At 71.7% G+C, this 57671-nt stretch carries 16 protein-coding genes (2 of these 16 cut by a window edge); 10 read left to right on the top strand and 6 right to left on the bottom strand.

Annotated elements, in window-relative coordinates:
- Together C6376_RS24355 and C6376_RS24350 are read left to right on the top strand one after the other, a co-directional pair.
- Positions 1–1603, top strand: partial view of a LuxR family transcriptional regulator gene (locus C6376_RS24355; RefSeq protein ID WP_107445385.1) — the 3' portion only. Its footprint begins 1298 nt before the window's first position; 1603 of the gene's 2901 nt are visible here — the last part of the coding sequence; its start codon lies beyond the left edge, outside the window; its stop codon occupies positions 1601–1603.
- A 555-nt stretch (positions 1604–2158) separates the two neighbouring features.
- Complete coding sequence (locus C6376_RS24350) at positions 2159–2725, top strand: LuxR C-terminal-related transcriptional regulator (protein WP_057583500.1); 567 nt, start codon at positions 2159–2161, stop codon at positions 2723–2725.
- Between the two features lie 220 nt (positions 2726–2945).
- Here C6376_RS24350 and C6376_RS24345 read toward each other — a convergent pair whose 3' ends face one another.
- From C6376_RS24345 to C6376_RS24335, 3 genes are all read right to left on the bottom strand, one after another.
- On the bottom strand, positions 2946–12458 hold the full coding sequence (locus C6376_RS24345; RefSeq protein WP_107445384.1) for a type I polyketide synthase: 9513 nt from the start codon (positions 12456–12458) through the stop codon (positions 2946–2948).
- Positions 12459–12526: 68 nt separating this feature from the next.
- On the bottom strand, positions 12527–22651 hold the full coding sequence (locus C6376_RS24340) for a type I polyketide synthase (protein WP_107445383.1): 10125 nt from the start codon (positions 22649–22651) through the stop codon (positions 12527–12529).
- Positions 22652–22931: 280 nt separating this feature from the next.
- Entirely contained in the window at positions 22932–23792 is an 861-nt protein-coding gene (locus C6376_RS24335; protein ID WP_107445382.1) for a 1,4-dihydroxy-6-naphthoate synthase, read from the bottom strand.
- Between the two features lie 383 nt (positions 23793–24175).
- Here C6376_RS24335 and mqnE point away from each other — a divergent pair, with 383 nt between their 5' ends.
- The 8 genes from mqnE (at position 24176) to C6376_RS24295 (ending at position 33440) form a co-directional block, all read left to right on the top strand.
- Positions 24176–25339, top strand: coding sequence for an aminofutalosine synthase MqnE (gene mqnE, locus C6376_RS24330; protein WP_107445381.1), 1164 nt, complete (start codon positions 24176–24178; stop codon positions 25337–25339).
- Between the two features lie 122 nt (positions 25340–25461).
- Positions 25462–25779 carry a ferredoxin gene (locus tag C6376_RS24325; RefSeq protein WP_069773790.1) on the top strand — a complete coding sequence of 106 codons (318 nt, stop codon included), beginning with the start codon at positions 25462–25464 and terminating at the stop codon, positions 25777–25779.
- A 160-nt stretch (positions 25780–25939) separates the two neighbouring features.
- Positions 25940–26701, top strand: a complete 762-nt coding sequence (locus C6376_RS24320) for a thioesterase II family protein (RefSeq protein WP_107445379.1) — start codon at positions 25940–25942, stop codon at positions 26699–26701.
- Positions 26702–26749: 48 nt separating this feature from the next.
- Positions 26750–27649, top strand: coding sequence for a menaquinone biosynthetic enzyme MqnA/MqnD family protein (locus tag C6376_RS24315; RefSeq protein WP_107445378.1), 900 nt, complete (start codon positions 26750–26752; stop codon positions 27647–27649).
- Between the two features lie 35 nt (positions 27650–27684).
- A complete protein-coding gene (gene mqnC, locus C6376_RS24310) occupies positions 27685–28890 on the top strand; it encodes a cyclic dehypoxanthinyl futalosine synthase (RefSeq protein WP_107445377.1) in 1206 nt (401 codons plus the stop codon).
- 92 nt (positions 28891–28982) lie between these two features.
- Complete coding sequence (locus tag C6376_RS24305) at positions 28983–29972, top strand: ATP-binding cassette domain-containing protein (RefSeq protein ID WP_107445376.1); 990 nt, start codon at positions 28983–28985, stop codon at positions 29970–29972.
- Positions 29972–30823, top strand: a complete 852-nt coding sequence (locus C6376_RS24300; RefSeq protein WP_107445375.1) for an ABC transporter permease — start codon at positions 29972–29974, stop codon at positions 30821–30823. Before C6376_RS24305 ends, C6376_RS24300 begins: the two co-directional genes overlap by 1 nt.
- 10 nt (positions 30824–30833) lie before the next feature.
- Positions 30834–33440, top strand: coding sequence for an AMP-binding protein (locus tag C6376_RS24295; protein WP_107445374.1), 2607 nt, complete (start codon positions 30834–30836; stop codon positions 33438–33440).
- 251 nt (positions 33441–33691) lie between these two features.
- Here the strand turns inward: C6376_RS24295 and C6376_RS24290 are convergent, their stop codons facing one another.
- From C6376_RS24290 to C6376_RS24280, 3 genes are all read right to left on the bottom strand, one after another.
- Positions 33692–34726, bottom strand: a complete 1035-nt coding sequence (locus C6376_RS24290) for a ketoacyl-ACP synthase III family protein (RefSeq protein ID WP_254076026.1) — start codon at positions 34724–34726, stop codon at positions 33692–33694.
- Positions 34716–47234: a type I polyketide synthase gene (locus C6376_RS24285; protein ID WP_159083239.1), complete on the bottom strand. Its 12519-nt coding sequence runs from the start codon at positions 47232–47234 to the stop codon at positions 34716–34718. Before C6376_RS24285 ends, C6376_RS24290 begins: the two co-directional genes overlap by 11 nt.
- Before the next feature lie 347 nt (positions 47235–47581).
- On the bottom strand, positions 47582–57671 hold the 3' portion of the coding sequence (locus C6376_RS24280) for a type I polyketide synthase (protein ID WP_107449151.1). It continues 779 nt past the right edge of the window; the window shows 10090 of its 10869 coding nt (coding positions 780–10869); its start codon lies off the right edge, out of view; the stop codon is at positions 47582–47584.

Raw genomic sequence — 57671 nt, 5'->3', positions numbered from 1 at the left:
CTCGGCACGCTATCTGCGGCGCGCCCTCCTCGACTCCTCGCTCTCCGGACAGGACAGGGCGAGACTGCTCGTCGACCTTGCCACCGCCGAGCGCAGCTTCGCGACGGCCGCGGCGCTGCGGCACGTGGTGGAGGCCGCGCCGCTCCTCGAATCCGTACAGGAGCGTGCCGACGCGATGCTGCGGCTGGGTCCCCTCCAGATGGATCCGCCCTCCCTGCGTGTCAATGTCATCAGAGCCGCCATCACCGACGAACTGCGTCAGTCGGTCACCGAGGACTGGGTGGAGCGCGAACTGGTGCTGCGCCTGGAGGCACGCGAGCACATCCTGTCGGCGCAGGATCCGACGCACATCCGACGGGCGCTGCGACGCCTACGCGACCTCGGCCCGTCTCCCCGGCTGGCCACCAAGGGCGAAAGGGAACTGGTCACGTCGCTGATGCACATCGCGTTCGTCGCCAACGCCGTTCCCGCGGCCCAGCTGGCCGAGTCGTGTACCCGGGTGCTCGAGCAGGAGCCGCCCACGCCGGAGCACGTGCACACCACCGCGCCGTTGGCCGTGAACATCCTCGCCGGTGCGGAGCAGACGGCGGGTGCGGCCAACTGGCTGCGTGAGGCGAACCGTCTCGCCCACCGCCGCGGCGGTGATGTGGAACAGGCCGTCATCCGCTGCGAACAGGCACTGGTCGCCCTCGCCGACGGGCACCGGGCCTCGGCCCGGGACAAGATCATCCAGGCCGAAGCCCTCGCGGGTCCCGAGACCGGCGGGCTGCCCACCGTCTGTGCCGCCGTCCTCTCCATCGTCGCGATGCGCACGGACGAGCCGGAGTTGGCGGAGCAGTTGCTCACGCAGCACCGCCTGCACGCCGAGAACCAGCATCTGACAGCACTCCTGCACATGGCACGAGGCACACTCGCGGCCCGCCGTGACGAACCGCGCACCGCACTGGGCCACTACCGCACCGCGGGCAGGTACACCGAGCAGATCGGCTGGAAGAACCCGGCCGTACTGCCGTGGTCGTCGTGCGCCGCCCTCATGCACCACCGCCTGGGCGAACACGAAGAAGCCGTGAACGCCGCGCAGTCGGAGGTGAACATGGCCCGCGCGTGGGGGGCGGCCACCTCGCTGGGGCGCTCCCTGGTCGTCCTCGGCCGGGTCACACCCGGACGAAGGGGCCCCGAGCTGCTCGAGGAGGCCGTCACGGTCCTGGAGAAGGGCAACAACGGATATGAGCTGTTACGAGGCTTGTACGCTCTGGCGACTCATCCCGACACGCGGCGGAACCGAAGATCGACCGCCCTCGGTCGGGCGCACGATCTGTCCCACGAGCATGACGTCCCCGGGCTGACGGAGAAGATTCGCACCAAGCTGACCGAGGGGACGAGAAAGTCCATAAACCACGGCAGTCGGCTGACCCCGTCCGAACTCAGAGTCGCCCGTCTCGCGTCAACAGGCCTCAGCAATTCAGAGCTCGCAAGTCAATTGGGCACGTCGTCACGCATGGTGGAGAAACACCTGACGAACTCCTATCGGAAACTCGGCATATCCGGGCGCCCGGAGCTGGACAAGGCACTCAGGAGGGCGGACGCCGAGCAGTCACCCTGACGCGGGCACCGAACGGGCACGCCCCCACAGCAAACTTTGCACACCGCTTCGACTCGTCCCGCGAGCAACCGACGGCAGCGCTCGGCACACCACGGGCCCGGCGCCGCCCTCGGCTGGCCATGGATAGCCAACCTCTGTTGGCTGAAAGCGAGTTACCCTTCGGCACCCGACAGACGCCCACTTGGGATGTCCGGACGACCGAACCACCGAACCACAGTGTTTTACGGCCACGCAAAGGTTTGCTTGACCCGCTCCATGCCATATTCCTAGGCTCGACCACAGTTGATCAGAGGCACGCAGGAAGGGTCACCGCTCGATCTCCTACCTGCACAAGCAGCACCGCGTCCGATCAAACTCTGCCCCGGGCAGTAGATCCCCCACATGAGTGCAGAAAGACGGTGCGTCGCAGTGACCACGCGAACAGCAGGCCCCTGGCCCGACAGAGACTGGGCGGCGGCCCCGCACACTTCTTCGACCGCGCACAGGGCCCAACCCGATCACCGCCCACGCACGGAGACCAGCCGTCGCCTCTACACGGCGCACATCGACACCGGCATGCACATCGTGGCAGCGGAGCCGGATTTCTCCCGCCAGTTCGGCAGTACCTCCGCCGACATCTGCGGACGAAGTCTGTACGAGCTGCTGCACCCCAGCTCCCCCTCCGTGCTCGACCGGCACTTCAACCGGCTTTCGCAGGGGCGCTGCAACCGCTTCGCCGAGCGAGTGGTCGGCCTCGGGGACGAGGGCCGAGCCTTCTCCGGAGAGCTGACAGGCATCGCCGTACAGAACACCACGGGACTCATGGCCGGCATCGTCGTACAGGTGAGGCCGGACAAGGAGGCGCCTTCCTCAGGTCCTGAGGAAGGGGTGCTCAACCCTCGCGAACGGCTGCTCAGCAAGCTTGACGCACAGGTCCTCGAGGGTGTCGCCAGCGGCTCCTCGACCGTGCAACTCGCCGCTCGGCTCTACCTCAGCCGACAGGGCGTCGAATATCACGTAGGCCTCATGCTGCGGAAGCTCAAGGCGCCGAACAGGGCTGCTCTCGTGGCGCGCGCCCACTCCATGGGCATGCTGACCGTCGGCCAGTGGCCTCCGCGGGTGCTTCCGGAATTCATCAAGTAGCGACGCTCTCGCGGCGGTTGCTTCCCCCCGCCGCTCGTCCCCACCGCCTGCTGCACCGGCCACAAGCCTCGTGCCAGGCCTGGTGGGCACGTCCTGCCACCAGCGGCCGTACCGTCCGATCGGTACGGCCGCCGCCCCATGTCCGGCAACAACACATCGACGCCGTCGGGCTGTTGCCGGAGGACGAGGCGGGCCGGCCTCCGGCGACCGATACCCGCGGCTACTGCTCCAGCTCGCGGCTGATGAGGTCGAACAGTTCCTCGTCGCTGGCCCCGTCCAGCCGGTCGCCGAGTGACGGCCCGTGAACGTCAGGGCCGGCTCCGAGGAGTTCGATCTCGCTCAACAGCGCCCTGAGCCGGGCGCCGAGCAACGAGCGGGCGTCCTGATCGGGCTCCGCCTTCATGATGCGGGCGATACCCGCGTCCAGGTCCGCCAGCATGGTGGCCATCGTCCCGCTCTCCCCGGACAGTTCGGCGTCCAGGTGCTGTGCGAGAGCAGCCGGGGTGGGATGGTCGAACACCAGGGTCGCGGGCAGCGCCAAGCCGGTGTCCTTGATCAGGGCGTTACGCAGTTCCACGGCGGTCAGCGAGTCGAACCCCATGTCACGGAAAGCCCTGTCCGCGGCCATCACTGTCGTGTCGTCGTGGCCGAGGGCCCTGCCCGCGGCCCGCCTTACGTGCTCAAGGAGGGCATCGGCGCGCCCTTGGGGCGGCAGGGAGGCGACGCGCTGGGCCAAGGCCGTCAGCGCGGCGCCGGCAGGGGAGGGCTCGGACGGCGCCCCGGGCCCCGTCAGGATCTCGGCCACCCGGGGGAGGGTGGTGAGCAGGGGGCTGGGACGGCGGCTGGTGAACGCCGGAACGAAACGGTCCCACTCCACATCAGCCACCACCACCGAACCCCCACCACCCTCCAACACCGACCCCAACCCCACCAGAGCACGCCCCGGATCCATCACCCGCAACCCACGACGACCCAACTCCACCGCACCCTCACCCGACACCATCCCCCCACCCGCCCACGGACCCCACCCCACCGACACACCCACCAGACCACGACCACGACGCGACTCCACCACCGCATCAGCCCACGCGTTCGCCGCCGCATACGCCCCCTGCCCCCCACTCCCCCACACACCCGCAATCGACGAGAACACCACGAACGCAGACAGATCCCAACCACGCGTCAACTCATCCAAATACACCGCACCCCACGCCTTCGCCCCCACCACCCGCCGAACACGAGCGGGCGTCATCGCGTCGATCGCCTCTACGTCCAGGACACCAGCCACATGAGCGATGCCGTCGACGCGATGGGCTTCGAGAAGGGCCGCCACCTGGGCGCGTTCGGCGACGTCGCAAGCGACGACGTCGACGCGTTCCGCGCCGGCCGCCCGAAGTCGAAGGACGGTGTCTGCCAGGCCGGGAGCGTCCGGACCGCTCCGGCTGGTCAGTACGAGTTCCTCCGTCCCGCGTGCGACGAACCACTCGGCGACGCGCACTCCGAGCGCACCGGTCCCCCCGGTGACGAGCAGACGCCGTGGAGCCGAACGGTCGTGGTTCGGCGAAGGGACCGGGCCCGTTCCGTTCAGCGGTGCCGGACGAAGCCGACGGCCGAAGACCTGCCCCCCGCTCACCGCCACTTGATCTTCGCTGCGATGCGCCAGCACCGAGGCGAGAGAGGCGAGTTCCCCGTCGTTCGGCGTCGCCGTCACATCGACGAGTCCGCCCCAACGGTCCGGGTGCTCCAGAGCGGCCACACGGCCGAATCCCCATATCGCGGCCTGCGCCGGATCGTCGGGGGCACGGCCGGGGCCGAACCCTGCCCGGGTGACGACCCACAGCGGCGCTGCGACGCCTGCGTCACCGAGGGCCTGAACGACAGTCATGGTGTGCACCACGTCAGCGTCCTGACCGGAGACGACATGGTCGTCGCCGAGATCCGGAAGGGAGAGGCAGGAGAGCACACCGGTCGGCGCGGTCCCGTCGATGACCGACTCCAGGAGATCGGTGAGCGATTTCCTGTCCCGCGCGTCGCAGGTGAGCCGCTCCAGACCGGGGATGAACCGATCGAGCCCCGCGAGGGGGAAGGTGTCAGGTCCCTGCAGCAGCAGCCAACGCCCGTCCAGAGGCGCCGAAGCCGACAGTGCCACCGGTTCCCATCCGACGCTGTACCGCCAGCCGTCGACTTCGGCGCGCGTCACCTGCTCGCGACGCAGCTCCGCCAGCGCGGGCAGCACGGCCTCCAGCGTCTCCTCGGGCACCCCGAGGGTCGCCGCCAGGTCGTGTGTCCCCTCATCCACCATCGACCAGAAGGACGCGTCGCCGTCGGAAACCGAGGGATTCGCCGATGCCATCGCGCGTGCGGTGACCGTGGGCCAGAAGTCGGTCCGCTGGAAGGCGTAGGTGGGCAGGTCGACGTGTTCGTCGCCGGTACCGCTCCCCAATACGGCCGTCCAGTCGATGTCCGCGCCGTCGACGTGGAACTTCGCCATCGCCCGCAGGACCGCCAGGTGCTCGGAACCGTCCTTGCGGAGCATCGATGCGAAGAGTGCCTCGCCCGTGTCGTCGGGGAGGCTGTTCTGCGCGAGTGCGGTGAGGGTGCCATCGGGGCCGATCTCCAGGAACCGCGTCACGCCCTCGCCGGCCAGCACACCGATCCCGTCGGCGAAACGCACCGCCTCCCGCACATGCCGCACCCAATACTCCGCCGACGCCAACTCGCCCTCCACCGCGAGCCGCCCCGACACGTTCGACACAACCGGAATCGACGCGGAACCGTAGGCGATGCCTTCCGCGACCTCACGGAAAGCCTCCAGCATCGGCTCCATCAACGGCGAATGGAACGCATGCGACACCCGCAGACCAGACGCCCGCCGGCCCAACGCCTTGAGCTGACCGGCGATCTCGGCGACCGCCGCCTCGACACCCGCGATCACCACCGCACGCGGGCCGTTCACCGCAGCGACCGACACCTCACCCTCACGGCTCTCCAACAGCGCCAGCACCTCGCCCTCGGCCGCCTCCACCGCCACCATCACACCGCCCGACGGCAACCCCTGCATCAACCGCCCCCGCGCCACCACCAGCGCACACGCATCCTCCAGCGAGAACACACCCGCCACATGCGCGGCCGCGATCTCACCGACCGAATGCCCCATCACAAAGTCCGGACGCACCCCGAACGACTCCACCAGACGGAAAAGAGCCACCTCGACCGCGAACAACGCAGGCTGCGCCCACTCCGTACGCCCCAACAACTCCACATCCTCGCCGAACACCACCTCCCGCAACCCACCCCCCACCCGCGAACACACATCGTCGAACGCCTCCGCGAACACCGGAAACGCCCCATACAACCCACGCCCCATCCCCACCCGCTGCGCACCCTGACCAGCGAACAAGAACGCCTGCCGACCACCCCGGTGTCCTTCGCCTACGACCGTGCGCAGTCCGGGCGCACCCAGGTGGAGGACACGCAGTTCTTCGGCCAGCTCCTGACGGGTGGCTGCGAGCACGACGGCTCGGTGCTCGAAGCAGGTACGGCTCGTGGCCAGCGCGCGGGTCAGGTCGGCGGGCGGCTGGTCGTCCCACTCTTCCAGCATCGCGAGCAACCGTGCGGCCTGGGCGCGCAGAGCCTCTTCGCTGCGACCGCTGACGAGCCAGGGCAGTACCGCTCCGTCCTCCACCGAACGGACTGTCGGCGTTACCGCTACCGGCTCGGCCGGAGCTTGTTCGAGGATGACGTGCGCGTTGGTCCCCGACAGACCGAACGACGACACTCCCGCACGTCGTACCCGCCCATCGGCCTCGGGCCACGGCTGCGCCTCCGTCAACAGCCGCACCTCCCCCGCCGACCAGTCCACATGCGACGACGGCTCCCCCACATGCAACGTCGCCGGCAACACCCCACGACGCAACGCCAGCACCATCTTGATCACACCGGCCACACCCGCAGCCGCCTGCGTATGACCCACATTCGACTTCACCGACCCCAACCACAACGGCCGATCCCCGTCCCGCCCCTGGCCATACGTCGCCAGCAACGCCTGCGCCTCGATCGGATCACCCAACCGCGTCCCCGTACCATGCGCCTCCACCACATCCACATCCACCGCCGACAACCCCGCCGACCCCAACGCCGCCCGAATCACCCGCTGCTGCGACGGACCGTTCGGAGCCGTCAACCCGTTCGACGCACCATCCTGATTCACCGCCGAACCCCGCACCACCGCCAACACCCGATGCCCCAACCGACGCGCATCCGACAACCGCTCCACCAACAGGACACCCACCCCCTCACCCCACCCCGTACCATCCGCACCCTCACCGAACGCCCTGCACCGACCATCCGCCGCCAACCCACCCTGACGACCGAACTCCACGAAAGCACCCGGCGTCGACATCACCGTCACACCGCCCGCCAGCGCCAGGTCGCACTCCCCCGACCGCAACGCCTGCCCCGCCAGATGCAACGCCACCAACGACGACGAACACGCCGTGTCCACCGTCACCGCCGGACCCTCCAGACCCAGCACATACGACACCCGCCCCGACGCCACACTCGCCGCGTTCCCCGTGCCCACATAACCGCCGAAGTCACCCTCCGACACACTCAACAACGCCGGATAGTCCTGACCGTTCGTCCCCACGAACACACCCGTACGACTCCCCCGCAACGACCGGGGATCCAACCCCGCCCGCTCCACCGCCTCCCACGAAACCTCCAGCAACAACCGCTGCTGCGGATCCATCGCCAACGCCTCACGCGGCGACACCCCGAAGAACTCCGCATCGAAACCACCCACACCCGACAGGAAACCGCCGCGACGGGGGTACCCGCCGGCCATGCCGTCCCCGTTGGCGTACCGGTCGTAGACGGGTTCCAGCGCGGCCCAACCGCGGTCGGTGGGGAAGTCACCGATGCCCTCGCGGCCGTCGACGAGCATCTCCCAGAACTGCTCCGGGGTCTCTACGTCACCGGGGAAACGGCAGGCCATGCCCACGATCGCCACCGGCTCGTCCACCGCGATCGCAGCCGTCCCGTGCGGTGTGGCGGCAGCGTCGGCGTCGCCCCCGAACAGCTCGTCGTAGACGAACGCGGCCAGCGCCTGCGGAGTCGGATGGTCGAAGACCGCCGTCGCCGGGAGAGCCACTCCCGACACGGAAGCCAGAACATTGCGCAGCTCCACCGCGATGAGCGAGTCCACGCCCAGATCGCGGAAGGCCCGCTCCGCGCCGACCTGCTCGGCACCCTCGTATCCGAGCATGACGGCCGCCAGCTTCCGCACCTCCTCGAGTACGAGGCGCAGCCCGGTCTCACGCGACAGCCCGGCCGCCCGCGACCGCAGGCTCCCGTCGGCCTCGGCTGATCTCGCAGTGCTGCCCGTTCCGGAGGTGGCGACGGGAACCGCGAGGCGGGAGAGGAGGGCGCTGGGGCGGGTGGTGGTGAACGCGGGGACGAACCGCTTCCAGTCTGCGTCCACGACCAGTTGCGTGGTGATGCCCGCGTCCAGAACCGCCCCGAGGGCGGACAGCGCGAGCTCAGGTGCAAGCGCGGTCACCGCGCCCTGGCCCCGACGCCGGTCGCCGGACGCGACGGCCATCCCGTCTCCCGCCCAAGGCCCCCAGGCGATGGACGTGGCGGACAGCCCGTCGGCACGCCGACGCTCGGCGAGAGCGTCAAGGACCGCGTTGGCGGCGGCGTAGGCGCCCTGGCCCGGGCTCCCCAGTGTTCCTGCCAGCGAGGAGAAGAGGACGAACGCGGAGAGCTCCCGGTCGCGGGTCAGCTGGTCGAGCAGGTGGGCGGCCGACGTCTTGGGACGCATGACCCGATCGACGCGGTCGGCGTCGGTCGACAGCAGCGTGGCGTCGTCCAGCACCCCGGCCGTGTGGAAGACGGCATCGACGGCGTGCTCGGCAAGGAGGGCGGCGAGGTCCGCGCGCACGGAGACGTCCAGGCCGCGCAGGGTGACCCGCGCACCCGCCCGCTCCAGCTCGGCGCGCAGCTCGGCGGCACCGGGCGCGGTTTCGCCGCTGCGGCTCACCAGGACGAGATCACGGGCGCCGCGCACCACGGCCCAGCGGGCCACGTGTGCTCCCAGAGCTCCGGTGGCCCCCGTGATCAGCACCGTTCCGTTCGGCTTCCAGGGGACGGCGGGCTGCGGCAACGGCGCGGACTGCTCGAGCCGACGGCCGAAGACACCGTGCGAGCGGACGGCGATCTGGTCCTCGCCGCCCTTCAAACGCGTCAGCGCATGCGTGAGACGGGTGGACGTCCGGTGGTCGACGCGCTCGGGCAGATCTATCGATCCGCCCCAGACATCCGGGTGCTCGAGTGCCGCGACGCGTCCCAGCCCCCATACGGCGTTGTGCGAGACACGAGCAACGCGTTCGGTCCCGCCGACTGCGACGGCGCCTTGGGTGAGAGCCCAGAGTCGTACGCCCGGAATGCGTGCGTCGGCCAGCGCGCGCAGCGCGTTCAGTGTCCCCACGGCCGGTCCGACGGACGTGGCGAAGGCGAGGAGCGAGAGGATGCCGTCCGGGCTTCGGCCGGCGTCTGACGTGTCGGTCCCGTCTGCGGGAAGGCGGAGAACCTCGGCGCAGGCTCGGGGGTCGGCCGCGTCCACTTCGATGGTGTGCGGGGTGAGTCCCTCCCTCCGGAGTCCGGAGACGAGGCTTTTCATCATCTCCCGCGAGTCGCCCTCGGCATCGGACGGGACCAGGACCGTCCAGTTCCCGGTGCCGGACGCGCGGGCGCCCGGCCGGGTCTCGTCGTCGCGGGTCAGCGACCGCCAGGACACCTCGTACCGCAGAGCGTCGATCGCGGCCTGCTCCTGTCGTCGGTGGTACCACTTCGCGAGGGCAGGAACGACCGGATCGAGCGCGTCGGGCGCGAGGTCGAGGCCTGCCGCGAGAGTCGGCACGTCCTCGCTCGCCACGGAAGCCCAGAACTCCGCGTCGACCACGACGGAAGCTCGCGTCGGACCCGACGGGCCGCCGAGTGAGGGTTGGCTCGGGGTGAGCCAATAACGCTGCCGCTGGAACGGATACGTCGGCAGGTCGACGTGTTCGTCGCCGGTACCGCTCCCCAATACGGCCGTCCAGTCGATGTCCGCGCCGTCGACGTGGAACTTCGCCATCGCCCGCAGGACCGCCAGGTGCTCGGAACCGTCCTTGCGGAGCATCGATGCGAAGAGTGCCTCGCCCGTGTCGTCGGGGAGGCTGTTCTGCGCGAGTGCGGTGAGGGTGCCATCGGGGCCGATCTCCAGGAACCGCGTCACGCCCTCGCCGGCCAGCGCGGCGACCCCGTCGGCGAAACGCACCGCCTCCCGCACATGCCGCACCCAATACTCCGCCGACGCCAACTCGCCCTCCACCGCGAGCCGCCCCGACACATTCGACACAACCGGAATCGACGCGGAACCGTAGGCGATGCCCTCCGCCACCTCACGGAAAGCCTCCAGCATCGGCTCCATCAACGGCGAATGGAACGCATGCGACACCCGCAGACCAGACGCCCGCCGACCTCGCGCCTTCAACACCTCAACGACCCCGGCGACCGCCGCCTCGACACCCGCGATCACCACCGCACGCGGGCCGTTCACCGCAGCGACCGACACCTCACCCTCACGGCCCTCCAACAGCGCCAGCACCTCGCCCTCGGCCGCCTCCACCGCCACCATCACCCCACCCGACGGCAACCCCTGCATCAACCGCCCCCGCGCCACCACCAGCGCACACGCATCCTCCAGCGAGAACACACCCGCCACATGCGCGGCCGCGATCTCACCGACCGAATGCCCCATCACAAAGTCCGGACGCACCCCGAACGACTCCACCAGACGGAAAAGAGCCACCTCGACCGCGAACAACGCAGGCTGCGCCCACTCCGTACGCCCCAACAACTCCACATCCTCGCCGAACACCACCTCCCGCAACCCACCCCCCACCCGCGAACACACATCGTCGAACGCCTCCGCGAACACCGGAAACGCCCCATACAACCCACGCCCCATCCCCACCCGCTGCGCACCCTGACCAGCGAACAAGAACGCCTGCCGCGCGTCACCGTGGTCCTGACCGACGATCGTGTCCGACGAAGCAGTGCCGCGTGCCAAGGCATTAAGAGCCTCGACGAGGCCGGTGCCGTCCTCGGTGACGACTACGGCCCGGTGCTCGAAGTGCGTCCGCATCGTCGCCAGGCACAGGCCGGCACGACCGGGTGCGATGTCGGATCGCCGGCCGGCGAACGTCGCGAGAGAGCGCGCTTGGGAACGCAGGGCCTCCTCGGTCCGCCCTGAGAGCGGCCAGACGGCCGGAGCGGGGTGCGAGGTGGCGACGGCGGAGTCGGCCTGCGGGTCCACCATCGGGGCCTGTTCGAGGATGACATGGGCGTTGGTGCCGCTGACGCCGAAGGCCGAGACGCCGGCCACCCTGGGTCGGCCGGTGCGGGGCCACGGCTGTCGCTCCGTCAGCAGCCGCACCTCCCCCGCCGACCAGTCCACATGCGACGACGGCTCCCCCACATGCAACGTCGCCGGCAACACCCCATGACGCAACGCCAGCACCATCTTGATCACACCGGCCACACCCGCGGCCGCCTGCGTATGACCCACATTCGACTTCACCGACCCCAACCACAACGGCCGCCCCTCGACACGGCCCTGACCATACGTCGCCAGCAACGCCTGCGCCTCGATCGGATCACCCAGCCGCGTCCCCGTACCATGCGCCTCCACCACATCCACATCCGCCGCCGACAGCCCCGCCGACCCCAACGCCGCCCGAATCACCCGCTGCTGCGACGGACCGTTCGGAGCCGTCAACCCGTTCGACGCACCATCCTGATTCACCGCCGAACCCCGCACCACCGCCAACACCCGATGCCCCAACCGACGCGCATCCGACAACCGCTCCACCAACAGGACACCCACCCCCTCACCCCACCCCGTACCATCCGCACCCTCACCGAACGCCCTGCACCGACCGTCCGCCGCCAACCCACCCTGACGACCGAACTCGATGAAGACATCGGGGGTGGACATCACGGTGACGCCGCCCGCCAGGGCCAGGTCGCACTCCCCCGACCGCAGCGACTGCGCGGCCAGATGCAGGGCCACCAACGACGAGGAGCACGCCGTGTCCACCGTCACCGCCGGACCCTCCAGACCCAGCACATAGGACACCCGACCCGAGACGACGCTCGCGGCGTTGCCGGTGAGCAAGTGACCCTCGACGCCCTCCGGCAGGTCGTCTCCCGAGACGGCCCCGTAGTTCTGGTTGCTGCATCCGACGAAGACGCCGGTACGACTGCCGCGCACGGAGGCGGGCTTGAGGCCCGCGCGCTCCAGCGCCTCCCAGGACGCCTCCAGAACGAGACGCTGTTGGGGGTCCATCGCAAGCGCCTCGCGGGGTGACACCCCGAAGAATCCCGCATCGAAGTCCGTGGCCGTGGCGACGAATCCGCCCTGTCCCAGGGTCGCCGAGGAGGTGCCACCGGTCTGCTCCCAGCCACGGTCCGCGGGGAACGGCGTGACGGCGTCGACGCCGGCCGCGACCAGCTCCCACAGCTGTTCCGGGGTGGTGACGTCACCGGGGTAGCGGCAGGCCATGCCGACGATGGCGATGGGTTCGCTCGCTGCCCGGCTGAGTTCGTCGTTGCGCTGACGCAGTCGCTCGTTCTCGGTCAGGGAGGCGCGCAGCGCGGCGACGACGCGCTCTTCGGAGGTGGGCATGCTCAAACTCCACTGGTTCGTGGCCCGTTCGCGGGCGGACGGGAAGGCGTGGCGGTGGGATGGGTTCCTCAGGAGGTGGAGTCGCCCAGGGCCAGTTGAACGAGTGCGTCGACGTCCATGGCGTCGATCGCGCCGGATGCGGACTCGTCGCCGTCCTGCGACTGCTCGAACGTGCCCGTGAAGCGGGCGGCGCCGTACGCCGTGGGCCCGGACGGCACGGCCTCGGCGGTGGTCCGTCCGATCGGGCCGCTGTCCGCCAGCGACAGCACGGCTGCCAGCAGGCCGCTCTCCTCCCAATGCGAGAAGGGGATCGCGGCAATTGCGTCACGGAATGAAGCCTCGTCACCCGGCCCTGGCCGTAGCGGCGTTCCCGGCACCGTATTCATGCCGTCCGATCGGCCGAACAACTCGTCGTGCAGGTGATCAGCGAGGTGGCGCGGGCTCGGATGGTCGAAGACCAGTGTCGACGGCAGCCGCAGCCCGGTCTCGGTATGGAGCTGATTGCGGAGCTCGACGGCCATGAGGGAGTCGAAACCCACGTCCTTGAAGGGCCGGTCGAGGTCCGAGGGCGAGCCTTCGGAGCGACCGAGCACCACCCCGGTCCACTTACGGACCAGTTCCCGCAACGCGCGCAGACGTTCCTTCTCAGGTCGGTGTGCCAAGCGGGCGGTCAGCACGGCTCGAGCGTCTTCGGTCGCGTGCTCTTCGACGACGTCAGAGCCGGTCAGGCGCGGGAGGGTGGTGAGCAGGGGGCTGGGACGGCGGCTGGTGAACGCCGGAACGAAACGGTCCCACTCCACATCAGCCACCACCACCGAACCCCCACCGCCCTCCAACACCGACTCCAACCCCACCAGAGCACGCCCCGGATCCATCACCCGCAACCCACGACGACCCAACTCCACCGCACCCTCACCCGACACCATCCCCCCACCCGCCCACGGACCCCACCCCACCGACACACCCACCAGACCACGACCACGACGCGACTCCACCACCGCATCAGCCCACGCGTTCGCCGCCGCATACGCCCCCTGCCCCCCACTCCCCCACACACCCGCAATCGAGGAGAACACCACGAACGCAGACAGATCCCAACCACGCGTCAACTCATCCAAATACACCGCACCCCACGCCTTCGCCCCCATCACCCGCCGAACACGAGCGGCATCGATGTCGTCGAAGGGCATGTGGTCCGGGACGCCGGCGGCATGGAAGACGGCGCTGACGCGATGCCGGGAGAGCAGGTCGGCGACGGCTGCCCGGTCGGACACGTCGCATGCTTCGACGCTCACCCGTTGCGCGCCCGAGTCGCGTAGCTCGGCGACGAGTTCGTCAGCTCCGTCGGCGTCGGGGCCCTGACGACCGGTGAGAACCAGGTCGGTGGCTCCACGCCGGACGAGCCAGCGTGCGACGTGCGCGCCGAGAGCACCGGTGCCGCCGGTGAGCAGGATCTTCCCTTCCGGTTTCCAGCCCGGTCCGGCGGGCCGCCGTTGAGCTGGGCTCTGCCGAAGCCTGCGGGCATGGATCCGGCCGTCGCGGAGAGCGAGTTGATCCTCCGACGAGGATGAGAAGACCGACGCGAGGAGCGCGGCGGTGTTCACATCCGCCACCTCCGGCAGATCGACGAGGCCGCCCCAGCGATCGGGGTGCTCCAGTGCGGCGACACGACCCAGTCCCCACACGGCGGCCTGCTCGGCCTGCAGTGGACCGTCGTCGAGGTCGCCCACGGAAACCGCTCCCCGGGTCACCAGCCAGGTGGGCCCTGCCACCTTCGCGTCACCCATTGCCTGTGTGGCGATGAGTGCCTGCACCAGCGTGTCGCACAGGATCACGGCTCCGGCGATCCGCCGGCCCGGGAGGGCAGCGACGGCGCGGGCCAGCTCCGCACGGTCGGGATCGTCCGAGAGGGACAGGAGCAGGTGCTCGGGCAGAGCAGCGGTCACCGTGTCCAGGTGATCCGAGCGCCCCGCCGAATGGAGCACCAGCCACCGCCCGAAAGGACCGTCACCGGACGGGAGGGCAGCCTCCTGCCAGTCGACACGGTACTGCCAGCCATCCACCTCGGCTCTGACCGCGCGATCCCGATGCCGGGCCGACAGTCCCGCCAGGACCTCCTGGACGACGTCCTCGCCGATGTTCAACGTGTGCGCCAGCTCGCGCGCTTCCTCCGATTCGGTGGGTTCCCAGAGTTCCGCGTCGCGCACGACTTCACTGCGCTTGGTCTGCGGCCAGAACCGCTCGCGCTGGAAGGCGTACGTCGGCAGGTCGACACCGGCCGTGGAGACCTCACCGATCACGGCGGTCCAGTCGACGAAGAGTCCCGCCGTGTATCCAGCGGCGACGCACGCGACGACGGTATCCACCTCGCTCCGGTCCTTGCGGAGCATCGATGCGAAGAGTGCCTCGCCGGTGTCGTCGGGGAGGCTGTTCTGCGCGAGTGCGGTGAGGGTGCCATCGGGGCCGATCTCCAGGAACCGCGTCACACCCTCGCCGGCCAGCACACCGACCCCGTCGGCGAAACGCACCGCCTCCCGCACATGCCGCACCCAGTACTCCGCCGACGCCAACTCGCCCTCCACCGCGAGCCGCCCCGACACATTCGACACAACCGGAATCGACGCGGAACCGTAGGCGATGCCCTCCGCCACCTCACGGAAAGCCTCCAGCATCGGCTCCATCAACGGCGAATGGAACGCATGCGACACCCGCAGACCAGACGCCCGCCGACCCAACGCCCTGAGCCGACCGGCGATCTCGGCGACCGCCGCCTCGACACCCGCGATCACCACCGCACGCGGACCGTTCACCGCAGCGACCGACACCTCACCCTCACGGCCCTCCAACAGCGCCAACACCTCATCCTCGGCCGCCTCCACCGCCACCATCACCCCACCCGACGGCAACCCCTGCATCAACCGCCCCCGCGCCACCACCAACGCACACGCATCCTCCAGCGAGAACACACCCGCCACATGCGCCGCCGCGATCTCACCGACCGAATGCCCCATCACAAAGTCCGGACGCACCCCGAACGACTCCACCAGACGGAAAAGAGCCACCTCGACCGCGAACAACGCAGGCTGCGCCCACTCCGTACGCCCCAGCAACTCCACATCCTCGCCGAACACCACCTCCCGCAACCCACCCCCCACCCGGGCACACACCGCGTCGAACGCCTCCGCGAACACCGGAAACGCCCCATACAACCCACGCCCCATCCCCACCCGCTGCGCACCCTGACCAGCGAACAAGAACGCCGTCCGGCCGGGACCCGCCGCTGTGCCCTGAATCAGGTTGGCGGCGGGATCCCCGACGGCAAGGCAGTGGAGGCCGGCCAGCAGTTCCGCGTGATCGCGGCCGTAGATGACGGCGCGGTTCTCGAAAGGAGTGCGGGTGGTCAGAGCACTCGCCACAGCAACGGTGCTGAGATCCGCACTCGTCTGCGCGTAGGCACGCAGTCGGGTGGCCTGTGAGCGCAGGGCGTCGGAGCTGCGTCCGGACAACACCCACGGCACCACCGGCAGACCCGCACCCCCACTCTCTACCTCGTCCGCCGGTTCGGCCGGGGCCTGCTCCAGGATGACGTGCGCGTTGGTCCCCGACAGACCGAACGACGACACTCCCGCACGTCGTACCCGCCCATCGGCCTCGGGCCACGGCTGCGCCTCCGTCAGCAGCCGCACCTCCCCCGCCGACCAGTCCACATGCGACGACGGCTCCCCCACATGCAACGTCGCCGGCAACACCCCACGACGCAACGCCAGCACCATCTTGATCACACCGGCCACACCCGCAGCCGCCTGCGTATGACCCACATTCGACTTCACCGACCCCAACCACAACGGCCGCCCCTCGACACGGCCCTGGCCATACGTCGCCAGCAACGCCTGCGCCTCGATCGGATCACCCAACCGCGTCCCCGTCCCATGCGCCTCCACCACATCCACATCCACCGCCGACAGCCCCGCCGACCCCAACGCCGCCCGAATCACCCGCTGCTGCGACGGACCGTTCGGAGCCGTCAACCCGTTCGACGCACCATCCTGATTCACCGCCGAACCCCGCACCACCGCCAACACCCGATGCCCCAACCGACGCGCATCCGACAACCGCTCCACCAACAGGACACCCACCCCCTCACCCCACCCCGTACCATCCGCACCCTCACCGAACGCCCTGCACCGACCATCCACCGCCAACCCACCCTGACGACCGAACTCCACGAAAGCAGCGGGGGTGGACATCACGGTGACGCCTGCCACGAGGGCCTTCGAGCACTCGTCTGAGCGGAGCGACTGCGCGGCAAGGTGCAGGGCGACCAGCGACGACGAGCACGCCGTGTCGATCGTGACCGCCGGACCTTCAAGACCCAGGGCGTACGACACCCGGCCCGACGCCACGCTCGCGGCGTTGCCCGTGCCGACATAGCCGCCGAAGTCACCCTCCGACAGACTCAACAACGCCGGATAGTCCTGACCGTTCGTCCCCACGAACACACCCGTACGACTCCCCCGCAACGACCGGGGATCCAACCCCGCCCGCTCCACCGCCTCCCACGAAACCTCCAGCAACAACCGCTGCTGCGGATCCATCGCCAACGCCTCACGCGGCGACACCCCGAAGAACTCCGCGTCGAACCGACCGACATCGGACAGGAACCCACCGTGACGGGGGTACGCCGACGTGTCGCGTCCGGCGCCGTCCAGTCCGTCGAATGCGGTGAGGTTGTCCCAGCCACGGTCCGTGGGGAAGCCGCCGATGGAGTCCTCCCCTTGCCGGAGCAGATCCCAGAACTGTTCGGGTGTCTCGACACCCCCCGGGAATCGACAGCCCATGCCGATGATCGCGATGGGATCGTCGGCGAGCGCGGCGGGCTCGGAGAGGCGGACCGCGGAGGCGTTCGTGTGTAAGGACGGCGCCAGTGCGGCCTGGAGGAGTTCGGTGACCGCTTCGGGCGTGGGGTGGTCGAAGACGAGGGTCGCCGGCAGCCGTATTCCGGTCGCTGCGCTGAGGGAGTTCCGCAGCTCCAGTGCGGTCAGGGAATCGAGGCCCAGCTGCGTGAACGGCGTGTCCGGGCGGATGTGCGCTTCGGGGGCGTGCCCGAGCACGTCGGCCAGCGTGCGCCGCACGAGTCCAGCCACCGCCTCGCCGCGGCGGGACTCGGGCAGGTCGAGCAGGTCGAGCTGCGGGGCGGCGGATCGCGCGGCTGACGCCGCCTCACGCAGAGTGGGGCGGCCCGCCAGGGCACGCAGCAACGGGGGCAGCCTGTCGGCGGTCCGGCGCAGTGCGGCGCGGTCCAGACGGAGTGGGATCGGGGTGACGTCGGTGTGGGTCAGAGCACGGTCGAAGAGGGCGAGGGCGTCGCCGGTGGCCAGCGCGCCGATGCCGTTGCGGGCGGCGCGGTTCTGCGCGGCATCGGTGAGACCGCTGGTCATGGCGCTGTCGGCGTCCCACAGACCCCAGGCGACGGACACCGCGGGCCGTCCGTCGCCACGCAGACTCACGGCGAAGGCGTCGAGGAAGGAGTTCGCGGCGACGTAGTTGCCCTGGCCAGGACCGGCGAACGTGGCGGCGGCCGAGGAGAACAGTACGAACGCCGACAGGTCGAGGTGTCGTGTCAGCTCGTGGAGATGGACCGCCGCGTCGACCTTGGGCCGCAGCACCGAGGTGAGTCGCTCCGGGGTGAGGGAGGTGACCACGCGGTCGTCGAGCGTTCCGGCGATGTGCACCACGGCGCCGAGCGGGTGTTCGGGCGAGATGTCGCGGATGACGTCGGCGAGGGCGTCGCGGTCGGCCGCGTCGCAGCTCACGACGGTGACTCGGGCATCGACGGCGGCGAGTTCGGCGATCAGTTCGGCAGCGCCAGGGGCCTGCGGGCCCCGCCGGGTGACGAGGAGCAGGTGACGCACACCGTGACGGTGCACGAGATGGCGGACGGTGGCGGAGCCCACCGTGCCGGTGCCACCGGTGACGAGCACCGTCCGGTCCGCGGGAAAGGCCGCTGCGGCCGGTCGCTGCGCCGGGGCCGTGACCCGTGTGAGCATCGGAGCGAACAATTGCGCGTTACGCAGTACGAGTTCGTCCCTTCCTCGCCTGGCCGCGTCCTTGAGCTGGTCGTCGGTGGGAGTGGTGTCCGTGTCGGTGTCGGTGTCGGTGTCGAGGAGCAGGATCCGTCCGGGGTTCTCCGACGCGGCCGACTTGAACAGCCCTCGCACCGCAGCTGCGGGCAGGTCGACCACAGTCTCGCCGGGGCGCGCGGCGACCGCACCGCGAGTGAGCAGCAGCAGACGTGAGTGGTCGGCACGCGTTTCGGTGAGCCAGCGCTGGAGCAGACGGAGCGCTTGCTCGGCGGCAGTGTGCACGTCGGGCACGAGCCCGGCGTCGCTGTAGGCGTCCGCGGTGTGCCACCGGAGGGCGACGAGGTCGGCGAAGGGGGCGTCGTCCGAGGCGGCCGACAGTGCGGTCAGGAGCTCTTCCGGGCTCTTGTGGGCCACGGCCCCGACGTTGTCCCGCTCCGTGGCGGCCTCGGCCGCCACCCATGTGACGCTGTAGAGGTCACTGCCGAGGTGCCCGACGGCGTCGGGACGTTCGTCGGCGTCGAAGGGCAGTACGGTTACAGCCGAGGCGGTCAGGACGGGGGCCCCCGTGACGTCCAGCAGCCGGAGCTCGCTTTCCGTCGTCGAGCGCGGAACGACGTGCAGCCGTATGCTCGCCGCCGCACGCGCGTGGAGGGTGACTCCGGACCAGGCCACGAGGTGTGGCACCGGCTGCCCGGCTGCCGTCAGGACGAGCAGGGCGGAGTCCAGGAGGGCGGGGTGAACGGCGAACCTGGCCGCCTCGGCTTCCGCCGCCTCCGGCAGGGCGGCCTCCGCGAAGACCTCGTTCCCCAGACGCCAGACTGCTGTCAGCACCGGCGAGCGAGGCAGGTCGAGGTCGGTGTACACCTCGTCCAGGTGGACGGGCACCGCGCCCGGCGGGGGCCAGGCTGCGGCGGGTTCGGAGGCGTCGGGGCTCGGGCCGGTCGGATCATCGGGGCCACCGAGCAGGATTCCGCGGGCGTGGCGGGTCCAGGGCCGGTCCTCGTCCGACGGGCCGGCGTCGGGGTCGTACGGTCGTCCGTGCAGTGCGAAGGTCCAACGCCGCTCGCCCTGGACTGCCTCCGTGACCGTCTGCACCTCTATCTCCCCGGTCGTGGAGAGCGGCAGGGGGGTGTCGACGCGCAGTTCGGCAAGGTGATGGGCGCCGACGCCGCGTCCCGCGTGAAGAGCCAGGTCGGTCAGGACGGAGGCGGCCACGAGCGAGCCGCCCCCGGTGGCGAGTTCGCCGAGCCAGGGCTGCGTGCGCGGGGAGAGACGTCCCGTGGCCACCACGGTGGTGGAGTCGGCGAGGCCGATTCCGTCCGAGAGCAGCGGGTGTCCCCCCTGTCGTCCGGCGTGGTTCGCGACAGGATCGAGCCAGTAGCGTGTCCGCTGGAAGGGGTATGTGGGCAACTGGACCGACTCGTCCGTGCCGTTCAGGAGCATCTTCCAGTCCACGGGGCTGCCGGAGACGTGCAGCGCTGCCATCGCCGCCACCGTGGTCCGAGACTCGTCCCGGTCCTTACGGAGTGTTGCGGCGAAAAGGGCTTCACCGCCGCTCTCTTCGACAGCGGTCCGGGCGAGTGCGGTGAGGGTGGCGTCCGGGCCGATCTCCAGGAACCGCGTCACGCCCTCACCGGCCAGCACACCGATCCCGTCGGCGAAACGCACCGCCTCCCGCACATGCCGCACCCAGTACTCCGCCGACGCCAACTCGCCCTCCACCGCGAGCCGCCCCGACACGTTCGACACAACCGGAATCGACGCGGAACCGTAGGCAATGCCCTCCGCCACCTCACGGAAAGCCTCCAGCATCGGCTCCATCAACGGCGAATGGAAAGCATGCGACACCCGCAGACCAGACGCCCGCCGACCTCGCGCCTTCAACACCTCAACGACCCCGGCGACCGCCGCCTCGACACCCGCGATCACCACCGCACGCGGACCGTTCACCGCAGCGACCGACACCTCACCCTCACGGCCCTCCAACAGCGCCAGCACCTCGCCCTCGGCCGCCTCCACCGCCACCATCACCCCACCCGACGGCAACCCCTGCATCAACCGCCCCCGCGCCACCACCAGCGCACACGCATCCTCCAAAGACAGGACACCCGCCACATGCGCCGCCGCGATCTCACCGACCGAATGCCCCATCACAAAGTCCGGACGCACCCCGAACGACTCCACCAGACGGAAAAGAGCCACCTCGACCGCGAACAACGCAGGCTGCGCCCACTCCGTACGCCCCAGCAACTCCACATCCTCGCCGAACACCACCTCCCGCAACCCACCCCCCACTTGTGCGCACACCGCGTCGAACGCATCCGCGAACACCGGGAACGACGCATACAGCTCACGCCCCATCCCCACCCGCTGCGCACCCTGACCAGCGAACAAGAACGCCGTCCGACCACCCCGGCGGGCGGTCGCGGTGATGACGTCGGGTGAGGTGCCGCCGGCGGCGAGGACGTCGAGGCCCGCGGTGAGGGTCTCGCAATCGGTGCCGAGGACGACGGCGCGTTGTTCGAAGAGGGAGCGTCGAAGGGTCAGCGTGCGGGCGACGGCCAGGTCGTCGGTCCCCGGGTGCGCGTCGAGGTGGTCGAGCAGGCCGGTGGCCTGAGCTCTCAGGGCGTCGGCGGTCCGGGCGGAGAGGACCCACGGGACGACCGGCGGCGCCGTGGGTTCGGGTGTCGAGTCGGCGTCTTCCGGTTCCGTGGCCTCGGCCTCGTCCGGCGGGGTCTCCTCCAGGATGACGTGGGCGTTGGTGCCGGAGACCCCGAACGCGGACACCCCGGCGCGCCGCGGCCGGTCACCGGGCGGCCACACGACGGGTTCGGTGAGCAGACGGACGTGGCCCTCGGTCCAGTCGACCTTGGTCGTGGGCGCGTCGACGTGCAGAGTGCGGGGCAGGCGGGCATGGCGCAGCGCCATGACCATCTTGATGACACCGCCGACCCCCGCGGCGGCCTGGGTGTGACCGATGTTGGACTTCAGGGAGCCGAGCCAGAGCGGACGGTCCTCGGCGCGGTCCTGTCCGTAGGCGGCCAGGAGTGCCTGGGCCTCGATGGGGTCGCCGAGGGTGGTGCCGGTGCCGTGCGCCTCGACGGCGTCGACGTCCAGCGGGGAGAGCCCGGCGGAGGTCAACGCCTGGCGGATGACGCGCTGTTGGGACGGACCGTTGGGAGCGGTGAGTCCGCTGCTCGCGCCGTCCTGGTTGACGGCGGAGCCGCGGACGACGGCGAGCACCTCGTGGCCGTTGCGACGCGCGTCGGAGAGGCGTTCGAGCAGGAGGACGCCGGCACCCTCGCCCCAGCCGGTGCCGTCGGTGGCGTCGGCGAAGGACTTGCAGCGTCCGTCCGGCGCGAGTCCGCGCTGTCGGCTGAACTCCAGGAAGGTGACCGGCGTCGACATGAAGGCGACACCGCCCGCGAGAGCGAGGTCGCACTCGCCCTGCCGCAGTGACTGCACCGCGAGGTGGAGGGCGACGAGGGAGGAGGAGCACGCGGTGTCCACCGTGACGGCGGGCCCCTCGAAGCCGAAGGTGTAGGAGACGCGCCCCGAGGCGATGCTCGCGGCGCTGCCGTTGCCGAGATGGCCCTCGACGCCGGGGGGCGGCTCGGGGAACCGGGTGGCGTAGTCGTTGTACATGACTCCGGCGAACACTCCGGTGGCGCTTCCGCGCAGGTCGGCCGGACGCAGGCCGGCCCGTTCGAGGGATTCCCAGACGATCTCGAGCAGGACGCGCTGCTGCGGGTCGGTGGCGAGGGCCTCACGCGGGGACATGCCGAAGAAGGCGGGGTCGAAGTCGGCTGCGTCATGGAGGAAGCCGCCTTCCCGGGTGTAGCAGGTGCCGGGGTTGGCGGGATCGGGATTGTAGAGGGCGTCGAGGTCCCAGCCGCGGTTGTCCGGGAAGGCGGAGACGCCGTCGGTGCCCGTGTCGACGAGGTGCCAGAGATCCTCCGGTGTGCGCACCCCTCCGGGGTAGCGGCAGCTCATGGAGACGACGGCGATCGGTTCCGTTGCCCTGCCCTCGACCTGGCGCAGCCGGGCGCGGGTGCGCTGGAGGTCGCTGGAGACTCGGGTCAGGAACTCTCGCAGCCTGTCCTCGCTCACGGATCGGTCTCCCTTCGGCGGCGGGCGCGCTGGCTCGCCGTGGCGCACGAGGCATCGGTTCGGCCCCGGCACCTCATGGGCGCCGGGGCCTGGTGAGGGTCGGCGTGCCGTCCGATGCCCTCACGGGACGGGTCGCGGCGCTCCCGGCGCCGGGCCTGTCTCTCGGGCCGATTATGGGAAGGGTTGCTCCCGTTTCGGGCTGTGGTCCGGGCGGCTCTAAGAGAACTTCTAGCGTTGCCGGCCGAGCTGGGTGCCGCCCGGTCGTCGGGAGCCCCTCCGCTCACAGGCGGATGGTCATGTCCAGTGCGCTCGCTGCGACGCCCGGCAGGAGGCCGAGCTCGGCCGAGCCGTCCAGGAGGGTGCGCACGGCGTGCAGGCCGTCCTCACCGAGTGCGGCGGTGAACTCGTTGACGTACAGGCCGATGTGCTGATCGACGATGTCCGGGTCCATCTCCTGGGCGTGCCGTAGGACATGGGCGCGGGATGCGTGCGGGTTGTCCCAGGCCGCGCGGAGGGAGGCACGGACCGTGTCGGTGAGCCTGCGCAGCATGGGCTCCCCCAGGGAGCGGCGGGCGACGATCGCGCCCAGCGGGATGGGCAGTCCGGTGCGCTTCTCCCACTCCTCGCCCATGTCGGCCGTGCAGTGCAGACCGTAGCGCCCGTAGGTGAAACGAGCTTCGTGGATGACGAGTCCGGCGTCGACGGCGCCGTCCCGGACGGCGGGCATGATCTCGTGGAACGGCAGGACGACGACCTCGCCGACGCCTTCCGGGATCGCGTCGGCTGCCCACAGCCGGAACAGCAGGTAGGCCGTGGACGTCGTGCTGGGCACCGCGACGCGGGCGCCGACCAGGGCGGCCGGGTCGCCGGGCTCTGCCACCAGGACGAGGGGGCCGCAGCCGTGCCCCAGGGCGCCGCCGCAGGGCAGCAGCGCGTAGTCGTCGAGGATGTGCGGCAGCACGCCGTAGGAGACCTTCAGGACGTCCAGTTCACCGCGTCCGGCGAGGCCGTTGGTGATGTCGATGTCGGCGAGGGTGAGCTGTGTTTCGGGCGCGTCGGGAAGCAGCCCCTCGGTCCAGGCGTGGAAGACGAACGTGTCGTTGGGGCAGGGCGAGTGCGCGAGGGTCAGGGACGCCGTCATGGCCGGTCCTTCCTTCTTGTCCGTGGTGCGGCAGAGATGCCCTCAGCAAAGCCGTTGCAGATGTGGGGTTTTCCCCAGACTGCCCTCCGCGAGGATGAGGGGGCCCACCCGACACGGCGTCGATGCCCGCCCGTCCGGCCGGGGGCCCGCGGGTCGCCGGATCGTCGGCGGGTTGCGCGGGCCGTCGAGGCCGGTCGGATCGACGGGACGCCAGGTGGTGCGGATCCGTACAGTGCCGTCCGACCGCCTCCGGGCGGAACGACCGGTTCCCAGGAACGTCGCGGTCGCGCCCTGGGGACCGTCGACGCGGCAGACCACGCCCATGCCACGTGCGCACCGTCACCGCGGGTGCCGCCTGGCACTGAACGAGGAGGTTCCCGGCCATGGACGCTGGGCTCAAGCGCGAGCTGGAGGAGAAGGTCTTCTCCGGTGAGCGGCTGTCCCGCGAGGACGGCATCGCCCTGTACGAGTCGGACGACCTGGCGTGGCTGGGCGGACTCGCGCACGAGGTGCGTACGCGCAAGAACGGTGACGTGGTCCACTTCAACGTCAATCGCCACCTCAACATGACCAACGTGTGCACGGCCTCCTGCGCCTACTGTTCCTTCCAGCGCAAGCCGGGCGAGCAGGACGCGTACACGATGCGCATCGAGGAGGCCGTGCGTCTGGCCAAGGCGATGGAGAACGAGCACCTGTCGGAACTGCACATCGTCAACGGCCTGCACCCGAACCTGCCGTGGCGCTACTATCCGCGCTCGCTGCGCGAGTTGAAGGCCGCCCTGCCGAACGTCTCGCTGAAGGCGTTCACGGCGACGGAGATCCACCACTTCGAGACGATCAGCGGGCTCACCGCCTCGGAGATCCTCGACGAGCTGATCGACGCCGGCCTGGAGTCGCTGACCGGCGGCGGCGCGGAGATCTTCGACTGGGAGGTCCGTCAGCACATCGTCGACCACCGCACCCACTGGGAGGACTGGTCGCGCATCCACCGCCTCGCGCACGAGAAGGGGCTCAAGACGCCGGCCACCATGCTGTACGGCCACATCGAGGAGCCCCGCCACCGCGTCGACCACGTCCTGCGGCTGCGCGAGCTGCAGGACGAGACGAACGGCTTCCAGGTCTTCATCCCGCTGCGCTACCAGCACGACTTCGTCGACATGAAGGACGGCAAGGTCCGCAACCGGCTCCAGGCCCGCACGACGATGGCCACGGGCGCGGAGGCCCTCAAGACGTTCGCGGTCTCCCGGCTGCTCTTCGACAACGTCCCGCACGTGAAGGTCTTCTGGGTGATGCACGGCGTCCAGACCGCGCAGCTGGCGCTCCAGCACGGCGCGGACGACATGGACGGCTCGGTCGTCGAGTACAAGATCACACACGACGCCGACAACTACGGCACGCCGAACAAGCTGACCCGCGAGGACCTGCTGGACCTCATCCGGGACGCCGGGTTCCGCCCCGTGGAGCGCAACACCCGCTACGAGATCATCCGCGAGTACGACGGCCCCGACCCGGCACTGCGCGAGTCACCGCAGCCGATGCGGGTGTGACCCGCCGGCCCGGCCGCAGCGGCCGGGCCCCTCGTGTACCGCGTGCACGACTCCCCACGTGTGCGGTGCGTACAGCGCTCGGTCTCGAGCAGATGTCCGCGCACCGTGCACACCACGACGACATGGCCAGGCAGGTGTTTATGTCCCCGCGGACGACGAACGACGAGGACCTGGAAGTCTGGATCGACCAGGACCTGTGCACCGGCGACGGGATCTGTGCCCAGTACGTCCCCGAGGTGTTCGAACTGGACATCGACGGGCTCGCCTACGTCAAGAGCGAGCAGGACGAACTGCTCCAGGCTCCGGGAGCGACCACGCGCTTCGCCCTGGATCTGCTCACCGACGTGGTCGACTCGGTCAAGGAGTGCCCCGGCGAATGCATCCACGTGCGCCGTGTCTCCGACGGGGTCGAGGTGTACGGCCCCGAGGCCGCCGACTAGGGCGCGTTCCCGAAGTCCCGTCTGCCCGGCCCCGGAGCGACCCGGCCACCGCCCGGCGGCCGGATTCACCGCCCGGTGGCCGGGTCGCCACACCGCCGGACCGCCCCGGCCACCGTACCGCCGGGCCGTTACACCGACGCACGGGAAGGACACACGTCCGATGAGTTCCACCACCGACAACCTGTGGGTCCGCAGGTTCCGGCCCTCCTCCGAAGCGGCCGAGCGGCTGGTCTGCTTCCCGCACGCGGGCGGTTCGGCAAGCTTCTATCTGCCGGTCGCCGCCGCGCTCAGCCCCGGAGTCGATGTCGCGGCGATCCAGTACCCCGGTCGTCAGGACCGTCGGCATGAACCGGGCCCCACCTCGATCGCCGCTCTCGCCGACGAGGTCTGCGCGGCCCTCGCGGAGTGGGACGACGACCGTCCCATGACCTTCTTCGGTCACAGCATGGGCGCCCTGGTGGCCTTCGAAGTCGCGCGCCGCACGGAGCGCGCCGGAGCGGGCCCCGTCCGGCTGTTCGCCTCCGGGCGCCGCGCCCCTTCACGGGTGCGGGACGAGAGCGTGCACATGCGCGACGACGACGGTGTGATCGCCGAACTGCGCGCCCTGGCCGGCACCGACGCCCAGGTCCTCCAGGACGAGGAGTTGCTGCGCATGGTGCTGCCCGCGATCCGCAGCGACTACCGGGCCGTCGAGACGTACCGCTGTGAGCCGGGGGCCGCCGTGCTCTGCCCCGTGTCCGTCCTCACCGGCGACGCGGACCCGCGTACGTCGTTGGAGGAAGCCCGCGCGTGGGGTGAGCACACCGGTGCCGGGTCGGATCTTCGGGTCTTCTCCGGCGGACACTTCTTCCTCTCGGAACGGCCGGCCGAGGTGCTGGCCGTGCTGACCGAGCACTTCACCGCCGCGGTTCCCCGAGCCTGACGGCGCTCCTCCTTCCTCCCCCTCGACCCGTTCCGGGAGTTGTGCACCATGACCCAGCAACTCGCGCCCGACACAGTGCGGTCGACGCCTGTGCGCCGGCGCCGGCCCCGTGTGGGCCACATACAGTTCCTCAACTGCCTGCCGCTGTTCTGGGGACTCGCCCGCACCGGGTCCCTCCTCGACATGGATCTGCACACCGACACGCCGGACGGCCTCAACGACGCGCTCGCCGCGGGCGATCTGGACATGGGACCGATCAGCCTGCTGGAGTTCCTGCGGCATGCGGACGACCTGGTCGCCCTGCCGGACATCGCGGTCGGCAGCGACGGGGACGTCATGTCCTGTCTGATCATCAGCCAGGTACCGCTCGAGGAACTGGACGAGCAGCCGGTGGCACTGGGTTCGACGAGCCGCACGTCGGTCCGTCTGGCGCAACTGCTGCTGGCGGAGCGCGTCGGGGTGAACCCCGACTACTTCGTGTGCCCGCCGGACCTGCGCACCATGATGTCCGAGGCGAAGGCCGCGGTGGTCATCGGCGACGCCGCTCTGCGTGCGGCCCTGCACGAGGCGCCCCGGATGGGTCTGGAGGTGCACGACCTGGGCCGGATGTGGAAGGACTGGACGGGGCTGCCCTTCGTGTTCGCCGTGTTCGCCGCGCGCCGCGACTTCCTGACCCGGGAACCCGAGCTCGTTCGCCAGGTCCACGCCGATCTGCTGGCCTCACGGGACCTGTCCCTGGCGGAGGTGGCGAAGGTCTGCGAACAGGCCGCGCAGTGGGAGGAGTTCGACGCCGCGACGCTCGAGCGCTACTACACCACGGCCCTCGACTTCAGTCTCGGCGAGGAACAGCTCGCCGGCATCGCCGAATTCGCGCGCCGGGTCGGCGGCGGCGACGAGGGCTTCCCGCCCGACGTCGCCGTCCGGCTGCTCGGTCCCCTCGCCCCCTGAACGACACACGCCACCGGAAAGGCCCGGCCACCACCATGCCCCGAGCTCCGCAACACCGCCTCCAGTCCGTTCTCGACCGTGCCGCCGCCGGTGGGCGGATCACCCCCGAAGAGGCTCTCGACCTCTACCGCGACGCCCCGCTGCACGCGCTGGGCGCCGCCGCCGACGCCGTACGCCGTCGTCTGTACGCGGGAACCGAGCACATCGCGACGTACATCATCGAGCGGAACATCAACTACACCAACGTGTGCGTCACGGCGTGCAGGTTCTGCGCCTTCTACGCGGCACCCACGGACACGGCCAAGGGCTGGACCCGCGACCTCGACGACATCCTGCGCCGCTGCGCGGAGACCGTCGAGCTCGGCGGCACCCAGATCATGTTCCAGGGCGGCCACCACCCGGACTACGGCGTCGAGTACTACGAGCGGCACTTCTCCGCCATCAAGCAGGCGTTCCCGCAGCTGGTGATCCACTCGCTGGGCGCGTCCGAGGTCGAGCACATGGCGCGGATCTCGAAGGTGGGCGTGGAGGAGGCCATCACCCGGATCCACGCGGCCGGCCTCGACTCCTTCGCGGGCGCCGGCGCCGAGCTGCTGCCCGCCCGGCCGCGCAAGGCGATCGCCCCGCTCAAGGAGTCCGGCGAGCGCTGGCTGGAGATCATGGAGACCGCGCACAAACTGGGCGTCGAGTCGACGTCCACCATGCTGATGGGCACCGGCGAGACCAACGCCGAACGCATCGAGCACCTGCGGATGATCCGTGACGTGCAGGACCGCACGGGCGGCTTCCGCGCCTTCATCCCGTACACGTACCAGCCCGAGAACAACCACCTCAAGGGCCAGACGCAGGCCACACAGTTCGAGTACCTGCGGATCATCGCGGTCGCCCGCCTGTTCCTCGACAACGTGAGGCACATCCAGGGCTCCTGGCTGACGACGGGCAAGGAGGTCGGCCAGCTCTCCCTTCACTACGGCGCCGACGACCTCGGCTCGATCATGCTGGAGGAGAACGTCGTCTCCTCGGCCGGCGCCAAGCACCGCTCCAACCTGCTCGAACTGATCCATCTCATGCGGGCGGCGGACCGGGTACCGGCCCAGCGCGCCACGACGTACGAGCACCTCGTCGTGCACGACGACCCGGCGAACGACCCGGTCGACGAGCGGGTCGTCTCCCACGTGTCGTCCACGGCGATCGCCGGCGGCACGGCCCACCCCGAGCTGAAGCTCATCGCAGCCACCTGAACCGCCGGGCAGGGTGTCCGGGGCGCGGGCATCGGGCCCCGGACACCCTGCCTCGCTCCCGCCCATCCCTGTATACGAGGACGGAGTACCCCATGGCAGGTGCCATTCACGCCACGGGTCTGGTGAAGGCCTTCGGCGAGACCCGTGCCGTGGACGGAGTGGACCTGGACGTGCCGGAAGGCAGCGTACTGGGATTGCTCGGCCCCAACGGGGCGGGCAAGACCACGACGGTGCGTCTGCTCGCCACCCTGCTGCGGCCCGACGCGGGCACCGCCGACGTGGCGGGCCACGACGTGGTCCGCCACCCGGACCGGGTCCGGCTCTCCATCGGCCTCTCGGGCCAGTTCGCCGGCGTCGACGACCGACTCACGGGCCGGGAGAACCTACGGATGATCGGTGAGCTGTACGGGCTCCGCTCCCGGGCCGCCCGCCGCCGCGCGGACGAGTTGCTGGACCAGTTCGACCTGACCGGGGCCGCCGACCGGATGTCCAGCACCTACTCGGGCGGCATGCAGCGGCGTCTGGACCTGGCCTGCGCGCTCGTCGTGCGCCCTTCGGTGATGTTCCTCGACGAGCCGTCGACCGGCCTCGATCCGACCAGTCGGCTGATGCTGTGGGACGCCATCGAGGACCTCGTGTCCCAGGGCACCACACTTCTGCTCACCACCCAGTATCTCGAGGAGGCCGACCGCCTGGCGCGGGACATCGCGGTCGTCGACCACGGACGGATCATCGCCCGTGGCACACCGCGTGAACTGAAGGCGCAGGCGGGCGGCCAGCGCGTCGAGGCGGTCGTCGCGCGGGCCGCGCAACTCGACTCCGCGGCCGCCCTGCTGGCCCGGTACGGCACACGCGCACCGGACGTCGACGGTCCCCGCGGCATGATCTCGGTTCCCGTCGACGGCGGGGTGCGGCTGGTGACCCGGGTGATCGCCGCACTGGACGACGCGGGCATCGAGGTCACCGACATCGGACTGCGCCGCCCGACGCTCGACGAGGTCTTCCTGGCCCTCACCGAGACCACCTCACGGGAGACATCGCGCACGGCGGTCGGCGCCGGCGCGGCGAACGAGAAGGAGTGATGAACGTGTCGGCCACGGCTTCGTCCGTACCCGAGCTGCGGCCCGGGACGGCCGCAAAGTCGCTGCGCGACGTCCTGGTCGTGACGCGACGCAACGTGATCCGGACGATCCGTATCCCGGAGGTGGTCATTCTCAGTCTGGTGCAGCCGATCGTCTTCGTGCTGCTCTTCGCCTACATCTTCGCCGGGTCGTTCAGCCTGCCCGGCGCCGCGAATCCCGCCGCCTACCGCGAGTACATGATGCCCGGGTTCTTCGCGCAGACCATCGCCTTCGCCACCGCCGGCAACAGCAGCGTCAGCATGGCCAACGACATGCAGAGCGGCATGGTCGACCGGTTCCGCTCGTTGCCGATGGCGCGAGGAGCACTGCTCACCGGCCGCACCGTCGCGGATCTCGTACAGAACGTCATGGTGATGACGGTGATGGTGCTCTGCGCGTTGCTGGTCGGCTGGCGCATCCATCACGGGGCGCTGCGGGCCGCCGCCGCCTTCGCGTTGCTGCTGCTCATGGGTTACGCGCTGTCGTGGGTGGGGGTCGTCATCGGTCTGTCGGTGCGCGCCCCGGAGGCCGCCGCCACCAGCAACTTCCTGTGGCTGTTCCCGCTGACGTTCCTCTCCAACGCGTTCGTGGCGCCCTCCACGCTCCCGACGGTGTTGCGCTGGGCCGCCGAGTGGAACCCGCTGAGCGCGACGGTGCAGGCGACACGGCAACTGTTCGGCAACCCGGGGCTCGCGGCCACGGGCGCATGGCCCGCTCAGCATCCCGTGCTCGTGTCGGTGTCCTGGTCGGTGCTGATCGCGGTGGTGGGCCGGACGCTGGCGGTGCGCCGCTACCGTTCGGCCGGTTCATGAGGAGGAAGCCGTGACCGCGGACGCCACGTTCCGGGCGGACCTCGTCCGCCCGGTGCACCAACTGCTGGCCGGGCACGCGGCGCGGCAGCCCGACCGGATCGCGTTCAAGGACGCCGGTCTTGCGGTGACCTGGGCCGAACTCGACCGGCGTACCGCCCGGGTGGCCGGTCATCTGGTGGGGCTGGGCCTGACCCGAGGCGCGTCAGCAGTGATCTACCTGCCCAACCGGGTGGAGGCGGTGGAGAGTTACCTCGCCATCGCCCGGGCGAGCGCCGTCGGGGTTCCGCTCGACCCGACGTCGACCGACCCGGAACTGGCGTATCTGCTGGACGACTGCGCGGCGCGGCTGGTCATCACCGGCGCGGCGCAGCTGCCCCAGTTGCGCAGGGTGTTGGCGGACCGGCCGGACATCGTCGTGGTCCTCGTGGGGCGGGACTCCGAACCGGACTTCACGGAGGCGGCCGACCACGAACTGCCGCGCTGGGAGGAACTGGCGTCGACGTGGTCGTTGCGTGATCCGCCCCGTGACGACCTGGGCCTGGACGAGCCGGCCTGGATCCTGTACACGTCCGGGGCGAGCGGCCGGCCCGTCGGGGTCGTGTCCACCCAGCGGGCGTCCCTGTGGACGACGGCCGCCTGCAGCGCACCGCTGTTCGGGCTGTCCCCCGAGGACCGGATCGTGTGGCCGTTGTCGCTCTTCCACGCGGCGGCGCACCGCGTGTGCGTGCTCGGTGTCGTGGCGGTCGGCGCCACCGTCCGTATCACCGACGGTCCGGCCGCCGACGACGTGCTGCGCCGGGCAGCCGAGGAGGAAGCCACCTTCCTGGTGGGTGGGCCGGCGATGTACCACGGGATGGTGGAGCTCGTACGGTCCGGCGCGGGCCAGGTGCCGCGGCTGAGGGTGTGCATGGTGGCCGGCTCGCCGTGTCCGCAGTCCCTGCACACGGCGTTCCGCTCCGCGTTCGGCATCGCGCTGCTCGACGGTTACGGCTCGACGGAGACGGGCGGCGCGATCACCACGAACCTGCCGCGGGGTCCGTACGTGTCCGGTTCGTGCGGGGTGCCGATTCCCGGGCTGACGCTGCGGCTCACGGAGCCGCGCACCGGCGACGAGGTGGAGCGGGGCGCCGAAGGTGAGGTGTGGGTGTCCGGTCCGGCACTGATGCTGGGCTATCACGGACGGCCGGAGGAAACCGCGAGGGTGCTGTCCGAGGGCTGGTACCGCACCGGTGACCTGGGCCGCCGGGACACGGACGGGCATCTGACGATCACCGGCCGACTGGAGGAACTGATCGTCCGGGGCGGGGAGAGCATCCACCCGCGCGAGGTGGAACAGGCCCTCACGCAGGTGCCCGGGATCGCGGACGCGGCGGTCGCGGGCGTCAGCCACGGGACGCTGGGCGAGGTGCCGGTCGCCTACGTGGTACCGACGGGCGAAGGGCTCGACGTCCAGGCGGTACTGTCCGCCTGCAGGCAGAGGCTGCCCGCGTCCAGGCTTCCGGAGGCGATCCACGAGGTCACCGACGTTCCCCGTGACCCGGCGGGGAAGATCGTCCGCACACTGCTGGCGGGGCTGCCGACGCGACCGCTGTGGCGACGGTCCGGGGAGTGGCCGCGGGCCTCGCTCTGCTCCTTCGGCGCCGTCGACCTGGGGCTGGACGGCGCGGACCATCCACTGCTCCCGGCAGTGGTCGAACTGCCCGGGCACGACGAACTGGTGTGCACGGGCCGGATCACCTCGACCGGCGGCGACCCCACGCTGACGCAACGCGTGGACGGCATGGCGGTGTTCGCGGGAGCGGCCCTGATGGACCTGGTGCTGCACGCGGCGGGCCGGGTCGGCTGCGGCCGGGCACTGGATCTCGCGGCGGACGAGCCGCTGGTGCTGCCGCACGACGGTGGCGTGCAACTTCGGGTGACGGTCGGCGCGCCGCAGGCCGACGGGATCCGGCGGGTGACGGTGCACGGGCGGCGGGAACCGCTGGGTGCGTCACGACTGCCGTGGACCCGGTACGCGACGGCGACGGTGGCGCCCGCCGCCCCCGGGAGATCCGGTGTGAGCCTGTCCGTGTGGCCTCCGCCGGGCGCGCACCGGATCGCCGAGGACCGCCGCGCCGGCCGGCCGGACGTCGCGCGGACGCCCCGCGCCGTGTGGCGGCGCGGCGACGAGGTCTTCGTCGAGGTGGCGCTGCCCGACTGGGTGACGGGCCAGGACCGTCACGCGCTCCATCCGGTGCTGCCTGACGCGGCGCTGGCCGGGGCGATCCGCCTCGCCCGAAAGACCGCGCGGAACGGCGCCGAGCCGGCCGTGGCGGTGCGCTGGCGAGACGTGTCCCTGTACTCCACCGGCGCGTCCTCGCTGCGTGTGCGGCTGCGGCAGACGGCGGACGGCTCCTGGGCCCTGGAGGCGGCCGACGGCGCCGGCGACCCGGTACTGACCGCGCGCTCGGTGACCTGCGCGCCGCTGCGGGGCGACGCGGTACGAGCCGCGTCGGCGGCCCAACAGGACGCCCTGTTCGAGCACTGCTGGGTCCCGTGCGAACTGTCGCGGTCGGCGGCGCGCCCGGCGGCGGTGGGCGGTGCGGGCCCTGATGTGCCGCAGGTCCGGGCACCCTGACGTCCCGTGGGCCGGCACAGCCTCCTCACGGGACGTCAGGCCCTGTTCGCGGGCGTCGAGACGGAGGGGGCGAGAGCGAGGTCGTACGCCGAACGGCACGCGACACAGCCGCCGCCCCCCGAAAGGACTGCGCCACCGGCCGGCGTGCTGACCACGGCCGAGCGGGAGGAGACCCTGCTCCGCCCGGTCACGGACCGCTGCCACCGGGCCGCCCTCGACGCATCGAGGACGAGCGCGCGGTGGCAGGCAGCTCACAGCGCCCAGGTGGGAAGATCGACGAGGGTGACGACAGCGGCCGTGCACATCCAGCCCGGGCCCTGGGAGATCAGCAGTACGTGGTCACCGGGAGCCACCTCGCGCGTACGGACCAGATGCTCCAGGGTGATGAACACGTCGGCGCCGCCCACATGCCCGATGCCCTTGCCGAAGTCCCACGTGGAGCGGTCCATGGGCAGGCCGAGCGGCATCATGACCGAGTACTCGATCATCCGGCCGTCGATGTTGATCGGTACGACCTTGGCGACGTCGTCGGCATTCAGGTCGGCGTCGACGAGTGCTCGGCGGATGACACCGAGATTGAAGAGAGTCAGTTTCTCGAGGGTCTCCGAGAGCGGGGTCTCGGTCTCGCTGTAGCGAGTGGCCCGTTCGGCCATGTCCCCGTCGCTTTCGCGGCCTTCGTCCGCCAGCAACGAGCCGTCACCGCGATGCCACCGTTCGAGCTCCGGCAGGATGCCCGCGCTCAGCGACCTGATCTGCGCGAAGCCTTCGTCCGCGCTGATCAGCGCCGCGGCGCCGCCGTCGGAGAGGAAGTACGCCTGGCCGATCCCCGTGTAACGGTCCGAGCCCGTGGCGGTGAAGTTCTCACCGGAGGTGAGCAGTACGTTCTCCGCCTGAGCGGCGCCCGTCATCTGTCCGACCGCCACCTCCAGGGCCCCCAGCATGCCGTTGCAGCCCTGGCGCAGATACAGCGACGAGAGCGGCTCGACCTCCAGTTCGCGCAGGACGTATCCGGGTGCGTAGGACCCGGGCGGGCCTTGGTAGTACACACCGCTGTGCACGTGGTGCGTGATGTCCTCCCGTTGCAGCTTCGAGCGGTCCATGGCGACGCGCGCGGCGGAGATCGCGAGTTCCACGGCCGGGATGTCGTGCGCCAGATGGGTGCCGGTCAGCCCGTTCGCGTCCACGAGGTCCTGGCTGATCAGTCCCTGGGACACGGCACGCTCGACGGGCTCGAACTCGTGCAGCGTGACACCGAGCGAGTCGATGAACACATGGTCAATTCTCATCGGAGGGCCTTTCCGTTCCGTCGAGATGTGAGGATGCCGAGGCGAGGATCCGCTCGATCAGGTACTCCGCGAGGTCCGCCGGGGTGTCGAACTCGAACGCCACCTTCGTCGGCAGCCTCAGCCCGGTCGCCTCGACGAGTGCCGTGCGCAGGTGCAGAGCGGTGAGCGAGTCGAATCCGAGGTTCTGCAGCCGGGCGTCCGCGGCCACGCTGCCCGGTGTGGCGTGGCCGAGGACGGCACTCGCCCGGTCCCGTACGAGGTCGGTCACCACCGTCTCCCGCTCCGCCCTGCTCATCGCCGCCAGCCGGTGTCGCAGGTCCGTCCGCTCCGCCGGGGTGGCCCGGGCCGTGCGGCGCGTGCCGACGGGCACGAGGGCCCGCAGGACGGAGGCCACGTCGCCGGTCTGCGCGTCGCCGGTCAGTCCCGCGAAGTCCAGCCGGGACGCGATCACGAGACTGCGGCCGGCCGCCCATGCCGCGTCGAAGAGCCCGAGCCCCTGCTGCTCGACGAGCGGATGCGTGCCGCGCGGCGCCGCCGGGTGCCGGTCCTTCCCGGACCGTCCCGGCGCACTGCCCGCCCCGGCCCACGCACCCCAAGCGATCGACGTGGCGGCGACGCCCCGGGACCGCAGGTGGTGGGCGAACGCGTCCAGGAAGGTGTTCGCCGCGGCGTAGCCGGCCTGTCCCGGACCGCCCAGGATGCCGGCGAGCGAGGAGAACAGCACGAACTGCCGTACCCCTGCCTCGTGGACCAGTTCGTACAGGTTCACGGCCGCGTCCACCTTGGGGCGCAGCGCCTTGCCCATGCGCTCCGCGGTCAGAGCCGGCAGACTCCCGTCGTCCGCCCCGCCCGCCGCGTGCACCACGGCGCCGATCCGCCGATCCGTGAGCAGGGCGGCCAGGGCCTCGTGGTCCGCCACGTCGCAGGCAGCCACCTCGACCCGGGCCCCCAGCTCCGTCAGTTCGGCTTCCAGGAGCGCCGCTCCCGGCGCGTCCGGTCCCTGACGGCTCGTCAGCAGCAGATCCCGCACACCGTGCTCGGTCACCAGGTGGCGGGCCAGGGCCGAGCCCGGCATGCCCGTCCCGCCGGTGACCAGCACCGTACCGTCCAGGCCGGCGTCCAGTCTCGGCAGAGCACTGCCCGGCACCAGGCGGGCCAACCGCGGGACCCGCGTGGTCCGCCCGCGCAGCGCCCACTGCGGTTCCGTGGCGGACGCCACGCGAGCGAGGGCGCGCCAGGTGGGTTTGGCGAGGTCGGTGTCCACGAGGACGAAGCGGTCCGGGTATTCCGTCTGCGCGCTGCGGATCAGACCCCAGACGCCGGCTCCCGCGAGGTCGAGCGGTGACGTGTCGTCGGGCCCGGCCACCGCGGGGACCGCGCCCCTGGTGAGGAACACCAGCCGGGAGCGGTCGAAGGCCGGTGTGCTCACCCACGCACGGGCCGTCTCCAGGGCACGGACCGTCGTGGCGTGAACGGCGTCCACCAGTTCCCGCCCGGCCGGATCGCCGTACTGCTCCAGGAAGGGGACCACGACGATGTCCGGGGCGTGTCGGCCGCCCTCCACGGCGGCTGCCAGCGCCGTCAGGTCCGGGTACGTCTCCGTGTAGCGTCCGGCGGTCATCAGCGAGGACCGCACGCGCACCGGATCCTCGCCCACGACGGCCCATGTGCGTTCGGCGTCGGCGGTGTTCGCCCGCGTGTCCACGACGGTCCACTCGATGCCGAACAGACTGTCCTGCTGCGCCACGTCCGCGGCCCGGAGCTCCTCACGCACGACGGGTGCGAACCGCAGGGCCGGGACCGTGAGGACGGGGGATCCGGTGGCGTCGGCGGCGGCCAGCGACACCGAGCCGTCCGGCCCCGGGGAGAGTCGGGCGCGCAGGACACAGGCGCCGGACGCGTGCAGCGAGACCTCTCCCCAGGCCTGCACCCGCAAGGACGCGTCGGGCTCGGGCGCGACCCCCTTCATGCCCGCCAGGCCGAGCAGGGCCTGTGCCAGCGCCGGGTGGAGTCCGAACCTCCGTGCCTCCTCACGCAGCGCGTCCGGTACGAGGATCTCCGCGAACACCTCGCTGTCCCGTCGCCACACGCCGTGCACGGTGGAGTGCAAAGTCCCGTACTGCAGGCGCAGTTCGGGCTCGGGTATCGGGAGGGCGTCCGCGGGTGGCCAGGCCTCGAGATCCCAGTCCGGCTCGCCCGCCGCCGCGACCAGCTCACCGGTCGCGTGGCAGGTCCAGGGCAACCCCAGGACGTCGTCGCCGCGCCGGGAGTGCACGGAGACCGTGCGTACGCCGGGCTCCCCACCCTCACCGACCGTGACGCGGACCTGGACGGCGCCGGACCCCGGCATCAGGAACGGCGCCTGCGCGGTCAGGGCGCGCAGCCGGCTCCTGCCCAGCTGCGCGCCGGCCGAGAGCGCCAACTCCGCTGCGAGCCAGTCCAGTTCCCGCTCCACACCCTCGGGGTGCTCTTCCGTCGACCACGCGGGCTTGCCCGCCGAAAGCCGGCCGGTGAACACCACGGTCTCGGTGCCGGGCAGTTCCACGGCGGCCCCCAGCAGGGGATGCGAGGTGGGAACCGCGCCCAGGCCGGACGCGCCGCGCGAGGTGCCTGTCGGTGTGTTGAGCCAGTGGTGGGTGCCTTGGAAGGGGTAGGTGGGCAGGTCGGGGTGGATGGGTGTCGGGGTCGGCGTGGGGTGGAGGGTGACGCCTTGTGTCCACGCGGCGCTGAGGGCGTGGGTCCAGTCGTGGGCGTCGCCGTGGTCGCGGTGGAGTGTGGCGAGGACGGCGGGCTGTTCGGTGAGGTCGTCGAGGGCGTCGAGGGTTTCCTGGGTCGGGAGGGTGAGGTCGGGGTGCGGGCTGACCTCGATGAAGGCCGTGACGCCGGTGTGGGCCAGTGCGCGGGTGGCGGCCTGGTAGTCGACGGTGTGGCGCAGGTTGCGGTACCAGTAGTCGGCGTCGAGTTCGGTGCCGTCGACCGGGCCGCCGGTCAGGGAGGAGTAGAAGGGCAGGTCACCGCTGCGCGGTGTGACGGGTGCGAGCGCTTCGAGGATCTGGTCCTTCATGGCTTCGGCGTGGACGGAGTGGGAGGCATGGTCGATGGGGATGCGTCGGTGGCGTACGTCGTGCTTCTCGCACCAGGCGGTGAGTTCGTCGAGCGCTTGGAGAGGGCCGGACAGGACGGTGTTGGCGGGGCTGTTGACCGCTCCGATGTCCAGTCCGAGGTCGGCGGCGATGGTCTCGGCCCGGTCTCGCGGCATGGCCAGGGAGATCATTCCGCCGCGGCCGGCGAGCTGGGAGATGAGCTGCGAGCGCAGGGTGACGATGCGCGCGCCGTCGGCGAGGGTGAGCGCGCCGGACACCGTGGCGGCGGCGATCTCGCCCTGTGAGTGACCGACCACCGCGGCGGGCCGGACGCCCGCGGCCCTCCACTGCGCGGCGAGGGAGACCTTGACGGCCCACAGGGCCGGCTGGACGACGTCCACGCGATCAAAGTCGGGCTGGTCCGGTTCACCGCGCAGCACGGCGAACAGGTCCCAGTCGACGAAGGGCCGCAGAGCCTCACGGCACTCCTGCAGACGCTGCGCGAAAGGACCGTCGTCGTCGAGGAGCTTCACGCCCATGGTGGGCCACTGGGCGCCCTGACCGGGAAAGACGAAAGCGGGATCGCCCAGTCGACGGCCGGTGCCGCGCACCACACCGGCATCGGTGTCCTGGTCGGTGTCGGCCAGCGCGCGCAGGCGCGTGACGAGTTGCGCGCGGTCGTCCCCGGTGACCGCCGCGCGGTTTTCGAACACGGTTCGTGAGCCGGCCAGCATCCGAGCCACCGTGCCGGCCGGCAGGTCCGGGTGGCCTTCCAGGAAGTCCGCCAGCCGTGCGGACTGGGCCCGCAGCGCGCCCTCACCACGCCCCGACAGCAGTATCGGCACCCCTCCCCCGCCGGGTGTCCGGGCAGCGGCCGTGGAGACGTGCTCGGCGGGCGCCTCCTCCAGGATCAGATGCGCGTTCGTGCCACTGATCCCGAAGGCCGAGACCCCGGCGCGTCGCGGGGTGCCGGTGCGCGGCCAGGGCTGATTCTCCGTCAGCAGCCGGGCTCGGCCCGCACTCCAGTCGACGTGGGGTGAGGGTGCGTCGATGTGGAGGGTGCGCGGCAGCGTGTCGTGCCTCATCGCCATGACCATCTTGATGACGCCGGCGACACCGGCCGCGGCCTGGGTGTGGCCGATGTTGGACTTCACCGAACCCAGCAGGAGAGGCTCTCCGGCCGGACGGTCCTGACCGTAGGTGGCCAGGAGCGCCTGCGCCTCGATGGGGTCGCCGAGGGTGCTGCCGGTGCTGTGTGCCTCGACGGCGCCGATCTCGGCCGGGGAGAGGCCGGCCTGCGCCAGGGCGGTGCGGATCAGCCGCTGCTGCGCGGGGCCGTTCGGGGCGGTGAGACCGTTGGAGGCGCCGTCCTGGTTGACCGCCGAACCCCGCACCACCGCCAGCACCGGATGCCCGAGTCTGCGTGCGTCCGACAGTCGTTCCAGCAGGACCAGGCCGACGCCCTCGGCGAAGCCGGTGCCGCTCGCCCCGGCGGCGAACGCCCGGCACCGCCCGTCGGAGGACATCGCGCGCTGCCGGCTGAAGGCGGTGAACGTACCGGGGGTGGACATGACGGTGGCGCCGCCCGCGAGGGCCAGGGTGCACTCGCCCTGCCGCAGCGACTGCGCCGCCAGGTGGATCGCCACCAGCGAAGACGAACACGCCGTGTCCACCGTGATCGCCGGCCCCAGCAGACCCAGCAGATACGAGAGCCGCCCGGAGATCACACTCGTGGCGTTGCCCGTGAGGAGCATGCCGTCCAGTCCGTCAGGGGCTTCGTGCAGCAAGGTCGAGCCGTACTCCTGGGCGATCGCGCCGACGAACACGCCGGCCGTGCTGTTGCCGAGGGATGTCGGGTCGATGCCCGCGCGTTCGAAGGTCTCCCAGGCCGTCTCCAGCAGCAGCCGCTGCTGCGGATCCATCGCCAGCGCCTCACGCGGCGATATCCCGAAGAACGCCTCGTCGAACCGCCCGGCATCCGCCAGGAAGCCACCGCTGCGGGAATAGGAAGTGCCGGGTCTGTCCGGGTCGGGGTCGTACAGGGCGTCCAGGTCCCAGCCGCGGTCCGTGGGGAAGTCACCGATCGCATCGGTTCCGGAGCGCAGCAACTCCCACAGGTCCTCGGGGCCCTCGACCCCACCGGGCAGGCGGCACCCCATCGCGACGATGGCGACGGGATCCGTGTCCGTGCTGGAGCTCGCCCGGAGCGCCGGGACGGCCGCCGTCGCCGTGGCTCCGTCGCGGCTCTCGGCCAGGTGCGCCGCCAGGGCCTGCGGGGTCGGATGGTCGAAGATCACGGTCGGGGCCAGCCGGAGGCCGGTCGCGGTGTTGAGGCGGTTGCGCAGTTCTACGGCGGACAGCGAGTCGAAGCCGATGTCCTTGAACGCGCTGTCGGCGCGTACGGCCTGCGGCGACTCGTGTCCCAGAACGGCCGCGGCGTGCCGGCGCACCGCGTCGAGCAGGGCGTGTTCGGCCTCCTTCGACGAGAGCCCGGCGAGCCAGGCGCCGGTGTCCCGCGCGTCACCGGATTCGACGGCGGCGGTACGGCGCGTGACAGCGCGGACGAGACCGCTCAGCAGGGTGGGCACCCCGCCGGAACGCCGTCGCAGGGCGGCGTGGTCGAGGAACGCGGCCACGAAGGCGGCCCCTCGCCGGTCGACGGCGGCGTCCAGGAGCGCGAGTCCCTGATCGGCGTCGAGCGGCCGGACGCCGTTGCGGGCGATGCGGACGCGGTCGGTGGTGCCCAGGTGCGCGGTCAGACCGCCGGCCTCCCACAGGCCCCAGGCCACCGCGGTGGCGGGCAGTCCGAGTGAGCGCCGGTGCTCCGCGAGGGCGTCGAGGAAGGCGTTGGCCGCGGCATAGTTGGCCTGTCCCGGACCGCCCAGGATGCCGGCGACCGACGAGAACAGGACGAAGCGCTTCAGGTCGGCGTCGCGCGTGAGGTCGTGCAGATGCAGTGCCGCGTCCACCTTGGGCCGCAACACGGTGGCGACCTGCTCCGGGGAAAGGCCGGACACCGTCCCGTCGTCGAGGACGCCGGCGCTGTGCACCACGGCGGTCAGGGGCCGGTCGAGGCCGGAGAGCACCGATGCCAGGGCCTCCCGGTCGGCCACGTCGCACGCTTCGACGGTCACCGACGCGCCCAGGGCGGTGAGTTCGTCGATCAGGTCGGCGGTGCCTTCGGCGGTGCGGCCGCTTCTGCTCAGTAGCAACAGGTGGCGGGCGCCGTGTGCGGCGACCATGTGCCGGGCGACGAGCCGGCCCAGGCCGGTGGTTCCGCCGGTGACGAGCGTGACGCCTTCGGGATCGAGCGTCCGCGGCTCTTCGGACGCGAGGTCGGCTGCACGCGTCAGGCGGGGGACCAGAACAAGGCCCGCGCGAACGGCACTCTGCGGCTCGTCGGACGCGACCGCGGCGCGCAGCCCGGCCACGTCCGCGGCGGCGGAGTCCGCCTCGGGGTCCAGGTCGATCAGGACGAGACGTCCGGGGTGTTCGGCCTGCACCGTCCGGGCGAGACCCCATACGGAGGCCCCGGCCAGGTCGGTGACGCCGGACGCCGACTCGGCCGCCACAGCGCCACGGGTCGTGAGAACAAGACGGGTGGCCTCGTACCGTTCGTCGCGCAACCAGTGCTGCACCTGCGCGAGGGCGAGTTGCACGCGCGCGTGGACCTCGGCCGAGGTGCCGGCGGCTTCCGGCCGGGGATGGTCACCGAACACGAGCAGGGTGTCGGGCGCGGGCCCCGTGGTGTCCGCCGCCAGGTCCGGCACCCCGTGCGCGTCGAAGCCCGCGTCGGTGAGGGCGGAGGCGACATGCGCGGCGTCGGGTCCCACCGCGAGCCAGCGACCCGCGGGCTGTGGCTCGGGCGGGGTGGTCACGGGCTGCCACCGCGTGTGCAGCAGCATCTGCCGGACGGTGTCGTCCGCTGCGGAAGCCGCCTCCGCCATGGGCCGCGTCGCCAGGGTGCTCACGGAGACGACAAGGGCTCCCGCCGGGTCCACGGCGAGCAGCGCGACGCCCTCCGGCTCCGGCCGGGTCAGCCGGACCCGCAGCGTGGTGGCCCCGGCCGCGTGCAGTCGTACGTCGTGCCAGGAGAACGGCAGGTTGAGCGGCCCGGATTCGTCCCTGTCCACCTCGCCCAGGACGTCGGGGTGCAGGGCCGCGTCCAGCAACGCCGGGTGCAGACTCCAGCCGTCGGCGGTCTCCCCTTCGGGCAGGGCGATCTCGGCGAAGACCTCCGCGTCCCTGTGCCACACGGCTCGCAGGCCTCGAAAAGCGGGACCGTAACCGTATCCGGCCCGGGCCATCCGCTCGTAGGCGTCCGCGACGGGCATCGCCTGCGCGCCCTGCGGCGGCCAGGTCGCGAGCGCTTCGGCGGCGGCGCTGTCAGCCGGCAGGGCGGGGACGAGGAAGCCATGGGCGTGCCGGGACCACAGCGGGTCGGCCGTCGATTCGGCGCCGCTCTGCGGCGCCGAGTGGACGCTCACCGCACGGCGCCCCGACCCGTCCGGCGCCCCGACGGTCACCTGCAGGCTGACGGTCTGCTGTGCCGCGACCACGAGCGGGGCCTCGAGGACCAGTTCTTCCAGACAGGGGGCGCCCACCTCGTCACCCGCCCGGATCGCGGCCTCGACGAAAGCCGTTCCGGGAAACAGGACGGACCCGCGCACCACGTGGTCGGCCAGCCATGGATGCGTGGCCGTGGAGACCCGTCCGGTGAACACCACGCCGTCCTCGTCCGCGCGATGGATCGCGGCGCCCAGCAGCGGGTGCACGACGGGGCGCAGGCCGAACGACTGCGGGTCGCCGCCTGTCGGTGTGTTGAGCCAGTGGTGGGTGCCTTGGAAGGGGTAGGTTGGCAGGTCGGGGTGGACGGGAGTGCGGGTCGGGGTCGGGTGGAGGGTGACGCCCTGTGTCCACGCGGTGCTGAGCGCGCGGGTCCAGTCGTGGGCGTCGCCGTGGCCACGGTGGAGTGTGGCGAGGACGGCGGGTTGCTCGGTGAGGTCGTCGAGTGTTTCCAGTGTTTCCTGGGTCGGCAGGGTGAGGACGGGGTGGGGACTGACCTCGATGAAAGCGGTGACGCCGCTGTGGGCCAGGGCGCGGATGGCCGTTTCGTAGTCGACGGTGTGACGCAGGTTGCGGTACCAGTAGTCGGCGTCGAGTTCGGTGCCGTCGACCGGGCCGCCCGTCAGGGAGGAGTAGAAGGGCAGGTCACCACTGCGCGGTGTGACGGGTGCGAGCGCTTCGAGGATCTCGTCCTTGATCACTTCGGCGTGGACGGAGTGCGAGGCGTAGTCGATGAGGACCCGTCGGTAACGCGTCTCGTGTTTCTCGCACCAGGCGACGAGTCGGTCGAGTGCTTGTGTGGGACCGGACAGGACGGTGTTGGCGGGGCTGTTGACCGCTCCGATGTCCAGTCCGAGGTCGGCGGCGATCGCTTCGGTCCGGTCTCGTGGCAGCGCCAGGGAGATCATTCCGCCGCGGCCGGCGATGCGGGTGATGAGCTGCGAGCGCAGGGTGACGATGCGCGCGCCGTCGGCGAGGGTGAGCGCGCCGGACACCGTGGCGGCGGCGATCTCGCCCTGTGAGTGACCGACCACCGCGGCGGGCCGGACGCCTGCGGCCCGCCACTGTGCGGCGAGGGAGACCTTGACGGCCCACAGGGCCGGCTGGACGACGTCCACGCGATCAAAGTCGGGCTGGTCCGGTTCACCGCGCAGCACGGCGAACAGGTCCCAGTCGACGAAGGGCCGCAGAGCCTCACGGCACTCCTGCAGACGCTGCGCGAAAGGACCGTCGTCGTCGAGGAGTTCGACGGCCATGGTGGGCCACTGGGCGCCCTGACCGGGAAAGACGAAAGCGGGATCGCCCAGTCGGCGACCGGTGCCGCGCACCACGTCGGCGTGGTCGTCCGCATCCGCGTCAGCCAGTGCGCGCAGGCGTGTCACCAGTTGTGTGCGGTCGTTTCCGGCGATTGCGGCTCGGTGTTCGAACACGGTCCGTGAGCCGGCCAGCATCCCTGCCACCGTGTCGGCCGGCAGCTCGGGGTGACGTTCCAGGAAGTCCGCCAGCCGTGCGGACTGGGCCCGCAGCGCGCCCTCCCCACGCCCCGACAGCAGCATCGGCGCCCTCACTCCCGACGGTCCGGCGACGGCCGCGGGAACGAGCTCGGCGGGCGCCTCCTCCAGGATCAGATGCGCGTTCGTCCCACTGGCGCCGAAGGAGGAGACGCCTGCGCGGCGGGGGGTGCCGGTGCGCGGCCAGGGCCGGGATTCGGTCAGGAGCTGGAGTCGGCCTGTGCTCCAGTCGACGTGGGGTGAGGGTGCGTCGACGTGGAGGGTCCGGGGCAGCGTGTCATGGCTCAGCGCCATGACCATCTTGATGACGCCGACGACACCGGCCGCGGCCTGGGTGTGGCCGATGTTCGACTTCACCGAACCCAGCAGCAGGGGTTCTCCGGCCGGACGGTCCTGGCCGTAGGTGGCCAGGAGCGCCTGTGCCTCGATGGGGTCGCCGAGCGTGGTTCCGGTGCCGTGTGCCTCGACGGCGCCGATCTCGGACGGGGAGAGGCCGGCCTGCGCCAGGGCGGTGCGGATCACCCGCTGCTGCGCGGGGCCGTTCGGGGCGGTGAGACCGTTGGAGGCGCCGTCCTGGTTCAGGGCCGAACCCCGCACCACGGCCAGGACCGGATGTCCCAGCCGACGTGCGTCCGACAGCCGTTCCAGCAGGACCAGGCCGACGCCCTCGGCGAAGCCGGTGCCGCTCGCCCCGGCGGCGAACGCCCGGCACCGCCCGTCGGCCGAGAGCGCCCCCTGGCGGCTGAACTCCACGAGTGCGCCGGGCGTCGACATGACCGTGGCACCCCCCGCGAGGGCGAGGGTGCACTCGCCCTGTCGCAGCGACTGCGCCGCCAGGTGGATCGCCACCAGCGAAGACGAACACGCCGTGTCCACCGTGATCGCCGGCCCCAGCAGACCCAGCGTGTAGGAGATGCGGCCGGAGGCGACACTGACGGCCGATCCGTTGCCGAGGTAGCCCTCCAGGTTCTCGGGGGCCCGCTCGTGGAGGCCGGGACCGTAGCCCCCGTGCATCACACCGGCGAAGACGCCTGTCCGGCTGCCCTTCAGTGAGACCGGGTCGATGCCCGCGCGTTCGAAGGTCTCCCAGGCCGTCTCCAGCAGCAGCCGCTGCTGCGGATCCATCGCCAGCGCCTCACGCGGCGATATCCCGAAGAACGCCTCGTCGAACCGCCCGGCATCCGCCAGGAACGCACCCTGCCGGGCGGACGACTTTCCACCGCCGCTGCTTTCGTCACCCAGGAGCCGGTCCAGGTTCCAGCCCCGGTCGTCGGGGAGCGGGCCGACCGCGTCCGTCTCCGCCACGAGCAGGTCCCACAGCTCCTGGGGCGTGCGGGCGCCACCGGGCAGACGGCAGCCCATCGCCACGATGGCGATGGGCTCGTCCGACTGCTCCGTCACAGCTGTTCCCCCGGCGTCCCCCGCGCTCTCGGCACCGAGGCCCCCCTCCGTCAGGCCGTCGAGGTACCGGGCGAGGGCCTGCGGGGTCGGGTGGTCGTAGGCCACAGCGGCTGAGAGACGGTGGCCGGAGGCGGCCGACAGCCGGTCGCGGAGGGTCACGGCGGCCAGGGAGGTGAAGCCGAGTTCGTGCAGAGGCCGATCGGCGGTCACGTCCTCGGAGGCCAGACCGAGGATGTCCGCGACCACGGAGCGCACCAGGCCGAGCAGCCCGTGCCGCGTCGTCGGGAGGACGGTGCCGGCGGACACCGGGGTCGCGGCGGGCGCTGCTCCGGTCGGTCCTTCGGCGGCCGGCTGGGGGCGGACGTTCACGGACGGATTGACGACCAGCAGCGTCGAGGGCAGCTCGGCCAGCCGCCGCCGGGCGGTCTTTCCCGCCGCTGTACGCGGGATGCCGTCGATGACGTGGAACTCGTCGGGCACCTTGAAGTAGGAGAGTTCCCGGCGGCAGGTCTCGAGGAGTTCCCGGGTGTCGATGCCCGCGGGGCCCTCCGGACCCGGCACCAGGTAGGCGACGGGTACCTCGCCCAGTACGGTGTGGGGTCTGCCCGTCACCGCGGCCTCGGCCACGCCGGGCACCCGGGCCAGGACGTGCTCCACCTCCGCGGGGTGGATGTTCTCGCCGCCGCGGATGATGAGTTCCTTGACCCGGCCGGTGAGGGTGAGCCTCCCGGCCGGGTCCTGCCGCCCGAGGTCGCCGGTGCGGTACCAGCCGTCCACGAGCACGGCCCGGGTCGCTTCCGGGGCGTTGTGGTATCCGGTCATGGTGGCCGGACTGTTCACCCAGATCTCGCCCTCGTGGCCGACAGCCACCTCCTCGCCGGTCAGCGCGTCCGTCAGCCGCAGCGTCAGGCCGGGCAGCGGGGTGCCGGTCGTGCCCAGGGCGCGTGGACCGGTGAGTGCCTGTGTGGTGATGGCGCCTCCGGTCTCGCTGCTTCCGTAGCTGTCCAGGAGGCGGATGCCGAAGGTGTCCTCGAAGGCTTCGTGCAGCGCGGGCGGGCAGGCCGAGCCTGCCGCCATGCACACCCGCAGCTTCGGCAGTGCGAGCCCGCGCTCGCGCGCGAGGTCCACCATGCGGTGGTAGGTGGTGGGAGAGGCGACGAGGAAGGTGGCCTGCTCGCTGCCGACGGCCTCCATGATCTCGTCCGGGGCGGAGCCCTCCAGGAAGTGGGCGAAGGCCCCGACGGCCAGAGTGGCGAGTACACCGATGTTGTGCGAGGCGGCGTGGTACAGCGGCATCGGCCACACGAGGCGGTCGGCCGCGGACAGGCCGAGGATCGGCACGGTGCATGCGGCCGTGGCCCAGAGGGACTTGCGCTGGGTCGTGACCACGCCCTTGGGGCGTCCGGTGGTGCCGGAGGTGTAGAGGATCCAGGCCGTCTCGTCCAGGTCCAGGTCGTCCCGCGCGTCGACGGGCGGCGGGGTGACGGCGAGGTGCTCGAAGTCGGTGGCGCCCGCCACCGGCTCGGCGGCGCCGACGACGATCAGATTGCAGTCCAGCCCGCTGCTCCGACCGATCCGTACCACCTGGGACACCTGTGCCGCGCCGCTGATCACCGTGCGGGCGCCGCTGTCGGCGAGGTGGTGGGCGAGCTCGGTGTCGGAGGACCGTGGGTCGACCGGCACGCCCACGGCTCCCGCCCGCGTGACGGCGAGACAACTCTCCACCATCTCGACCCGGTTGCCCACGCGCAGCAGGACGCGCTCACCGCGACCGACCCCGAGTGCGGCGAGGTGCCCGGCCAGGAACCGGGTGCGCTGTTCCAGAGCACCGTAGGTGACCGACCGTCGAGAGTCCTGGAAAGCCCGCTCGTCCGCTCGCTGCAGTGCGTGGTCCCTGAGGATCTCGTGCAGCGGACGGACAAATGCGACGGAGCGTTCTTCAGTCACAGCTCGGCTTCCAATCACATGGGGCGATGGACGGACTCTGACAATCCGGGGCCGCCATCCCCCAGGCACCGTCGGCACAAGGAGCGGCAGAGATCGTTCCCGATCCTTGCCAAGCAGTATGTCGAGGGGGGCACTAGGTCTTTCTCTAAACCCGGCCCGGCGCTGCCCGGACGCCGACTGTCGTTCTCGACCCCCCGGAAGGCCTGGTGGGGCGCCCCGCTCGCCGACGCGGGTCCTGCACGGGCGAGGGCCCGTCCGGCACGGACGAGGGCCCGTCCGGCACGGACAAGGGCCCTGCCCCCCGTCAACCGGCGGGGGGCAGGGCCCTGCTGCGGTGGCCGGCCCGGTCAGGTGCCTCGGGCGGCGAGCCAGCCGTCGGTGACCCCGGCGGTGGAGCGGGCGTGGTCCTCCATCATCGTGAAGTGGTTGCCGGGGACGTCGAGAACCGTGTGGGCCCGGTGCCAGGACGTCTGCCATTCCTCGGGCCGCATCTCCTCACCGGGCTCCGCGGGCACCGGGGGCTCGCTGGAACGCACCAGCAGCACGGGGCACTCCAGGGGGCCCGGCTCCCATTCCCCGATCATGGCGACGTACCAGCTCATCGCGGTGAGCCGGGCGGAGTCCATGTGCGCGAACATCGACTCCCGTTCGAACATCCCGCTGAGCATCTGCCGGGAGAAGCGCAGGAACGGGGAGTCGGCCCGTGGCATGTAGGTGTCCAGCAGGACGACGGCCGCCGGCGGGGCGCCGCGCTCCTGCATCCGCCGGGCGGCGGAGAGCGCGAGGATCCCGCCGGACGACGAGCCGAGCAGGACCGGGGCAACGTCTCCGGCGATCCGCCGTACGGCGTCGGCGTGCAGGTCGGCCACCGCGTCGAAGGTCGCCGGCAGCGCCTCACCCGTACCGAAGCCCTGGGTGGGCAGCGCCCAGACGTCGCGCCGGCCGCGGAACGGCGAGGCGAACCGGGCGTACTGGTGGACTCCGGCGAGGGCGACGTAGGAGCTGAAGCAGACCAGCGGTGCCGCGGCACCACCGGCCGAGAGCCGGATCGCCGCGGGCGGGCCGGGGAGTTCGTCCGGCGAGGTGAAGGTGGGGCGCAGTTCCGCCGCCGCCTGGAGCAGGGTGAAGCCGTCGTCGACACGGTCGTCGAGACAGGCCCGCTTGAACAGGCCGCCGAGGGTGTCCTCGGGGCGGATGCCCGGCGCGCTCACAGCCGTCTGTTCCCGGCCGGTCTCCGGGGCGGCCCGCTCGCCGAGCCGGCCGTGCAGATGGGCGGCGAGTGCCTCGGGCGTGGCATGGTCGAACAGAAGGGTCGGCGCGAGTTTCAGGCCGGTGGCGGTGGCGAGGTGGTTGCGGAGTTCGACCACCGTGAGGGAGTCGAAGCCCTGCTCGGTGAAGAGCCGGTCGGGCTCCACCCCGTCCGCGCTCGCGTGCCCCAGCACGGTGGCGGCGAGGTCGCGCACCAGACCGACCAGCAGAGCGCGGCCCTCTTCGGCGGAGCGTCCGGCCAGGAGCGACGGTCCGACAGGCTCCGTCGCGCCGGACGCGATCCTGCGCCGCGCCGCCGCGGTGACCGGCCGCAGCATCGAGCGGACTTTGGCCCGGCCCGAACCGGTGGCGACGGCGATCACCGCGGGGTCGGCCGTGGAGAGGGCGTCGTCGAGAAGAGCGAGGGCGTCCCCGGTGGTCAGGGGGCGCAGGCCACCGCGGTTCAGTCGGCCCCGGTCGGTTCGGGACAGACCGGCGGTCATGCCGCTGTCGTCGCTCCACAGGCCCCAGGCGACGGACGCCGCGGGTCGGCCGAGGGAGCGTCGGAGGGCGGCGAGGCCGTCGAGGAAGGCGTTCGCCGCCGCGTAGTTGGCCTGGCCGGGAGCGCCGAAGGTGCCCGCCGCCGAGGAGAACAGCACGAACGCGGGCGGGTCGTGGTCGGCCGTGGCGTGGTGCAGGTTCCAGGCTCCGTCCGCCTTCGGGCGCAGCACGGTGTCGAAGCGCGCCCCGTCGAGTGCGGTGAGGACGGCGTCGTCGGTGACTCCGGCCGCGTGGATCACCCCGGTCAGCGGGGCGTCGGCGGGCAGTTGGGTCAACAGCCGCTCCACATCGGCTCGTTCGGCGACGTCGCAGGCCTCCAGACGTACTCGGACACCCAGTTCCGCCAGCTCGGCGACCAGGGCCTCCGCACCGTCCGCGGCGGGGCCGCGCCGTCCGGCGAGCAGCAGCGAACGCACGCCGTGCCGGGTGACGAGGTGACGGGCGACGGCCCGGCCGAGGGTGCCGGTTGCGCCGGTGACCAGGACCGTGCCCGCGGCGAGGTCGGGCGCGGGGCCGGGAGTGGCGGGCACGGCATCGGGGTGCAGGACCCGTCCGTCGCGGACCGCGCTGTGCGGGCCGCCGGAGGCGATCGCTGCGAGCAGTGCGGCCTCGTCGCCTCCCTCGGCCCCGCCGGGCAGGTCCACCAGCTGGAAACGGCCGGGGTGTTCGGTCTGTCCGGCACGGACCAGTCCCCACAGGGCGGCAGCGGTCACGTCCGGCAGGACCGCGTCCGCGGACGCGTCGTCCGGGCCCGCCACGACCGCGCGGCGGGTGACGAACACGAGCCGGGCATCGGCGTACCGCTCGTCGGCGAGCCAGCCGCTCATCACCTCCTGGGTGCGGGACAGGCGGCCGCGGAGCGCCTCGGGCATGCCGTGACGGCCGACGCGACACGGCTCCGGTGCGACGACGACCACCTCGGGCATCGTCATCCCGGTGTCGAGGGCTTTGGCGAGCGACTCCAGATCGGCGTAGGTCTCCACGTGGACCCCGGTCGCGTCGAGAGCGGCGACCACCCGGTCGTCGCCTCCGCCGAGGACGATCCAGCGCGCCGTGCGCGGAGCGGGCGACTCGGGGGCGGGAAGCGTTTCCTGCCAGTCCAGGCGCAGCAGTTCGGGCCGGCCCGTCCCGGCGGCCGGGGCGGCGGCCACCTCCCGCAGAGTGATCGCGTCGGCGGTGGCGACAGCCCGGCCGGCGGTGTCGGTGACCAGAACCCGGTAGCCGTGGTCGTGGCCGGCCGGTGTCAGGCGCACCCTCAGTGCGGTCGCGCGGTCGGCGTGCAGGGTCAGTCCGGTCCACGCGAACGGCAGCATCGGCGCCGTGGGATCCTCGTCGCCGCGCAGCCCGGGACGCCTGACCAGCAGCGCCTGGACGGCAGCGTCGAGCAGCGCCGGATGCAGGGCGTGCCGTGCCGCGTCCTGCCGGTACGGTTCCGGCAACGCGACCTCGGCGTACACCTCCTCGCCGCGTTCCCACACGCGGCCCAGGCCGCGAAAACTCGGGCCGTAGGCGAAGCCGGCGGCGGCGAAGGCCGGGTAGGGGTCCTCGTCGGAGACGAGGGAGGCTCCCGGCGGGGGCCAGGCGGCCAGGTCGTCGGCCGGGACGGACGGCGGCCGCGGCGCGAGGACGCCCTGGGCGTGCCGCTGCCATTCCCCGTCGTCGGCCGAGGGCCGCGACCACACGGCGAAGGCCCGGTGGCCCCGGTCGTCGGCGGCGTCCACGGTGACCTGGAGGTGGGCGGCGCCCTCGGCGGGCACGACGAGCGGGGTGAGCAGGGTGAGTTCGCCGAGGTGAGCGCGGTCGGTGCGGTCGCCCACGTGCAGGGCGAGGTCGAGGTAGCCGGTGGCGGGCAGGATGACCTGCCCGAGGACGGTGTGGTCGGCGAGCCAGGGGTGGCTGCGCAGCGACAGCCGCCCGGTGAACAGCAGGTCGTCCGAGCCCGCGCGGGCGACCTCGGCCGCGAGGAACGGGTGGTCCGCCGAGTGCAGCCCGGCGGCGCCGGGATCGCCGGCCGAGGCCACCGTCGGCAGCCAGAACCGCTGCCGCTGGAAGGCGTAGGTGGGCAACGGCACGGCGCGGGCACGGGGAAGAAGCGCCGCCCAGTCGGGTTCGGCGCCGTGCGCGAACAGTGCGCCGACGGCGCGGAGCAGACAGCCGGTCTCGGGCTCGCCCCGCAGTACGGCTGCCGCGAACACCGTTTCGGCCGTGTCGGGCTCCGCCTCGGGGAGAGCCGCCTCGGCGAGCGTGGTGAGCGAACCGTCCGGGCCGACCTCCAGGAAGCGGCGGACACCGAGGCCGTGCAGCCGGGTGACGCAGTCGTGGAACCGGACCGGCTCACGCAGGTGCCGCACCCAGTGCTCGGGGTCGGTGAGCAGACCGGCGGTGGCCGGTTCACCGGTCCGTGCGGAGACGACGGACAGGACGGGCTCTTCGTAGGAGAGGCCGGCGGCGACGGCCCGGAAGTCGTCGAGCGCCGGGTCCATGAGCGGGGAGTGGAAGGCGTGGCTGACCCGGAGCCGGGCCGTGCGCCGGCCGGCCGCCGAGAAGTGCTCGCAGATCCGGGCGACGGCCTCCTCCGTGCCGGAGACGACGGTCGAGGAGGGCCCGTTGAGGGCGGCGATGCCGACTTCGTGTTCGTGTCCGGACAGCAGCGGCAGTACCTCCCGCTCGGTGGCCCGGATCGACGCCATCGCGCCGCCGGGCGGCAGCGCCTGCATGAGGCGGCCGCGGGCGGCGACCAGGGCGCAGGCGTCGTCGAGGGAGAACACGCCGGCGACATGGGCCGCGGCGATCTCGCCGACGGAGTGTCCGGCGACGTGGTCCGGGCGGACGCCCCACGACTCCAGCAGGCGGTACAGCGCCACTTCGAAGGCGAACAGGGCGGGCTGTGCGTGTTCGGTGCGGTTCAGGAGTTCGGCGTCGTCTCCCAGGACCACCTCCCGCAGTCCGGGAACGCGTTCGCACACGGCGTCGAAGGTCTGCGCGAACACCGGGTGGGCGGCGTGCAGTTCGCGGCCCATACCGGGCCGCTGCGCACCCTGGCCGGTGAACAGGAACGCCGTGCGGCCGCCCGCGCGTGCGGCGCCGGTGACCGTGCCGGGCAGCGGCGTCCCCTCGGCCAGGGCCCGCAACCGGGCCGTGAGGCCGTCGTGATCGTCGGCGACGAGGACGGCCCGGTGGGTGAACGGCGTCCGGGTGGTCGCCAGCGCCAACGCGGTGTCGGCGACGGCGACTTCGGGGTGGGCGGTCACGTGGTCGAACAGCCGGACGGCCTGCTCGCGCAGGGCGTCGCGGCTGCGACCGGTGACGACCCAGGGCACCGGCGAAGGCACCCGCGACGCCGACGGGCCAGCACCCGTGTCGTCGACGTCGGACGTGTCGTGCGGTCCTTCGGTGACGCCTTCCAGGATGACGTGCGCGTTGGTACCGCTGATACCGAACGACGACACACCCGCACGCCGCGGATGCCCGGCCTCCTCCTCCCACACCCGCGCCCCCGTCACCAACTCCACCGCACCCGCCGACCAGTCCACATGCGACGACGGCTCATCCACATGCAACGTCGCCGGCACCACACCCGCCCCCATCGCCAGCACCATCTTCATCACACCCGCCACACCGGCACCCGCCTGCGTATGACCGACGTTCGACTTCACCGACCCCAACCACAACGGACGACCCCCGTCCCGCCCCCGGCCATAGGTCGCCAACAACGCCTGCGCCTCGATCGGATCACCCAACCGCGTCCCCGTACCGTGCGCCTCCACCACATCCACATCCACCGCCGACACACCCGCATCCGCCAACGCCGCACGGATCACCCGCTGCTGCGACGGACCGTTCGGCGCACTCAACCCGTTCGACGCACCGTCCTGATTCACCGCCGAACCCCGCACCACCGCCAACACCGGATGCCCCAACCGCCGCGCATCCGACAACCGCTCCACCAACAACAGACCACCACCCTCCGAGAACCCCGTCCCGTCCGCCGCCTCCGCGAACGCCTTGCACCGACCGTCCACCGCCAACCCCTGCTGACGACTGAAGTCCACGAACAGAGCGGGTGTCGACATCACGGTGACGCCGCCGGCCAGCGCCAGGTCGCACTCCCCCGCACGCAGCGCCTGCGCCGCCAGGTGTAGGGCGACCAGCGACGACGAGCAGGCGGTGTCGACGGTGACCGCCGGGCCCTCCAGCCCGAAGGTGTACGACACGCGGCCCGACAGGACACTCGCGGAGTTGCCCGTGCCCAGATGGGCGCCGACGTCGTCGCCCGGCGCGATCGGACGTGAGGTGTAGTCCTGGTAGTTGGTGCCGGCGAACACGCCGGTGCGGCTGCCGCGCAGCGACCGCGGATCGATCCCCGCCCGCTCGAACGTCTCCCAGGCGGTCTCGAGCAGCAGCCGCTGCTGCGGGTCCATGGCCAGAGCCTCGCGGGGCGAGATGGCGAAGAGGCCGGGATCGAAGTCGGCGAAGCCGTCCAGGAATCCACCGGTGAGTGTGGCGGTACGGCCCGCCGTACCGGGCTCGGGATGGTAGAGCCCGGCCACGTCCCAGTCCCGGTCCTCCGGGAACGGGCCCATCACGTCGGTCCCGTCGGCCAGCAGCTGCCAGAACCGCTCCGGGGTGTCCGCCCCGCCGGGGAAACGGCAGGCCATGCCGACGATGACGACCGGGTCCTCGGCCGTCTCAGGGGGCGCGACGGCGGCGCCGGACGCGGAGGCGCCGGACGCGGAGGCGCCGGTCGGGGCGAGCTGCTCGCCGAGGTGCTCGGCCAGGGCCGCGGGCGTGGGGTAGTCGTAGACGAGGGTCGCGGGCAGTCGCATACCCGTCGCCTCGCCCAGGGTGTTGCGCAACTCGACGGAGGTGAGGGAGTCGAAGCCGAGCTCCCGGAAGGCGCGGGCCGGTTCGACGTCGTCGGGGCTCGGATGGTTGAGGACGTAGGCGATGTGAGCGCGCACCAGCTCGAGCAGGGCATGACGGCGGTCGGCGTCCCCGAGGGCGGCGATCGTGGCCATCATGTCGTTGTCGTCGCCGCCGGAGACGGCCGGGGCAGCGGCGCGCTGGGCACGCATCCGCTCCAGATCCGGGAGCTCGGCGTAGAGACGGCGGGGGCGGCCCTTGCCGAGCTCCGTCCCGAAGACCTCCCAGTCGATGTCGGTGACCACGAGCGACGTGTCGTCCTGGTCCAGGGCGTGTTGCAGGGCCGTGACCGCGACGGCGGGATCCATGAGACGGACGCCGTGACGCTGGAGTCGCTCGCCGACCGTGCCGGAGGCCATGCCTCCCTCGGCCCAGCCGCTCCATGCGATCGCCGTGGCGGGCAGACCGCGCGAGCGGCGGTCCTCGGCGAGGGCGTCCAGGAAGGCGTTGCCGGGGGCGTAGTTGCCGTGTCCGGGGCTGCCGAAGACACCCGAGGAGGAGGAGAACAGCACGAAGGCGGAGAGGTCGAGGCCGGCGGTGGCGGCGTCGAGGTTGAGCGCGCCGCCCACCTTGACCCGCAGGACCTCGGCGAGGCGCTCGGGCGTGAGCGAGCCGATGACCCCGTCGTCGAGAACGGCAGCGGTGTGGAAGACGGCGGTGAGGGGGCGCTCCTCGGGGACGGAGGCCAGCAGGTCTTCGAGGTCCGCGGGGTCGGCGATGTCGCAGGCGACGAGGTCCGCGCGGGCACCGAGGGCGGTCAGTTCGGCGAGCAGCCCCGCGGCGCATTCCGCGTCGGGGCCGGAGCGGCTGACGAGCAGGAGGTGCGCCGCTCCCTCTTGGGCGAGCCAGCGGGCCACATGACGGCCGAGGGCGCCGGTGCCGCCGGTCACGAGGACCGTGCCCTCCGGTCGCCACCGGCGTCGGGCGGCGAGCCCGCCCACGGCGGCGCGCTCCAGCCGGCGGCCGAGCGTGCCGGTGACGCGTACGGCGACCTGGTCCTCGTGGTCGGTTCCGGCGAGGACGGCGACGACCCGGTCGGCGGTGCGCGCGTCGAGCTGAGCGGGCAGGTCGATCAGGCCGCCCCAGCAGTCGGCCTGTTCCAGGGCGACGACCCGTCCGAACCCCCAGACGAGGGCCTGGGCCGGTGAGGCGGGCGCCTCGCCGGAACGGGTGGCTACGGCGCCGCGGGTGAGGAACCACACCGGCAGCCGGACGTTGAGGTCGTCCATGGCCTGCACCAGGGCGACGGTGGCGGCGAAACCACCGTGCAGCAGCGGGTGCCGAGGATGCGCGCCGCCGTCGAGCGCGAGCAGGGACAGCACACCGCGTGCGTCGGCCGTCGCCTCGCCCAGCACGGCGGCGAGCGCCGCGCGGTCGGCGTGCTCTTCGACCACGACGGGAACGCAGTCTGCGCCGGCGCGGGTCAGCGCGGCCCGGACGCGGGTGGCCTCGGGACCGTTCTCGTGGCCGCGGGGCACGACAAGGGTCCAGCGGCCGGTGAGGGCCGGCGTCGGCGTGTCCTGCAGCGGGCGCCAGCTGATGCGGTAGCGCCAGCGGTCGGCGGTCTCACGGTCGTTGCCGCGTCGTCGGTAGTCGGCCAGGGCGGGGAGCAGTGCGGCCGTGGCCTGTTCGTCGAGGCCGAGCGCTTCGGCGAGGGTGCCGAGGTCACCGGAGTCGACGGCCTGCCAGAACGGGGCGTCCCGGGCGGCGTCGGTCGCGGGGGTCGCGGCAGCGGTGAACCCCGGCCAGTAGCGGCGGCGTTGGAAGGCGTAGACGGGCAGGTCGACGCGGCCCGCGGGCTCGTCGTGGACGGCGTTCCAGTCGACGGATCCGCCGCGGACGGCGAGACCGGCCACGGACGTCAGGAAGCGTTCGGTCCCGCCCTCGTCGCGGCGCAGGGTACCGAGGACGGCGCCGTCGGTGATGCCGAGGTCGTCGAGGATGTCGCCGACCGCCGTGGTGACCACGGGGTGCGGGCTCATCTCGACGAAGACGCGATGCCCGGCGTCGGCGAGCGCGCGCACCGTGCTCTCGAAGCGGACGGTGCGGCGGATGTTGTCGTACCAGTAGGCGGCGTCGAGCGTGGTGGTGTCCTCGACCCGGTTTCCGGTGACGGTGGAGTGGAACGGGATCTCGGCGGGGCGCGGGCGCACCGGTGCGAATCCGGCGAGCAGGGCCTCGCGGACCTCCTCCACCTGCGCGCTGTGCGAGGCGTAGTCCACCGGGACGCGGCGTGCGCGGATTCCGTCTCGGGTGAGGCGGGCCAGCAGTTCGGCCAGCGGTTCGGCGTCCCCGGACACGGTGACGGACCGCGGGCCGGTGACGGAGCCGACGGAGATGCGGCCGTCGTAGGGGGCGATGAGACGTTCGACCTCGGCGAGCGCCAGCGGTACGGCGACCATGCCGCCGCGGCCGGTGATGGCGGTGAGCTCCCGGGAGCGGGCGACGACGACCCGGGCCGCGTCCTGGAGGGTGAGGACACCCGCGATGTGCGCGGCGGCGATCTCGCCCTGGCTCTGTCCGGCGACGGCGGCGGGGCGGACCCCGCACGCCATCCACAGTCGGGCGAGGGCGACGCAGACGACGAAGAGGGTGGGCTGGACGACGTCGAGGCGCTCCGGGGGCGGGGCGCCGGGGGTACCGCGCAGGACGTCCAGGACGCGGAAGTCGGTGAACTGCTCCACGGCGGCTGCGGCTTCGTCGAAGGAGGCGCGGAACCGGGCGTCGGTGTCGTGGAGTTCGGTGGCCATGCCCGCCCACTGCGGCCCCTGGCCGGGGAAGAGGAAGACCGGGTCGCCCTCGGTGTCGGCGACGCCGCGCACCATGGCGGGGTCGGGCGCTCCGTCGGCCAGGGCGGTCAGGCCGCGCAGGAGGACGTCGGGGCCGGGGGCGACGACGACGGCACGGTGTTCGAGCGCGGACCGGGTGGTCGCGAGGGACCAGGCGAGGTCGGCGAGGCGCGGTGCGCCGTCCGGGTCGGCGCGCAGCCGGGCGGCGAGCCGACGGGCCTGGTCGCGCAGGGCGGGTGCGGTGCGGCCGGACAGGGTGAAGGCGCGCGGGCGGGACGTGTCGCCCGCGCGTCCGGTGTCGTCCTGCTCGGTGGGCGGGGCCTGTTCCAGGATGACGTGGGCGTTGGTGCCGCTGACGCCGAAGGAGGACACGCCCGCGCGGCGCGGGCGGTCGCCGACGGCGGGCCAGCCGCGGGCTTCGGTGAGCAGTTCGACGTTTCCGGCGGTCCAGTCGACGTGTCGGCTGGGCCGGTCGACGTGGAGGGTCGCCGGCAGTCGGCCCGCACGCAGCGCGAGGACCGTCTTGATGACGCCGGCGACACCTGCCGCGGCCTGGGTGTGGCCGATGTTCGACTTCACCGAGCCGAGCAGCAGCGGGCGGTTCGCGGGCCGGTCCTGTCCGTAGGTGGCGAGCAGGGCCTGCGCCTCGATGGGGTCGCCGAGGGTGGTTCCGGTGCCGTGCGCCTCCACGGCGTCCACGTCGGCGGGTGCCAGCTTCGCGTTGTTGAGCGCCTGCCAGATGACGCGTTCCTGGGAGGGGCCGTTGGGAGCGGTCAGGCCGTTGGACGCGCCGTCCTGGTTGACGGCGGAGCCGCGCAGGACGGCGAGGACGGGATGTCCGTGGCGGCGGGCGTCGGAGAGCCGTTCGAGGACGAGGACTCCCGCGCCCTCGCCCCAAGCGGTGCCGTCGGCGGTG

Origin of the sequence: Streptomyces sp. P3, assembly GCF_003032475.1 — a bacterium.
In the GTDB taxonomy this organism is placed as follows: domain Bacteria; phylum Actinomycetota; class Actinomycetes; order Streptomycetales; family Streptomycetaceae; genus Streptomyces.
Note: the sequence above shows the minus strand (reverse complement) of the source record. Positions and strands in the feature narration are given on the sequence as shown.

Bases quoted from the DNA above. Each gene is read 5' to 3' on its own strand.
- C6376_RS24350 (WP_057583500.1), top strand. From the start codon at position 2,159: ATGCACATCGTGGCAGCGGAGCCGGATTTCTCCCGCCAGTTCGGCAGT.
- C6376_RS24345 (WP_107445384.1), bottom strand. From the start codon at position 12,458: ATGCCCACCTCCGAAGAGCGCGTCGTCGCCGCGCTGCGCGCCTCCCTG.
- C6376_RS24335 (WP_107445382.1), bottom strand. From the start codon at position 23,792: ATGACGGCGTCCCTGACCCTCGCGCACTCGCCCTGCCCCAACGACACG.
- mqnE (WP_107445381.1), top strand. From the start codon at position 24,176: ATGGACGCTGGGCTCAAGCGCGAGCTGGAGGAGAAGGTCTTCTCCGGT.
- C6376_RS24325 (WP_069773790.1), top strand. From the start codon at position 25,462: ATGGCCAGGCAGGTGTTTATGTCCCCGCGGACGACGAACGACGAGGAC.
- C6376_RS24320 (WP_107445379.1), top strand. From the start codon at position 25,940: ATGAGTTCCACCACCGACAACCTGTGGGTCCGCAGGTTCCGGCCCTCC.
- C6376_RS24315 (WP_107445378.1), top strand. From the start codon at position 26,750: ATGACCCAGCAACTCGCGCCCGACACAGTGCGGTCGACGCCTGTGCGC.
- mqnC (WP_107445377.1), top strand. From the start codon at position 27,685: ATGCCCCGAGCTCCGCAACACCGCCTCCAGTCCGTTCTCGACCGTGCC.
- C6376_RS24305 (WP_107445376.1), top strand. From the start codon at position 28,983: ATGGCAGGTGCCATTCACGCCACGGGTCTGGTGAAGGCCTTCGGCGAG.
- C6376_RS24300 (WP_107445375.1), top strand. From the start codon at position 29,972: ATGAACGTGTCGGCCACGGCTTCGTCCGTACCCGAGCTGCGGCCCGGG.
- C6376_RS24290 (WP_254076026.1), bottom strand. From the start codon at position 34,726: ATGAGAATTGACCATGTGTTCATCGACTCGCTCGGTGTCACGCTGCAC.